Consider the following 54,718-nt stretch of genomic DNA (forward strand, 5'->3'; position numbering starts at 1 on the left):
AACGAGCGCTACGGCAGCCCCGTCGGCGCCTGGAACTTCTGGTCCGCCAACCACTGGTACTAAACCCACCAGCACCCGGCACCCAGCACCCGGCACCCAGCACCCGGCAGCCAGCACCCAGCACACCCACACCGAAGACGCTCGGCCGGAACCTCCTCCCGGCCGAGCGTCTTCGCGTCTCCAGTCACGTTGCAGCGGGGGACCCGACTGCGAGGTCTGCGCCCGGCAGCGAGACGAAGCGCCATCCTTGTGGTCCGCTGACCTGCCAGGCTTCGAGCGACGGGTCGGCCGAGCAATTCAGATGCATGCCACTGTCGAACACGATCCGCAGGGCCCCGGACTTGCACGCGACCGCGGATAGCACTTTCGTCCCGAACAGCGGGAGAGCCGCCGCCACGTCCGGGGACTCCGGCGTCAGAGGCAGGCCAGGGTTGGTGAGGAGCGATCCGTCCGAGAGCTCAGCGGGTGCTTCGAGCACGACCTCCCACCCTGTGCCGGGTGAGCGTCAGCCGAAAGTCGATGCAGATCCTGGCGACAGCCATGCCTCGGAGGTTCAGGACCCACCGGTCCTCGTGTTCCGATGGTTCTCTGTCTGTGCTCATCACCGCATCATGGTCCAGTGAAATGGCCCGGCCGCATGATTGTCTCCCCCCCCCCATGAGAGGGAGACGCCTTCCCCGCTTGGGGGATCCGCAGTCCCAACGCGTCCGGTTGTCTGGGGGTATGAAGAACACGACAAGACATCTGCTCGCTCTGTTTCTGATGACCGTGCTGACGGCCACCGGCCTGTCCGCGCGCCGGCGCTGGCACAGCGGCGGACGGAGACATCCGCGCCCGGATCGAGGCCGTCCCGGGAATGCGCGTGCTTGGCGAACGGCCCGCCGCCCCAGGGCAGGTCGTCCTCGACCTCAGCTACCGACAGCCCACCGACCATCGCCACGCCGGCCAAGGTTCCTTGGACCAGAGGCTGACCCTGGTGCACAAATCGACCCGGCAGCCCATGGTGCTCTACTCCATTGGCTACGACCTCGGACCGTCGCCGAACCGCCTGACCGAACCGACCGAGTCGTTGGACGCCAACCAGATCACCACCGAACAGCGGCTTTTTCGGGACGTCCAGGCCGGAAGACCCGGCATGCTCCAAGCTCACCACCTGGCAGGCGGCCAGTGACCACCATCGCCTCATCACCGCCCTCAAGAAGATCTATCGCGGCGCGTGGATCTCCACCGGCGGCAACAAGGGCGGGATGACGGCGGTCTATCGCCGTCGCTTCTATCCAGAAGACGTGGCCGGTACCGTCGCCTACTGCGCCCCCAACAACACGGATGACAGGGACGACTCCGCGTACGACGCGCGCCTCGAACAGGTCGGCACGACCGAGTGCCGCGCAGCGATCAAGTCCGCCCAGCGTGAGGCGCTGATACGGCGCTAAGCGATGACAGAACGGTACGCCCGGTGGGCCGAGGGCAAGAAGAAGACCTTCCACACCATCGGCAGCGCGGACCGCGCCTTCGCACTCGCTGTGCTGCGCCTGCCGAGGATGTTCTGGATGCATCAGCCCACGGGCGGCTCCGCATCCGCACCCACCGCCCCAACCACCGACGACGCCCTCTACGCGTGCCGCGGGACGTACCCCTGCACTTCCAGCCCTCGGCGATGGCGGACATCGACCGCTGGGTGCGCCGCCACCGCAGCTCGCTCGTGTTCGTCAACGGCGAGAACGACATAGCGGTCGCGGAACCCTCCCCCCGGGCAGCGGCACCTCCGACTCCTACTTCCTCAACGTGCCCGATGCCAACCACCACATCTCCATAGCCGGCCTGCGTCCGAACGACGCCGACCAGGCGGCTGCCGCGCTGCGCCGCTGGGCCGGCGGGCCGGGGCCCAGGGTCCGCTAGCGTCACTGGTTCTGGCCGGCGGGCAGCGTGATCTGAGGAGCCTTACCCGAGGCTGAAGCCACCCGTGCCGCCGAAACCGCCTCCGCCGTTGTACCAGGAATGGCTGTCGGCGCGTTGGCGAGCGTCTTGCATGGTGGCGCCGGGGTTGTTGGCGCGGCCGATGGGTGTGCTGGGGCTTAGTCGTGCAGGCATGCCCGACTACACCGCCGGTGTCACTGGTCTGGTGCGGTGGCCAGGCGGGCCGTCACCGCGGTCAGCCAGACGAGGCCGAGGCACGCGCCTGCGGTGAACGCCAGGACGGAGGCGGCCGAGCCCATGAATCCGGCGAGGACGGCGACCGGTGCGAGACGTGAGGACACGGCCCAGCTGCGGTATCCCCGGGCGGCGAGCGGGCGGGCCAAGACGACGAAGGCGGCACACAGGGCGAGGTAGCCCACCATTCCGGCGACCATGTGGCCGGCACCGTGCCCGCTCATCGTCGTCGCGTCCGGGGCACCGACGGGAAAGCCTGCCCCGGCGTCGGCCGGCAAGGCCGCGGCGCCCCAGAAGGAGAGGCCGAAGACACCGACCAGAACCGGGCCCCACGTGCCGCCCGCCCCACCGCCCAGCACCCTGCGCAGGCCGGCCGCACCCACGATCAGCAGGGCACCGGCGAGCAGGAAGTTCACGGTCTGGACCCAGCCCGCCTCGCCGAGAGCCAGCTGGCTGATCGCGTTACGGGTGAAGTCGAACCCGTCCCGCACGAGGCCCTGGACGATGCCGGTGCCGAGGAACAGCGGCCCCGCCGCCATGCCGGCGAGCAGAGCCGGCCGTGCTCCGCGGCGCGATGCGGGGGCGGGGGCGGGGGCGGTAGAGGCGATGTGATCGGGTGTGCTGAGTGCGTGGGACATGACCGGGCCTTCCGCGCGTCGATGCTGTCCCCCATCTGACCGACCGCAATCGGCGAACTCATCGCTCCGAGCCATGTGGGCTGCGTCACAAGCACCCAGTCGCCGGAGCAAGACCGGTCAACGGCCGAGTGTCACCAGGCCGAGCGTGGATGGCAGTTGGCGTACGACTGCCGCCACGGTCTCGGCCTCCGTGGTGAATTGGGCGGTGTCCTCGTCCGTGATGGATGCGGCAAGCGTGTACTCGCCGACGCCCCGGATCGCCAGGATGGGACCCACGACCGAGAGGCGCGGGTGCGTGGTGGTCGAGAAGCGCAGCGCCCAAAGGCTCGTGAACGGGTACAGCCGCCGGAGCGCCGGTTCTTTGCGCCGCGGCTCGGAGCGCCGCGCCGAGGCTGCCATGAGCATCAACGTGACCACAAAGACGTGACGCGGGGCCGCTGTCACTGGCATCACCTATCGTCTGGCCGGGCAGTTCGTCTACGGGAACGTGGGGTGCGTGGGATGGCAAGCGTGGGGGATCCGCGGCTGGTGGCCGGGCGGGAGGACAGCGCGTACCTGCAGGCGCTCTTCGTGCCAGGCGCATGCCTCGGGGTCCGTGCCGACGACCCGCTGACCTCCGTCACGGTGGTCGAGGTGGAGGAGGTGACCACGATCCGCGTTCCCAGCGGTCGGCTGATCGTGGACTCTCCGTGGTCCGAGGACGCGGGGCGCGAGATCGTGGCCCGGATTCCCCCCGGCACGTACCGTGTGGAGGCGGCCTGGACCGAGGCCCCGTACGAGCATGGCGGCGAGCGGTTCGACGGACGGGAGTGCGCCGCGACCCGCCTGTGCGTCAGCGACGACCCCGTGGTCGTCTGGGAAGCGGGCATCGGGGTGAACGACGACATCGGGGACGCGGCGATCGCAGCCGCCGGGTTCCACTCCGACAGCGACGCCACGGGAGCCATCGCCGACGTGGAGGCCTGGGAGGCGCTGACGGCGCCGTTCCACCGCTTCCGGCAGGCTGCGGCCCCATGGGGAGGATCCGGCGGGGACCGGGACACCGAGGACCTGTGCGACGGCTGGTTCGAGAAGAGCACCGACGACGACCTGAAGGCGGACCTCATCGCCTTCGACGTTGCCGAAGGAGGGTCCCCGGTCTGGGTCGGACGCGGCCGGGCCGGCACCGTGGCTTCGATCATCGTGCCCGGCCAGATGGCCACCAGCCCCCTGGCCTGAGTACTCAGCGCAGTACGGCCGCCAGCAGGTCCGTGCCCAGCGCCGTCAGGTCGGGCAGGTTGAGGGTGTAGCGGACGTAACGGCCGTGCCGTCGGGCCGTGAGCAGGCCCGCCCGGCGCAGCACGGCGAGATGGCGGGACACCTCCGGGGGTGAGAGTTCCCAGGTGTGGGCCAGCTCGCCGGTGGTGTGCGGGCCGCGGGCCAGGGTGCGCAGCAGCCGCAGCCGTACGGGATGGGCGAGTGCCTCCAGCCGGAGAGAGACCGTCTCCAGTGGGACCGGCTCGGATGGACTCGGCTCGGCCACGGGGTACTGGACCACCGGATGCCACCCGGGCGCGTGCACCGCCACCAGGTGCGGGCGGCCGAAGACACTGGGGATGAAGGTGACCCCGGTGCCGTGAGCGGCGGTCGACTTGTCCTGCAGCTTGTCCACGACGATGCAGTCGCCGTCCGGTGCCAGGGTGACCGCTCCGGAGACCGAGGCGAGCGCCGCCGCGATGCCCTGGTGTCTCAACAGGTCGTTCTTCAGGCGCAGGTCGGTGGCGAGCCGCACGGCGACGCCCGCCCAGGCGGCGTCGAAGAAGGCCTCGGCGCACTGTTCGAGGGTCTGACGCACCCGAGCCCGCACGGCGGCCGGGTCCGCGAGCAGGCGTTCCGCGAAGGCCTCCTGCCGGCCGCCGCGGGCCTGCGCCAGGTCCAGGGCCCGCTCGCGCGCCCTCGCATCGGTGAGCGGCGATGCCGACGGCGACGGCGACGGCGATGCCGGTGACGGCGATGCCGGTGACGGTGACGGCCCGGCCGAAGAGAAGCGACTGCTGCCGCACGTGGTGACGAGCGCGGCCGTCACGTACGTTTCGTCGTCGATCCGGTCCACGTCGTCCAACTCCTCCGCGAGGGACGGCCGCGGCCGGGCGGGGATCAGGAAGTCCGCTTGTGAGGAACGCCAGAGGAATTCCGCCTCCCGCAAGCGCTCCGCCAGCTCCGGCCGCAGCCCGGCCCAGACGTCCCCGGCCCAGCCGGCGAGGTGCGGATGGTGTCCGGGTTCGGCCAGTACGTGCAGCATCGCGGTCAGCTCGGCCAGCGGGGAGGCGGCGAACCGCAGTCGCTCGGACGGCAGTCCGCTGATGTCGATCCTCAACGTCACCCCGTCATCATCACTGACCGGACGGTTGGCTAGGGCATCGGTTGACGATGTCCGTCAACCCACGTGCCCGGCCCGACTGCCGAACGCACGTTGACGCCATGACACCCACCACCAAGATCCGGCCCCGCGCCCTGGTCCGCGGCTCCGGCGGCCCCCGCTACGCCATCGCCCTGCTCGTGGACGCCCTCGGCACCGGTCTCCTGCGGCCGTTTCTCCTGCTCTACGGGGTGACGGTGCTGAGGCTGTCCGCGCCGGCCACCGGCATCGCCATGACGGCCGGCGTCGTCGCGGGCCTCGTGTGCATGCCCGCGGTGGGCCGGTGGCTGGACCGGGGCGCACGCAGCACGGTCGTGGCGGCATCGATGCTGGTACGAGTACTGGGTGTGGCGCTGTTGTTGGCCACCCCGGCCGGGCACGTCTGGCCGTTCGCGACGGCGGCGCTCTTCCTCAGCATCGGCAACCAGGCATGGCCGGCCGCCCACGCGGCGCTTGTGGCCACGGTCGCCCACGGCCGCGAACGCGACACCGCTCTCGCGGCGGGCCGCGCCCTGCGCAACGCCGGGATGGGCGCGGGCGCGCTCCTCGCCACCGCCTGCCTTGCGGGCGGCACCTCCGCCTTGCAGGCGCTGGCTGCCGTCACCGGGCTCGCCTACCTCACCGCGGCGGCCTTGGCGTGGTCGGTCCGGCTGCGCGCCCAACCGGCCGCCACCCCGGCCGAGGGCGGAGACGACGGACCCGCGCCCCGGATGCGCGCGCTGCTGGCCGCCAACGTGGTCTACGCGTTCTGCCTCAACGTTCCCGAGATCGCGCTCCCTCTGGTCCTGGTGACACAGCTGCACGCATCCCCGGTGTGGTCGGCGGCCATCTTCGTGGCCAACACGGTGCTGGTGGTCACCCTGCAGGTGCCGGTCACGGTCCTGATGTCCCGCTTTTCGCGGCGGAACGTGCTGACCCTCGCCGGCGTGGTACTCACCGTGTCCTACCTCGGCTTCCTCGCGGCGACCTCACTGGGACACGGCTGGGGTGCCCCGGCCGTCGCGGCGGTGTCCGTGCTCTGCACCATCGGCGAGATCGTCTACGCCGGCAGCGCCACCGCGCTCGTCACCGTCCTCGCCCCGGCCCACGTCCTGGGACGCACCCTCGCCCGCTTCGAGCTCTCCACGGGCTTCGGCCTCGCCGTCTCCCCGGCGGTCATCACCGGCCTCGCACCCCACGGCTCGGCCGCGCTCTGGGGCAGCCTCGCCGCCGCGACGCTCCTCGCCGCCGGTGCCACGTCCCTTCCAGGGCCGCCACCCGCGGCGTCGGCGTGCCGATCGAGGAGATCGCACGAACCGCCGGGGTCGGGGTCGGCACGCTCTTCAGGCATTTCCCTACCAAGGAGGCGCTCCTGGAGGCAGTGATGGTGCGCAGGCTGGAAGACGTGGCGGCCCGGACCGCGCTGCCGGCCGCCGACGCCGAGCCTGCCGAGGCCTTCGTCGCCTGCTTCCGCCTGGTGGTGGAACAGCCCGAGGGCAAGACGGAGTTCGCCGCAGCGCTCGCCGCGGCGGGGGTGGACGTGCACGCGTCCTTGAGGGGCCGACCATGGAGATCCAGGGCCGCCTGGGTAATCTGCTGGCCGGGCCGGAGCGCGGCCGATGCCGGTCCTACGGCCCTACGGCCCTCCCATGGGAGAGGTCACACCCGCTCCAGGGGGCGGTGCGGCCCACTGGGAAGCTCCGCTTTGATCATGTCGCCGGGGCGCACGGAGCCGCCCTCCTTCACGACGCACATGATTCCGGCCTTGCGCACCACGTTCCCGGCCTCGTCGCGGCCGACGACCTGCTTCAGCAGTCCGTCCTGGAAGTTGTCTATCTGCAGGCAGGGATTGCGCAGGCCGGTCACCTCCAGCACGGCATGGTCGCCGATGTGCAGCAGCGTGCCGACGGGCAGTCCGAGCAGATCGATTCCGCGGGTGGTGATGTTCTCCCCGAGATCACCCGGCGCCACCTCGAACCCCTCCGCACCGACCTCGGCGAAGAGCTCCTCGTGGATGAGGTGGACCTGGCGCAGGTTCGGCTGCGTGGGGTCCTGCGCGACACGCGAGCGGTGCTTGACCGTCACGCCCGCGTGGACGTCGCCTTCCACGCCGAGGCCGGCGAGCAGCGTGATGCTGTCCCGGTTCGGCTTGGTGAACGAGTACGCGCCGTTGCTGCTGACCGCCGTGACTGTCCCGTACATCCTCGGAGCCCCCTCCTCGGTGGTGATGAGCAGCTACGACCTTAACCCTCGACCTCACGGCGCGACCGCGAGAGGGGGCGCGTCACGAGCGGCCGGCCGCAGCGATGACCGGGGAGGGTGGAAACCGTGTAGGTGTCGCGCTCCCGGTGCCGGTATCGTCCGGGTCTCCGACCAGCCGTACCAGCGGGCCTCCCGCGTTCAGAGAGTGTTCACATGACCAGCCAGCGTGCGACGACGACCCTGTGGCGCCCCACCGGCCCCAAGGAGCTGGACCTGGTGCGTGAGCTGAACCGGCGTGCGTGGCCGCCCCGCCTCCCCGAGCAGCCGATCTTCTACCCGGTCCTCAACGAGGACTACGCGATCAAGATCGCGCGGGACTGGAACGTGAAGCACAGCGGTGTCGGCTTCGTGACCCGATTCGAGGTCGAGTCGGAGTTCCTGAGCCGCTACCCCGTCCAGCAGGCCGGGGGACGGACGATCCTCGAGCTGTGGGTCCCGGCCGAGGAGCTGGACGAGTTCAACGCCCACATCGTCGGCGAGATCCAGGTGGTCCACGAGTTCCGCTGAGACAGGGTTCCGCGTGCGAGCGAGGGCCCTTGCGGCGTAGTGGGCGGCGAACGGGCCGACGCACATGCGCATTCTCACGACGGTCGGGGGCCGAGTCGATCAATAATGGGCCGGCGACCTGCCTGCACGGTTGAGAGGAGCCCTTGATGACCACACCGCGGGACTTGTTGATCATTGCCATGGACACGGGGTCCGGCAGCCCTGTCGAACAGGGGGAGCTGTCGCTCGCGCTCGCCGGGGCCGAGGTGATCGACCTGCTCGCGGCCGAGGCCGTCAGGCTGGACGGGGATCACATCGTGCCGGGCCACCGGACCGCCCCGGCTGATCGCCTGCTGGAGCAGGCGGCCGCGTCGCTCGTTCGGGAGGAGCCCTACGAGTCGGTCACCGACTGGCTGTGGCGCCGGGGCCGCGGCCTCTCCGTGGCCTACCAGGCCGAGCTGGAGGCGGACGGGCAGCTCGTCCGGCAACGCCGCCAGGGGATCTCCTTCCGGGCAGGTCAGCTGGTGCTGGCTGATTCGCCCGCCCGCCGTCATGCCGCGGACCGCTGGGCAGCGGACGAACCCGTCCTCGTCACCCTCGCGGGGGCCGTGGGGGTCGGGGGAAAGCGGAGCGAGGACGCCCCGGACGTGGCCGACGACGACGTCGCGACCGTACTGGCCGCCGTCAGCGACGCGCTGGTGGAGCTGGCGTCCGTACGGCAACGGCGCGCCATCGAGGATGCGGCCTTCGACAACATCTGGCGAGGCGGCGGCTGACGACGGGGCGGGGCGGGGCGGACGGGCGGTGCGGGACGCCGTCCGGGCCGGAGAAATCCCCGAAGGGTATTCGTGAGGGTATTCATGCGTGCATACTCGGAGGTATGGCAGACACGACGGTGAAGATCGACTCGGTGACCCGGGACCGGTTCGCGGCGGTGGCCGCCGCGCACGGCATGAGCGTGCGCGCCTATCTGGCGGAGCTGGCCATCGAGCAGGAGAACCAGCTCGCCCTCGGCCGGGCGACCGCCGCGTTCCACGAAGCGGTCGGCCAGCCCGGCATCGCGGAGGCGTTCGACCGTGAGTTCGGCGGGCTGCCGTCGTCCGCGAGCGGACACCGGGCGGCCTGATCTTGCAGCTGCACATCGACCTCCGCTGGCTCCTGGACCGGCAGGAGGAGCTCCTCGGCAACGAGCTGGGGGTGCTGGACTACTCCGGCCTGGTGGCCGCGGTCGCGCGGCACCGCGTGAACACCCCGGCGTGGGCGACCGACGAGCCCGACGCGTACTGGCGGTCGGCGGCGCTGCTGGAGCAGATCGTGCTGCTCCGTCCCCTGCCGGCCAGGAACGAGTACTTCGGCTTCGGCGTGGCAGTGGCTTACATCAGGGCCTCCGGCCACGACGTGGACACCACCTTCGAACCCTGGCGCGACCTGATCACCGACATCCGCACCCTGCGCCTGAGCGTCTACGACGTGGCCGACCGACTGCGCTCCATGCAACAGGAACCCTGACGGCGCCCGCAGGGAGCCCCGAAGCGACGCCGCGCCGCGCCGCGCCGCGCGGCACGGCACGGCACGGCGGTCGTGGAGGGGGTCAGCCCCTGCGGACGCGTCAGCCCACGGGGGTGAAGTCCTGCGACGCGATGTACCCGGGACGGCGCACCGGGGCGGCGAAGGGCTTCGACGGCCGGTTCTCGACGCTGTTGAAGACCAGGAAGACGTTGCTGCGCGGGAAGGGCGTGATGTTGTCGCCCGAGCCGTGCATCGCGTTGCAGTCGAACCAGGTGGCCGAGCCCGCCTTGCCGGTGAAGAGCTTGATGCCGCAGGCCGAGGCGAACTTGGTCAGCGCCTCGTCCGACGGGGTTCCGGCGTCCTGCATCTGGAGGGACTTCTTGTAGTTGTCCTTCGGCGTCGCACCCGCGCAGCCCAGGAAGCTCCGGTGGGAGCCGGGCATGATCATCAGGCCGCCGTTGGTGGTGTGGTTCGGCGTCAGCGCGATGGACACCGACACGGTGCGCATGTGCGGCAGACCGTCTTCGGCGTGCCAGGTCTCGAAGTCGGAGTGCCAGTAGAAGCCGCTGGCGCCGAACCCGGGCTTCACGTTGATCCGGGACTGGTGCACGTACACCTCGGAGCCCAGGATCTGCCGCGCCCGCCCCACGACGCGCGGATCGGCGGCGAGCGCCGCGAACACCTCGCTGATCCGGTGGACTTCGAAGACGGAGCGTACGTCGCGGGAGTTCGGCTCCACGATGGACCGCTCGTCGGCCAGCGTCGACGGGTCACGGAGCAGCCGGTCCATCTCGTCCCGGTAGACGTCCACCTCGTCGGGCGTGATGAGTTCGTCCACGGACAGGAAGCCGTCGCGTTCGAAGCTCTCCAGCTCGTGGGCCCACATCGGGCCCGGCGTGCCGGGCTCCGACCAGATGACGGGGTCCACGCGGCCGGTGAGCACCTCCTCGGAGCCCCGGGTCGGATACAGGTCGTTCACAGTGCGGGTGGATGCGTAGGTCATGGTGGTGCCTGCCTCTCCTCTCTGTGTGTTCGGGTACGTCAGCTGTGCTGGTCGGGTTCGGTGAGCAGCGGGTACACGCCGTTCTCGTCGTGGTCCTCCCGCCCGGTCACGGGCGGGTTGAAGACGCACAGGCAGCGGAACTCCTGCTTCACGCGCAGCGTGTGCCGCTCGTGGCCGTCGAGGAGGTACATGGTTCCCGGCGTGATCGTGTAGGTCCGGCCCGTCTCCTCGTCCGTGAGTTCGGCCTCCCCCTCCGTGCAGACCACGGCCTCCACGTGGTTCGCGTACCACATGGACGTCTCGGTGCCGGCGTACAGGACGGTCTCGTGCAGCGAGAAGCCGACGCGTTCCCTGGCCAGGACGATGCGCTTGCTCTCCCAGGTGCCGGATGCCGCACTGACGTGGCGGTCGGTTCCCTCGATGTCCCGGAACGAGCGGACGATCATGGTGGTGCCCTTCGTGGTGTGTACGTCGTACGTGGTACGTGGTGCGTGGTACGGGTGCCGGTCAGGCGGTTTCGCGGACGGAGCGGGCCAGGATGCCGAGGCCCTCGTCGAGTTCGTCGCCGGTCACGGTGAGCGGCGGGAGCAGCTTCACGACCTCGCCCTCGGGGCCCGAGGTCTCGACGAGGAGGCCGTGCCCGAAGGCCCTCCGGCACACCTCCGCGGCGCGCTCCTTCTGCGCGAACTCGATGCCCCAGACCAGTCCGCGGCCCCGGTACGTCGCACCCAGCCGGCCGTGTTCGGCGCACAGCTCGCGCAGCGCGCTCTCGATGCGCGCGCCCTGGACGAGCGTCTCCTCGCGCAGGGTGTTGTCGCCCCAGTAGGTCTCCAGGGCCGCGGTCGCGGTGACGAAGGCCGGGTTGTTGCCGCGGAAGGTGCCGTTGTGCTCGCCCGGCTCCCACAGGTCCAGCTCGGGCCTGAACAGGCACAGGGACATGGGGAGCCCGTAGCCGCTGATGGACTTGGACAGGGTGACGATGTCGGGAGTGATGCCCGCCTCCTCGAACGAGAAGAACTCGCCGGTCCGGCCACAGCCCATCTGGATGTCGTCGACGATCAGCAGCATGTCGCGGCGGCGGCACAGGTCCGCGAGGGCGCGCAGCCATTCCGCGCGCGCCACGTTGACCCCGCCCTCGCCCTGGATCGTCTCGACGATGACCGCCGCCGGATGGTTCAGGCCGGAACCCTGGTCCTCCAGCAGGCGCTCGAACCAGAGGAAGTCGGGGGTCTGGCCGCCGAGGTAGTGGTCGAAGGGCATCGGAGTGCCGTGGACCAGCGGGATGCCGGCGCCGGCCCGTTTGAAGGCGTTGCCCGTGACCGCGAGGGAGCCGAGCGACATGCCGTGGAAGGCATTCGTGAAGGAGACGACCGACTCGCGGCCCTTGGCCTTCCGCGCCAGCTTGAGCGCCGCTTCGACGGCGTTGGTCCCGGTCGGCCCCGGGAACATCACCTTGTAGGGCAGCGCGCGGGGTTCGAGGACGTGGGACCGGAAGGTCTCGAGGAAGGCCCGCTTGGCGGTCGTCGCCATGTCGAGCGCGTGCGTGATGCCGTCCCGCTCCAGGTAGTCGAGCAGCGCCCGCTTGAGGACGGGGTTGTTGTGGCCGTAGTTCAGGGACCCGGCGCCCGCGAAGAAGTCAAGGTAGCCGCGTCCGTGTTCGTCGTACAGCCGGCTTCCCGTGGCGCGCTCGAAGACGACGGGCCAGGCGCGGCAGTAGCTGCGCACCTCGGACTCGACGGTCTCGAATACGGACAGGACCGGCTCGGTCATGGTCAAGGCAACTCTCCAATGAGCGTGGGGGCGTTCGGGTGTTCGGGCGTTCGAGATGTTCGGGGTGGCGGCCCGGAACGGGAGGGGATCGGAATCAGAAGTGGAGCGGCCCGATGCGGTGCAGGACCTCCGGGGCGTGCCCGCCCTCAGGGAACTCCTCGGCGGCGAACAGCACTTCACGCGTGAGCGTGGCGCCGTGCCGTTCGGCGTACGAGGCGAAGAGTCGCTCCGAGGCGAGGTTCCCGGGGGAGACGGTGGCCTCCAGGGAGCTCAGTCCGTGTTCTGCCGCCACGCGGGCGGAGAGGCCGTCGAGCAGGGCCCCGGCGACTCCCAGGCCGCGGACGGATTCGTCGACGGCGACCTGCCAGACGAGGAGGGTTCCGGGGCTGTCGGGCCGCAGGTATCCGCTGACGAATCCGACGGCGCGCCCGGACGAGTCCCGGGCCACCGCGGAGGTGCCGGCGAAGTCACGGCACCAGAGGAGGTAGCTGTAGGCCGAGTTGAGGTCCAGCGATCCGGAGTCGCGGGCCAGGCGCCACAGCAGGGGGCCGTCACCCGGGTGGGGGCGGTCGATGTACGTCGTCGAGGTCGAGAGGGTCGGAGTGGACGGGGTGGGCGGCGGGGTCTTCATGTAACGGGCCAGTTCTGCATGAGCAGTCATGCGGGCCGAAGTTACCCAGCACTCGAGCAAATTGCATGGCCCCAAGGGGTTACAGAACTGGCGTGGCCCGTGATATTCGCAGGCGCCTTCCCGGGGGCGTGGAACGCCGACGGGGAGCTCGTATTACCCCCAAAAATGCTGACATTTTCACCGCACCTCCGAGTCTATAACGAGCCGATAACTTCTTTGCCCTGTCTCATATGTGCCACTTGAATGTGATCTCTTCGTCGGCCTGTCGGGGGTTTCGATCACGGGTGCACGGCAATAAGAGTGCGCCTGCGTGATGCCAGCCGGTCTGCGCGAGCAGTTCCCGGGAGAGCAGCCACAGCCGCTGGGCATGCGCCGGGTCCACGGCGTAGCGGGCCACACCGTGCAGGGTGACGGTGTGGCGGTCGACGGTCTCGTTGCAGTCGGCGAAGTATCGGCCGCCGATGCCTTCTAGGGCGGGTGAGGTGGCGAGGAGTACGGCGGTCGCTGCGCCCTGCACGACCGTCTTGATGAACTCGGCCGGGACGCTGCCGCTCCCGCGGTGGCGCCGGAGGCCTGTGTAGACGGTGCCGGGCATCAGCGCGTTGGCGGTGATGTTGTCGGCGGCCCAGCGACCGGTGGTCTCCACGGCGAACAGGATGTCGGCGGTCTTGGACTGGCCCTACGCGAGCCACGGGTCGTAGCGGCGGAAGGCGAAGTGGACGGTGACCGGGCTGGACGAGCGGCCGGAGATCGTGCACACGGCCCGAAACTGGCTCGCGAAACGGCACCTCGTGGCCGCGGGATGCGGCTCACCACCGTACCCAGTGCGCCGGTACCCGCCGCGCCACCCGGCGTACGCATCCTGCCCGCGCGCGGCGGCCCGCAGGAAGTACGGCGCCTGCACGTGGCCCGACTGCCCCACCCGCCGACCGAACTTGCACTCCGCCTCGCGGCCGCCCCGCGTGCCGCGGCCCTCGACACCGACACCGACGCCGTCCCGGGCCGCTAGTCCCACCAGAAGGACCACACCTGCCTGCCCACGATCTGGTTGGCCGCGTAGGCGCGCAGGGTCTCGTCGTAGCCCTGGGTGATGTTGTCGGACGAGAACGCGAAGTGCTCGGCGGCGACGGCCTCGGCTTCCCCCGTCGTCCTCACGGGTGCCGCCACCGAGACGATCACGCGGTCGTCCGCCAGCCCCACCAGCCGCGTACCGAAACGCTCCTCCCAGGACCGCAGCACCGCGCACATCTCGTCCATCCCGTACGGCCGCCAGCCCGGGCCACTGAGGGCCGAAGGGAGCGACGACCTCTTCGAACGGATCGGGCTCGCAGAAGAGTTCGGCGACCTGGTCCCGGCCAGGGTAGTGCTCGTCGGCGTCCGCGATCGTCTCCTGCGCGTGGCTTTCCCAGCTCTCGCCCAAGATCTGGTCCACTGTGCGTTCGTGCACGGCTGGTCCCCCCGACTTCCCCGTCTGCGAAATGAATCGCCGGGAGGCTAACAGCCGCCTCCGACAGTGCAGGGGTGCCGGACTTCCGCAGCGGCTTGACGGCCGGATGTGGGGCGGAGGCGGCGCGGAGGCGGCGCCCAGGAAGGTCGGTTGACACGTCGAACGCGGCAGGTGAGAGTCCTTGCGTGAGCGTGATCAACGAGCTGTCCCCTGCCGAGGCACGTGTGTGGCGAGCCTACGCCCGCGGCGATTCCCTGGACTTCCGCACCGCGGAGGACGAGGACGTGTCGCTCGGCGACGACTGGGGCCCCGCGCGGAGCGTACGCGCCACCGTGCTGCGGAGGTTGCTCCTCGAGGCCCCGCAGGAGGAGGGAGAGATCGCCGCGCTCGTCATCACGGGAGCGCGAGTCATCGGCGTACTGGACCTCAGGCACGCCACGATCGACGTCGCCGTCCGGCTGAGCCACTGCCGCTTCGACGAGGTCCCCGACCTGTACGGCGCCCAGTTGCGCGAGCTCGACCTCAGCGGTTCCGTGCTGCCGGGCCTCACTTCGGCGAGCCTGCGGGTCGCGGGCGTACTGAGGATGACGGACTGCCGCCTACGGGGTCCGGTGCGGCTCAGCGGGGCCGAGATTTCCGGCGCGCTGCACATGGAGCGCGCGCGGTTCACGGCGGCGGACGATTCCGAGCCGGTGCTGCAGCTCAACCAGGCCGCGATCGGGGCGGACATATGGGCGCCGCAGATGCGCGCGGACGGACAGGTACGGCTCACCGGCGCGTCCGTCGCGGGACGGATCAACCTGCAGGACGCGGAGTTCAACAGCCCCGGTGGCACCGCGCTGGACGCACAGAACCTCAACGTCGGCGCGCACGTACGGGCACGGCGCATGCGTGCGCGGGGCCGGGTCGAACTCCGGGGCTCGCACATAACGACCCGTCTCGACCTGCTCCACGCCGATCTGTCACATCCGGGCGACACGGCGCTCCGGGCGAGCAGCTGCGTCATCGGTGAACTCTGGCTCGGCGGGGGCGGCCGTGTCCAGGGCGCTCTGAACCTGCGGCGGTCTCAGATAGAGATCCTGAGCCTGGAACCGGACGTGCTCCCGGACGACCAGGTGCTCCTCAGCAGCCTCAGGTACACCGTGCTCACCCCGCACGAGCCGGCCGAGCGCCGCCTTCCGATGCTCGAACGCGGCGGCGGCCGGTACGAGCCTCATCTCTACGAGCAGTTGACGGCCGCGTACCGCCACGTCGGGGACGACGACGCGGCCCGCCTCGTGCAGCTCGCCAAGCAACGAAGCCGCCGCTCCACCCTCCCGTGGTACGGACGGCTGTGGGGCCACGTCCAGGACGCCACGGTCGGCTACGGCTTCCGCCCGTTGCGCGCGGCAGGCTGGCTGCTGTCCCTCCTGGCCTTCGGGTCGATCGCCTACGGTGTGCACCACCCCGATCCCATCAAACCGGGCGAAGGCCCTGCCTTCAACGCCGTCTTCTACACCCTGGATCTGCTCCTGCCGGTCATCAGCTTCGGGCAGGAGACGGCGTTCTCCCCGGACGGCTGGCACCAGTGGCTTTCGTACGCGCTGGTCATCGCCGGCTGGGTCCTGGCCACCACGATCCTCACGGGCGTGACCCGCACGGTAAGCCGGTCATGAGGAAACGACCTCCCGGGCGCCGGGCGCCGGGCGCCGGACGCCGGCCGTGGGTAGGGTCGGTCGGACCCGAACGAGGAGGACCGGCATGGCGAGCGTCGTGATCGCACAGACGACCCTGGACGACGAGGAGAAGGCGTACCAGATGGCGCGGAGCGCGGTGGAGGCCCGGCTGGCGGCCGGTGCGCACATCGACGCGCGGATGACCACCTTCTCCTGGCGGAAGGACGCCATCCAGCACGAGCGGGAGTACCGGGTCTCCTTCCAGACGACCGCGGAGAAGGTCGCCGCCCTGGCGGCGTGGGTGCACAAGGGCCACCCGTACGACGTGCCGCAGTGGATCGTGCTGCCGACCGCCGAGGCCTCGGAGGAGTACGCGGCGTGGATGGTGAAGGAGACGACCGCCCTCTAGGAACCGAACCGGTCGCGGCGCCCGGGACCACAGGACGGCCCGCCCTCAGTCCTGCCAGTAGAACAGCAGCGTGTGGACGTCGAGCGGTTCGCGCGCCCCGAAGTAGTAGACGCCGAGGCCGGTGACGCGGATCGACCCGGTGGGCCCGTCGATCCAGCGGAAGCCGGCCGCCTCGAGGGCGGCGCGCGCGGCGGGGTCGTCCTCGTGGTCGCCGGCGAACCGCCCCAGCGTGCTGATGAAGACCTCGCTCCTGCCGCCCTCCCCGTACCCGATCACGTGGTACGTGCCGCCGCCCTGACGGTTGGCGTCACCGCAGGAGAGCGGAGTACGGGGAGCCAGCCCCGCCGCCGTCAGCGCGGCCGTGGCCAGGGCCAGTTGACGCTCCTCGTCCGGCGGCTGCGGCGGCTCGGTGCACAGGGCCTCGATCCGCCAGCGCGGGTCGCTCTGCTTCTCGCACTCGTGCCCGTACTCGTGCACGATCGCACGGCGGATCTCCTCGTCCAGACCGTCGACCTCCACCCGGGGGCGCCCCAGCGCCTCGTACGCGGCCCGCGTCCGCGCCACGTCACCGGTCAGCCGGTGCAGCGCGTACGCGGCCCACAGCGCGGCGTCGGCCGTCGGAGCCTCGGCGAGGTGGGCGCGGAGCCGGTCCGGGCAGGTCAGCAGCGACTGCGCGAGGTGGGCCACCTGCGGGTCCGGGTCGGCGAGCGCGCCGGTGACGTCCTCGCCGGCGCGGTCCCGCACGCGCACCGCGACGGCCCGGTCCTCCGGCCGCCCGCCCGCGAGTTCGGAGAGCACCGCCTCCACCCCGTGCCGGTCCATGAGCGCATCCAGTCCGGCCTCCCCGACCGCCCGCCTGGTCCGCCAGTGGCTGAACGCGAGGGTCGCCAACTCGGTCACCGCCGTCAGGTCCCCGAGGGCCGCGCGCGCCTGGAGGACCGCTTCCCGCATGCCGTAAGCCTCCTCGCGCAGCCGGTCCTCGTGCCGAAGCCAGGGGAGGAGCTCAGCCCGGTCCGAGAGGAGCTCCAACAGCGCCTTGCGGATACTCCCGGAGTCCTCGGTGTCGCGGACGCACGCGAGCAGCTCGCCGACCCGCGCCTGCGGTACCCGGCCGACCAGCGCCTCCACGCAGGCCGTCCGGCGCCACCAGGGCTGCGTACCGTCGACGGCGCACCGCGCGAGCAGGTCGGGGTCGTACGCCCGCAGTCCGGCGGAGTCGGTGTGCCCGGCGGCGGGCGTCAAGGTCTCGATGTTCGGCATCCGGGGATGCTACTGGGCACGGCGGCGTGCTCCGAAGCGGATTACTCGGACCCGTCCGGGAGGCGGCGGAGGATCTGGCCGGCGGCGGTGCCGACGAGGATCGTGCCCTCGGGCGGCATGCAGCGAGAGCGGTGCGTACGGGGGCAGGGGGCTTTGGTGGAGGAGCGCCCCGTCGGCCGCGTCGACGCAGACGAGGCCGCCGTCGGCGCACAGGGCGTACAGCACCCCGGCGTGCGTGTCGAGGTCGGTGACCTCGGATTCCAGCGGCCGGCTCCACAGGACCCCACCGGACGGGAAGGCCCGGCGCACGAGCTCCGTCCGCCCGTGCAGCAGAGCGGGCCCGGCGGCATCGGACGCGTACACCGCCCGGCCGGGCGGCGCGTCGACGGTGAAGGTGGGTGAACGACACCCGGGCGAGGGTGCGGGGGTCTCCGGCGTCGCGGCCGGCGCGAGGGTCCGCAACGGCTGGGCCGGCGGGACGTCCTCGACGGCACCCTCCCATCGCGCCGCGGGCGTGACCGACGCACCGGGTGGGTGATCAGCGGCATCGTCGGGCTGCTGCCCTTCGCCTACTGCTGGCTAGGCTGTGTGGATGACGGAGTCCGTGAATTTCAGCGCGATGCTGACGCGGTTGCTGGACCACAGGGGAGTCGGCGCAGGGCAGTTGGCCGACCGCGCCGGCGTGCCGGCAGGCGAGATCCGAGCCGTGCTCGCGGGGGAGACCCCTGGCGAGGCACTGCTCCGCCGACTCGCGACCGCGCTGGGTTTCCACGCCGCCGACCTGTTCATCCTCGCGGGGTTGGCAGTGCCGGACGACCTGGCGCCGTTGGACGCCGCGGCCACCCCATGGATCGCTCGCATCGTGATGGATGCGGTCCACCTCCCGGCGGCCGGACGGAGCGAACTCCTGCAGACCATCCGCGCACTGCCGCAGGAAGGGCGCCGTTCGCCCTTCGTCCCCAAGGAACCCGAACCCCTGGCGGACGGTCCGGGCGGTTGGCTGGTCCGCATGTTCTGGTACCGCAACCTGTCCAGGTCGGGCCTGGCACACGCCATGGCGGTCGTGACGCCCTCGTACCTGTCGGCTCCCACCTACACCGTGATCGGAGACGGTCGCTCTGAGCTGACGCCCCGCCTGGTGACGGACTTCGCCGCGCTCCTGGGGATCGAAGCCCGCGAACTGGCCGCGCTGACCGGCGTCCTTCTGCCGGAGACGCCGGGACCTCCGGCCCCGGAGGCGGTGGACGCCGCGGCGGTGCTGTGGGAGCTCCGACGCCTGTCCGCGCCCCAGGCAGAACGCATCGCCGAGCTGGCGAAGTCCATGCGTGCAGAGCCCCGCGCCGAGTACCGCATCAACGCGCCGAGTTGGTGACGCCCGTGGGCTACCCGGGGGCTGTGCGCAGGGCTGAGGTGCCAATTCCCGGCGGTGCAGGGCTGGTTGACGGGCGTTGGTCATCCTGCGGACATCGGGATCGCGCGCTGATTTCTTAGCACGAGAGGCCAAGTATTCGTTCTGCCGGCGCCAGGAGGACTACAAAGGTCCCAACCGAACCGAACCCGGCGATGGGGACGATGACACCCGTCGGCGATCGGAATGATGTCGAAGGCGGTGGATGTGCATGCGTGAGTGCAGCAGAATCGAGCCGATTGCGGTCAGATTACTTCCGAGGGGCCCGAGTTCCGGCTCCTTCACCTGATACGGGCGGCCATGCTGAAACCCGTGTCGTTTTCCCCGGCGTACGCATCGGTGGACGAGTATCGGGTCCTGACGTCGACCATCCGGTCGAGGGCGGAAGATGCTCAGGGCGCTTTCAGCAAGGCCGGGCGCGGGGAGGGGGGAATGCCCCACCTCCCCGTGCGCATTCAGCTTCGAGGATTGTTCATCGAGCTCTACATCGAGCTCCGCCTGCAGAACGCGGGCCTTCGCGTCGTCGGATTCCGCAACACCTTCGAGAACGGGCAGGCGCCCCCGGAAGCGTACGTCCGCCACGTGCGGGACTCGGTCGCGCCACCGGGAATCCGCCGGACGCAGGCCCTGCCGTTCGGCGGAGGCCGCTCCGACCTGGAGTCGGCCGCCGACGTGCGGCGTTCGGGGATCCTCCTGGGACGCCGCCCCTTGGGTGACGCGGTGGTCTGGCTGCATCGGAACCGGGATCCGAAGTGCACCGCACACGGAATTCTCGTGCTCTCGGAAATGCTCTGCGAGGCTGCCCGATTCCCTGCCCTGACCGATGCGATGTCATGCATCTGGATGACCGGTGGGCGGCTGTCGGCCGCCGCCGTCGTCTGAAATACCTCACCCAAGCGCCAGCCTGCGGGAGTTGGGGCACCGAAGAAGGAGCGAGACCCCTGATCAGGGGGACTCCTCCACCCCGTACGACCTGCGATTCCCGCCCTGGGGATCCACGGAACAGGAGCGAAAGTGATAGTCAAGCGCACCGGTCGCCTCGTGGTTCTCGCTGCCGTACCCGCCGCCGTGTTCCTCACCCTCGGCCTTTCCGGACCAGCTCTCGCGGAGGCCGGAAAGGCGTACCAGATCGACCTGGCGCAGCTGAACGATTCGGGTTCCAGCGGTACGGTCATGCTCAGCCTCAAGGGAAACCAACTCACCGTGCAGATCGAGTCGAAGGGCATGGTGCCCGGCCAGCCGTCGGCCCAGCATCTGCACGGCTCGACGAAGGGCCACGACTTCCGCTGCCCGGACGCCACCGACGACACCGACCGCGACGGGGTCCTCAGCAACACCGAGGCCACGCACGACTACGGCGACATCAACATCTCCCTCACCACGGGCGGCGACACCAAGGCCACCAGCGGTCTCGCCGTGGACCGCATGCCCGTCGCCGACCAGCTGGGCAAGGTCTCCTACAAGCGGACGATCACCGTCGGCCAGGACGTCGTCGACCACATCAAGGACCTGCACGTGGTGCAGCACGGCATCGACCGCAACAAGAACAAGAAGTACGACTTCGAGGGGGCCGGCAAGAGTGAGCTGGACCCCAAGCTGCCCCAGGAGGCGACGGCTCCGACCAACTGCGGAGAGGTCAAGGGCGCGGCCGTGGGGTCCATCCCGGTCGGCGGCATCGAGACCGGCGGAGGTTCCACGCAGCATGCGGCGGCACCCGTGACGATGCGCGGCGGTGCGGCGATCACCGTACTCGCGATGGTGGCGGGTGCGGTGGCGGTCGCCACGAGGCGGGCCGTGGCCGTCCCCGTCCGCAGGGACACCACCGGGGGCGGCGCGTGAAGCCGGCTCCTGCGCTCTTCGCACCCGCAGCCTCCACCGCGCGCCTCCGACGCCGGACCGCAGGTCCCCTGGCGGCCGCCGTCCTCGCCGGGCTGCTCCTCGCGGGGTGTGCCGGCCAGGACACGGCGAAGCCACCCGCCCCGGCGGGGCAGGCCCTCCAAGGCGGGGCGCCGTCCGCCGCGGGCGCCGCGCCCGGCGGCGGTGACTCCGCGGCACCGGCGGACGGATCACAGGGCGGTACGGGTACGGGTGCGGGTACGGGTGGCGCCGGCCAGGCCCGGCCCGCCCTCGCCCGTTCGGAACCGCAGAAGATCTCGATCCCCTCACTCGGTGTGTCCAGTTCCCTGGAAACGCTCCGGCAGAACGCGGACGGCACCATGCAGACCCCGAAGGACCCCGCGCTCGCGGGCTGGTACGAGCCGGGGCCGACCCCCGGCTCGCAGGGACCGGCCGTGATCGCCGGTCATGTCACGTGGAACGGAGCATCCGCCGTGTTCGAGAAGCTGAAGACGATGAAGGCCGGCGACACCATCAAGGTGGCCCGGCGGGACGGCAAGACGGTCACGTTCACCGTGGACCGGGTCGCCGAGTACCCGAAGGCCGAGTTCCCCACGCTGGAGGTCTACAAGAACCTCGACCACGCGGGCCTCCGCCTGGTCACCTGCGGCGGGGACTTCGACCCCAAGAAGCACTACTACGACAGCAACGTGGTGGTGTTCGCCCGTATGACGGGCGCCGCGTAGCCGGTCCGGCGGGGCCCGGAAGACGTCCGTCAGCCGCAGGTCCCCACTGCGGCTGACGGACCCCGCCGCCGCGGGCCCGAGGCTGAGACCCCAGGGCCCGTGGCCGGGTGTCGGTCAGCTCCGGTCGCCCAGGTCCAGGCGGTCGGCCAGCCCGGCATCGGTGAAGGCGGCGACCAACTGGTCGCGGCCCTCGGTGAAGTGGGCCCAGCTGTCGTAGTGGACGGGGACGACCCGGCGGGCGCCGAGGATCCCGGCGGCTTCGGCGGCCTGCGCGCTGCTGAGGACGAGCGGTTCGCCGTCGAAGAGGACGGGGAAGCGGGGCGCGCCCGCGAAGAGTATGGCGGTGTCCACGGGGGTGAACCGGGCGGCGATCTCCTTGACCGCGTCGAGCGAGGCGTTGTCGCCGCTGACGTAGACGGTCGGCAGTCCTTCGCCGGTCAGGACGAATCCGACGACCTGGCCGGTGACCGGCTCGACCTCCTCGCGCGGTCCGGGGCCGTGGAGGGCGGGCACGCCCGTGACGGTGACGGTGCCACCGCCCGGGCGGTCCAGCTCGACGGACTCCCAGTCGGCCAGCCCCTTGGCCTGGCCTCCCAGGCGCTCTCCGCCGCCGGGGGTGGTGAGGGTGAGGGGGACGTCGGCGAGCAGGGCCCGGCCCGAGGTGTCGAGGTTGTCGGCGTGCTCGTCGTGGGAGAGCAGGACCACGTCGATACGGCCCAGGTCAGCGATGGTGCCGGTGGCCGGCGCTGTTTTGACCAGGAGTGAGCCGCCGGGCACCTGGTAGTCGCCGGGGGCGTCGAAGGTCGGGTCGGTCAGGAAGCGCAGACCGCCGTACTCGAAAAGGGCGGTGGGGCCGCCGAAGACACGGACGGGGAACTGCTCGAAGGCGGTGGTGCCGGTGGCAGACATCAAGCGACCTCACGGTTAGGGAGTGGTCCATCCGTGATCACGGTAGAGGTTCCTCACGGATAAAGGCAAGTCTTAGCGTGAGAATCACGGAAGACTGCGAGTTGTACCATGAGGGCCATGGAAGAGATCGCCACCACAGAGCCGCTGCCGCTGGCGCTGCCGCTTCCGCCGGCGCCCGGTGCCGAGGAGTACCCTGCCCTCGACCTCGCCAACAGCGCCATCGCCCTCCCCGGCGGTCACCACGTCGATCTCCTCGGCACCCCCGCCGCGGCCGAACGGTGGCTCGTCGACAGGGGCCTCGCCCCGGCCGACACCGGCCTGGCGGAGATGTGCGCCGGGCTCCTGCGCTCCCTGCGCGAACAGGTCCGCGCGCTGCTCGCCGCCCACGTCGCCGGACTGCCCGCCCCCGCCGCCGCGCTGACCGCCGTCAACAATGCGCTCACCCGAGCCCCGGCCGCCTCCCTGCTCCACTGGGACCCGGCCCGCGGCCTGTACCGCGAGGCGGCCCACCCCATCACCCAGATCGTCGAGCACGCCCTCGCCGTGCTCGCGGCCAGCGCGGCCGACCTGCTCACCGGCCCCGACGCCGAACGCCTCACCGCCTGCGGCTCCACCCCCTGCACCCGCTACCTCCTGCGGCACGGCCGGCGCCACTGGTGCTCCACACGCTGCGGCGACCGAGCCCGCGCCGCCCGCGCCTACGCCCGCCGCACGCAGACGTAGCGAGGAATGCATCGCCGGATTCCGTGCAGCGGCAGCTCACCGGCGTGAGCTGCCGCGACGGCATGGTGGTTCGGCTGTCGGCCGCGAGGTCCGCGCGCGTGCGGTTGGACTGGCCGGGGGCGGGTCCGCTTTACGGTTCCGGCTGAACCCTGTTGGCGGACAGGAAGTCCCGGAACACCTGTGCGGAGCGGGGGTTCTGCCCGCACTGCCACACGCCGTGCGGGCAGTAGTCGGTAATGCTCTGGTAGAGCGGCTTGTGCTCGGCGATCCACCCCAGCATGTCCCGCATGTATTCGGGGTTGTCGCCGTTCCGGAACAACCCCCATTCGGGGTACGAGATCTGCTTGCCATGGGCCCGCGCGAAGTCGACCTGCTGCTGGAGTCCGTAGGGCTGGGTTACCTGCTCGTGGAAGGAATCGCCGGGCGGCTGGTCGTAGCTGTCCATGCCGATGACGTCGACCACGTCGTCGCCCGGGTAGCACCTGGTCCAGGCGATCGCGTCGCTGCCGCGGTTGGGGGCGAAGTCGAAGCGGAAATCCTGCCCCTCCACAGAGCGCATGGCAGCCACGATGCGCCGCCAGTACTTCTTCCAGCTCTCGGGATCGGGGCGGCATCGGTGGGTGTAGTTGAAGCCGTTCATCTCCCAGCCGAGCACGATCACCGTGTCCGGCACCCCGAGGTCGACCAGGCGCTCGGCCAGCCGCCGGAAGTGGTGGTCGTACTCACCCCGCGCGCCGGAGCGGAGCAGCTCGGCGACCCGGCCGTCGGGGACGTTGGCCTCGTTGCGCTCCAGCATGGGCACGTTCAGGACGAACAGCCGATCGGCTCGCGCCCTGCGCCACGCGGCCCAGGCGTGCAAGGAGTCGGGTGCCCCCTCGATGTTCGACCAGGTGTCGCCGGGCAGGTAGGTGTGCCCGGCGCGCAGCTCGGAACCCCCGAGCCAGCGGGAGAGCCCTTGCATCCTCTCGACCCCGGGCGAGCCGTAGTGGAGATAGGCGCCGATGGCGACCTCGGGCTCGGGGCTGCTGCCGGACTTCTCTTCCGGCGGCGTGGCGACGGCGCCTCCGGTGACGAGCAGGCCGACAGCGACCAGAGTCGCGCAGGCGCCTGCCAGCCAGCGGCCTTGATGGGACATCGCACCTCCACACGCGTCATGAACCGAACCGATCTGTCTGCCATCGACGTTAGGCATCTCATCAGATGCACGGCACGTCCAGTGTCCGGATGCTGGGCCATTCGCGGCAGTCAGCCGCTCGCCCTTGGCCCGACCAGGTGAAAGCCGTCACCTCACGCGTAAGGGTGCGGCGTGACGTGCCGTTGACGAAGGTGTCGTCCAGCTGGTGATCGCGTTCGACGTGCTACTTCCCTGCGTCCTTGAGCGCACGGGCCACCAAGGGGTGGAACGGAACCACATCGCCCCCGCCTTTGATCTTCTCGATTCCGTAACTGTCATCGCTTTCCCAGTCGGCTGACTCCTCCCGCGCCGGGTGATACGGCCTGACTCCTGCCGAGATTTCGGAGTTACCCCCGCCCGCATACATCCGCCACCACGAGTTGAGGTAGCGCGGCTCTCGGGTCACGTTGACGATGTTGTTGCTGTGCTCCACGTATCCGACGTAGTAGACGAATTCATCGCCGCATTGCGGCCAGGAGCATTTTGGCGGCCCTACTGCAGGGTTCCATGAGAATCCGTGCGGCTGGAGGCCTGAGGGAAGTGTCGCCTTGTCCTTCCACAGCGTAAGGATCTTCGTCTCGGCCGTCAGGGCATCGAATTCGGCCGACCTCGGCAACAAGGCCAACTTCTGCACGACGAACTCCGTCCCGGGATTCACGTAGCTGCCCGCACCGAGAATTTCTCCCGTGCTGACCATCGTGCTGTCGGGCGGCTCCGCGTAGAGGTCGACGTCGTTGCCCGCCTCCAGATCTCGCTTCCAGGCCTGCTCCGTGCGATCCGCCGCCGTGGGCGCGAACTGCCGCCCGACCACCCAGAAGGCACTCCCCAGGATGTACGCCGGCACCTTCCCGGAGTTCTTCACCCTGAGCGTCACGGGCACGTAGACGAAATCACCCTCCCGGGTGGTCTCGAGGGCCGCCTTGCCGAATTTCGCACTGGATTGAACGGAGACCGGCGCGACGGATGGCTCGTACCAGGAGGACTTGACCAGATTGGCGGCGGTGAGCGCAGTGGTGATCATGAAGCCGATCGCGAAACTCTTCGGATGGGGGACCGTTCTCCACGTCTTCTCGCGAAAAAGAATCCAAAGCGCCCACAAGGACCAGATGAACAGCGCCACGAACACGGGAAAGAGCGGGGTCCCGTACTCCCTCTCCCCGGCCCACATGGCGAGGAACAGCCCATTGCCGGCCAGTGCGATGAGCACCCCCGCGATGATGACCACTCCCGAGTACGGCCACTGCCGCTTGCCCACGAAATCCGGTGCCGTGATGGCCGCGACGCCCTGCACCACGCCCCCCGCCATGAGCAGGAACCCCGTCATCCTGTTGGCGAAGTACGGCGACCCGATGGCGTCCACCTGCCCAACCGAAATGAGCAGGACCATGCAGCCGAGCAGCCCGGCCACCAGAACGGCGCCGGTCGCGTACCTCGTCACCGCCCGGTCGGGCCAGACGTCAGAACCCGCCCTGAGCCACACGACGGCCGGGTCGTCGAGGTCCAGCTCGGCGAGCCCGTACCGGTCGAGCAGGTCACGCAACTCCTGCGCCGTCCACACGTTGCCGGCCGGTTCGCCCCGCACCCGGACTTCACGGAGTCCCCTCCGGTCCGGGGGATGGACCACCACGATCGGCTCGTCGGTCATGCCCTCAGCCTCGCCGTCCGCCAGGACGCGGGCATGCGCGACTAGGCCGTTCTGCGCATCGGGCGACGGCCCGCCCAGCCGCCTGGGCTCCCGCAAGATCCATGCTGCTCGGGGCCTGCGGCGGCCGCGATGCTGGCGCTGGCGGCCCCGGTACGGCACAGGCGGCCCAGGGGGTCCTGTTCATCGACGGGGCTCCGAACCGCTACCCGAGCGGGTGCTTCCCCCTGGGAGCAACCGGGAGGACGGGGCGGTCGGCCACGCAGCGGCGCTTTCCGGACGATCGTACGGCCGTTCCCCTGTTCCGTGACAGAGAACCGGCGTTCGGGGCAACCGGAGGAGTGGCTGCGACGTGCAGGCCGCGTGACACCACTGCGAACAGGGAGAAACAGCCATGCTGATCACGGTCACCCGCTCCGGAGGCTTCGCCGGCCACGAGAAGCTCCGCGCCCTCGACACCTTGGGCCGCGCGGACGCGGCGGAGCTGGAGGAACTCGCGCAACGGGCCGTCGCCCCCGTGGCCGACGGCTATCACTACCGGATCACCGTCGACGACGAGGTGCTCGACCTCCAGGACCCCTTCCTTTCCGACGCCCAGCGGACACTGATCCGTACCGTCCTCGGCGAAGGCACCTGACCCTTGTCGGTCTTCGCGACGATCCACGGCGGCGTGAGCTCAGCGCAGGGGTGGGTGCGTGGAGAGCCAGTGACGTGCGATCTGTTCGCGCGTGGCGAGCCACGTCCCCCCGCGCTGCGCCACGTGCTTCAAGAACCCGTCGAGCGCGCGGATGCGGCCGGGCCGGCCGATGATCCGGCAGTGCAGGCCGATGCTCATCATGCGCGGGCGGTCGGCGCCTTCGGCATGGAGCGTGTCGAAGGTGTCGACGAGGTACATGAGCATGTCGTCCGCGGTCGTGAAGCCGTGGACGATCAGGAACTTGAAGTCGTTCGCGTCGAGGCTGTACGGCACCACCAGGTGCGCACGCCCGCCGGTCTCGACGTAGAACGGCAGGTCGTCCGAGTAGTCGTCGGAGTCGTAGAGGAAGCCGCCCTCCTCGACGACCAGACGCCGCGTGTTGGCGCTCGTCCGGCCGGTGTACCAGCCGACGGGGCGGCGCCCGACGAGCCGCTCGATCGTCGCGATCGAGCGCGCGATGTCGGCGCGTTCGACGTCCTCGGGTACGTGGCGATAGTCGATCCAACGCCAGCCGTGGCTCGCCACCTCCCAACCGGCGGCGCCCATCGCGCGGGCCGTGTCCGGGTTGCGCTCCAAGGCCTGCCCCACGGCGTACACGGTGAGCGGCGCACCGTGCGCCGCGAGCGTGCGATGGATGCGCCAGAAGCCGGCGCGCGAGCCGTAGGCGAACATCGACTCGACGTTCAGATCGCGCCCGCCGACCACGGGCGGCGCACCGACGAGCTCGTGGAGGAAGCCCTCCGACGCGTGATCGCCTTCAAGGACGTTCTGCTCCCCGCCTTCCTCGTAGTTGAGGACAACGCTGACGGCGACGCGGGCACCGCCGGGCCACGCGGCGTGTGGCGGCTCGGCGCCGTAACCGGCGAGGTCGCGCTGGGGCTCGGACACGGGCGCACCCTACCGCTGATCGGCCGCCGGGTTGGAGACGCGGGGCCATACCTTTCCCGGAAGCCTCGCAGCCTGCGCAACCGCGGTCCGAGTAGGGCGCACACCAGCAAAGTGAGTACCCGGCGTGGGAGATCTGGCCGGCCTCGTGAGCACCGCTCGGCGTCATGGCCGGGGCGTCTACTGCTGGGTGGCGTAGGGCTTCACGCGCGAAGCAGATCGCGGCAGACGCTGCGGCGGAGGGGGCGAGGAGCGCGCAGCCGCCCATGCCGTGCCGCGTAACCGGTGGCGATCGCCCGCTCGATGGTGCTGCCGCCCACGGCTCGTCCGGGCGATCTTCCGTGCACGCATGTCAGACCCGGCCGGGGCCTGCGCGCCATGACGGCCACGCCCTGCCCCGGTCTAGCTGTTGCCCGACCTGAACAGGAAGTCCTCGACGGCCCGGAGATCGGTGTTCCAGTACGTGACCCGGGGGCTGGGTCCGACCGTGAGGGAGCCGACCTCGTCCGACAACCTGATGTCGAGCGGGGCCACATCCTTGTTGCTGTTGAGAGCGCGGTCCTGGTAGCCGAGGGAGAACGACGTGACGGTGTACGTCTGCTGGCCCGCCTTGAAGACGAACACGCCCGCGTACGCCTTCTCTTTCGGCCCGATCGTGGCGATGGCCCGCGGCTTGGACTCCGGCGCGGCGACCGGAGCCCCGATGTCGGTGCCGAAGCGGACGTACGGGTAGTGGTAGAGGGTGCAGGCCTTGTCGGTGAAGTTGGTGGCCGTGATGAGCAGGTGCTGGCCCGAGTCCTGTCGCCATCCCGACGTGTCGATGGAGAGGTCGTTGTCGTTGCAGGCCGCGATGGAGGTGTTTCCGGCATCCGGGCTCTGCGAGGGCGAGGGGCTGGTCGTGCCGCCGCCGGGCTGGGGGGTACCGGCCGTGCTGGGCGCGCCGGAGGGGGTGGGGGACCCGGTCGCACCCGGGGTGCCGGAGGCGGTGGGGCTCTTGCCGTTGTCCGTGCCGCCGGATTCACAGGCGGTGGAGGAGAGGAGCGCGGCGATGGCCGCGACCCCGAGGGTGTAGGTTGTCCAGCTCTTGCGGGCAGTGCGCATGGTGGCCCCCGTATGCCTTCACATGGCTTGAATGGTGTGGTCGACGACTCGGTTCTGCCCGGCGGAACCGCTGAAATCCCCTTCCCGGGGGACGGTTACCGACTCAGGACGTGAAGGTCATCATTCCGCCCAACTGGCCATGCCCCGTCCACTCCGGCAATCGCCCCGTCCACCAGGACCCGAAGGAACGGCCGTGGCGGACCAGGCGGAACGGTCAGGCGGCGCGGCAGAGCGCCGCGGGGCCGGCCGGGGCCGCGGCGCGGGCCACGGTCGCGCGCACGGGGCGGACGGTGGCCGTGGTCTGCGAGCGGTTCCGGGCGAAGACGACGAGTCGCAGCACCGCGAACCGCGCGACACCGGCAAGTGCCGAGGCCGACAGGTAGACGATCTGCTCCAGCACCGCACCGGGCGCCGCCACCAGCTGCTGGAGGAGCACCATCGCCATGCAGGTCACCCCGTATGCGGCCGCCGCGGAGCCGGCCGACTGCGCATGCTGACGCCACGTCGCGCGCCCGCCCGCGCCGAAGGTGAAGCGGGCGTGCAGCTCGGTGGAGAGGAGCGTGGAGCCCGCGGTGATCAGGGCGTTGGCCAGGACCCAGGGGATCCAGGAGCCGAGTGAGGTCACGGCGAAGCTGGAGGCGAGCCCCGCCCCGCCGCCGCAGAGCACGAAGCGGGCGAAGGCGGCGAAGGCGCCGGGTGCCGCCTGCTGAGTGCTCCGCGCTGTCTCCATGATCCGACCCCTTCGATGACTTACCCCGCCCAGCGCGCACCCCTCGGCCTTCGAACCGAACGGAGCGCTCCTCGTGGCACCATGATGGCACATCATTGGCGCCACAGGGAGCCATATTCGGCGCCATCTGCATCGCCGACGGCGCCATGGCGCGCCGGGGCTCGCGAACGGGCAGGTCAGCGACTCGGTGGCTCCTTGGCTCAATGGCTCAACGTGCTTCGAGTCCAGGCAGACGGGGCGGTGCCACGGCGACGAGCGGATCCGAGCCCGACCGATCGCCCACCGGGCGGCACGGCGTCAGGAAGGCTCGATCGCCCGGTCGGACTCGCTGCGCAGAACGCAGAATTCGTTGCCTTCGGGGTCAGCGAGAACGGCCCAGCCCGAGCCATCCGCATTCCGGTGATCGGCGACGAACGTGGCACCGAGGCCCAGCAGTCGGTCCACCTCCTGATCGCGCGAGGTTTCGGGGCGCAGGCACAGATGGATCCGATTCTTGATCGTTTTCGTCTCGGGCACCTGGTTGAAGTACAGCACCGGGCCCTCCGTCAACAGCACTTCCGTCTCCCGGTCACCCGGCCGGGCGTCCGGAGGGAGCGGACGGCCTGTCACGCTGCTCCAGAAACGAGCCAGCTCGTAGGCATCCGCACAGTCAATCGCCACGTTCTGCAATACCGAGACCATGCGCGTGAGCCTTCCCGATCTCCACACCGAACGCCACCGAGTTGTGCTGAACATGCGCCCGCCGCGTGCGGAGGCGCAGGCGCAACGCCGGCGGGGCCCACCAGTTGGCGCCACGGAGCAGTGTCATCGTGGCCGGAACCAGCACGCACCGCACCAGCGTGGCGTCGACGACGACGGCAACGGTCAGCGCGATCGCCAGCTGTTTCATGACCAGCAGCTCGCCCGTGGCGAATCCGATGAAGACGACGCACATCAGCGCGGCCGAGGAGCTGATGATCCGGGCGGAGCGCTGCACACCGACCTCGACCGCGAGGTCGTTGTCCACCCCGTAGTCGTGGAGTTCCTGAATCCGGGAGAGCAGGAACACCTCGTAGTCCATCGACAGGCCGAAGGCCAGCGCGAACACCACGACGGGGAGCCAGTAGCCCAGTCCGCCCAGCGTGTGCACCCCGAACAGACCGGCGCCCCAGCCGTCCTGGAAGACGAGGACCAGAGCGCCGAACGACGCGCCGAGCGACAGGGTGTTCATCGCGATCGCCTTGAGCGGGAGCAGCACCGACCCCGTCATCAGCAGCAGGAAGAGGAAGGTGGTCGCCGCGATCAGGGCGGCGGCCCGAGGCGCGTGGTCGACGACCTCGGCCCTGAAGTCGATGTCGAGGGCGCTGCGTCCAGTGACCCAGACGGGGAAGTCGGCCGGGCGATCCGCCCGGACGCGCTGGACGAGCCGGTCGGCGGGCCCGCCCTCGGAGTCGGCCCGCGGCACCATACGGACGAGCGAGACTCCGGGGCCCGCAGCCGTGGCCGCGCCCACCACCTCGACGTCCGGGCCGCCCGCGAAGCGGCCCGCCCACTGCTGAAGCCGGGCCGGGTCGGTACGGGCCACGATCACCACCGCGTCGGCGCGGTGCTGAGGAAACCGCTCCGCCACGATGTCGGCATAGCGCCGCGCCTCCGCCGCGGGCGGGAGCTGCTGCTCCCCGACCGGGCTCACCAGGTGGACGCGGAGGAACGGCGTCGCGCACGCGAGCAGCAGCACCCCGACGCCGACGGCGGCCGGAAGCGCGTGCCGGCGGGTCCAGCGGGCCAGCCGGGCGAACGCGCCGTAGCCAGTACCGGTGCCACGGGCGACGGCGCAGGCGTCGATCCGCTTCGGGAAGGCCGCCAACAGCGCCGGGGTCAGGGTCAGCGCGGCGGCGAGGGAGAGGGCGACGGTCCCTGCCGCGGCGAGGCCGATCGCCGCGTAGAAGTCGCTCGGGAAGGCGGCCAGCCCGCAGAGCGCGGCCGCGACGACGAGCGCGGCGAACCGGACCGCACGCCCTGCGGTGGCCATCGTCCGCACCACCGACTCCGCGACGTCGTGCCCCGCGGCCCGCTCCTCCCTGAACCGCCCCACCGTCACCAGCGAATAGTCGATGGCCAGGGCCAGCCCCACCATGGTGGTCGTCGAGAGTACGGGCGAGGTGAGGTCGTACCAGCGCGACAGGACCAGCAGCCAGAGCATCCCCGCGCCGACCGTGCACACGGCCGCCAACACCGGTACGGAGGCCGCCACCAGGCCGCCGAAGAGTACGTACACCACAGCCAAGGTCACCGGCAGGGTGATCAGCTCGCTGCGCCGGGTGTCGGCCAGCGACCGTTGCGCCACGGCGCGCCGCGCGCGATCGCTGCCGCCGAGGGTCACCTCGACGCCGGGCACGGAGCGGGCGATGTCCCGCAGACGGGATTCGACCGCCGTCTCGGCCTTCTGCCGTACGCCATCGGGGAGTCCGCGGCCCAGCCGCACCGACATCAGGGCGGCTTTACCGTCGGTGGAAACGGTGGAAACGGTGGAGCCGGCGGATCCGGAGGGAGTGGCTGGAGCAGTGGGGGCTGCGGGGGTCGTCACCGCGACCACGCCGGGGACCGCGGACAGGTCACGCTTCGCGGCCACCAACTCGCGCTGGAACCGGGGATCGGCCACCGGCATGCCCGCCACGACCGCGTCGATCTGCCCTTCGAAGGACCGGACGCCGTCCAACAGGCGGTTTCCCCGGACCGACTCGTGCGGGGCCACGCTCCAGGGCTGCCGGTCCAGCCGGTCCACCACCGGTCCCACCGCGGCCAGCCCGGCACCCAGGAGCAGCAGCCACAGGAGCAGGACGATCCGGTGGTGGCGGACGCAAGCCAGAGCGAGGCGGCCCGCCACCGACGTGTCCGCGTCCGCGTCCGTGTCCCTACCCCCGCCCCCGCCCCCGCCCGTGTCCGCGGGGCGGGGCGGAACCTCCGTCAGTCTGCGCATCGGTGGGCTCCAAGGCGGTACGCGGAACCGATCGTGACCTCGCCCGGCCGCGTCACCGTCAGGCGGGTCAGTCCGCCGCGCGCGGGTGCCAGGCACGCGCGCCCGCCCGCGTCCGCGCCCTCGACCCGGAGCCACGGCGAATAGGCGAGCCGTAGCGTCACGGTTCCGGGCGCCGGCATCCGTACGACGATCTCGGCGGCGTCGGAGCGCACCACCGACGCGGGCGGATCCACCAGCGCCACCGGGTCCTCGACCCGGTAGATCCGCCAGTGCTCGTCCCGCCACACCGGCTCCAGGTACGCGGGCCCGCTCGTCACCAGCGCGTGTTCACGCTCCGAGGCGGCGTCCAGCGGGCCGTCGTGCAGGACGACGAAGCCCACCGCCCAGTGGTCGAGCCAGGCACGGTACGCGTCCGCCGTGAACGTCCCTCCGGGCACGCCCGCCCCGTCGTACCCGTCGTAGAACAGCGGTCCGCGCTCGACGTCGGCCTGCCGGTTCCAGCCGCGCGCCAGGGTGACGGACGGCGCCAGCACGGCCGCCTCCCGATGACTGCGCGCCATGGCAACCTCCACCCTGGAGCGGTCCGCTCCCAGCCGTTCGAGGGCGTGCGCGACACCGGCGGTCTCCGCGGCCCACCGGGGGACCTTCGCCGTGTCCCTGACGTGGGCCGCCGTATTTCCTCCCACCCACGTGACGGCCAGGACGAGACCGAGGACGAGCGAGGCCCGTCGCGCCCTCCCGAGCCACCGGAGGGGCCCGCCCGCCGCGTTGGCGTGGACGTGCCCCGCCATCGCGGCGGCGAGCAGCACCGGAGGCGCCGCGAGATGGGCGAGCCGCTCGACATTCGTCCCGACCGGCGAGGGGACCAGATAGGCCAGACCGACCGTCACGGCGTACACCGCCGCGGCCGAACGCGGCAGCGGCCAGGAGCGCGGGGCCGCCAGGGCGACGCATGCGGCCATGAACAGTGGGGGCCAGATCCGCACCAGGCCCATGGGCTGTAGACCGTGGAAGGGGAACAGCCAGGCCGTCAGGCCGAGTACGGCCACAGGGGACACCAGCAACGCGACTGCGGCTGCGGCCGCGGTTGCCGCGCTCGCCGCCGACGCACGGCGGGACGTCAGCAGACGGGCCGTGCCCACGATCGCGAGGAACAGTCCGGCGACGGGGCTGGCCATCGTCGCCGGCAGCGCCCAGCCGGCCACGACCGCGCCACGGCGCCCGCTCACGAGCGCGAGTACCGCCGCGAGTCCGAAGGCCACGCCCAGGAGGAAGGTGGTGCGCCCGGAGGCAGCCTGGCACCAGAGCATGAGGGCCGCCAGCAGGGCCGGCCACAGGGCCCGGGCCACGCCGCAGCGGACACAGATCCGCCCCACCAGCCAGGTGGACGCGAGGCCGCTCGCCAGCGTCACGGGGACCACCCCGAAGACCGCCATCACATAGGGCGAGATCAGGCTGTACGAACCGGTGTGCAGCCCGCCGTGCCACGAGAGGTTGTAGACGGCACCGGGGTGGCGTGCGACGAACCCCGCCCACGCCTCCTGCGCCGCGAGATCCCCACCACCGGTCGCGAGGGCCGTGGCCCACCAGGCGTAGAGCGGGAGCACGGCTCCCGTGGCGATCAGCGGCACACGATGACGCCGGTGCCACGGCTCGCGGACGGGCGCGGCCTCCGGACCGCGCGGTGTGACCGGGAGCGGGGAGAGTTCGACTGAGGCCACGGGCCGGGCTCCGTTCGGCTGCTCTGGCGGCTGCCGGGTCACATGATCGTCGATGCCCCGCGCGCTCGGCCGACGGCGCGCCCACGCGGCTCTGACGATCTGCCTCCGCACGGGGCCGAACCGGCCTGGGCACCGGTACCGGCGGCGCTGTCGCGGAGCAGGCGACCACGCCGGGCCCCCCCCGGCTCAGGGACGGTCCGATACCGGTCATCCTGCCGAGTGGCGGGACTGGGCGCTGTGCGGGCAGGGCAGGCAGTACGGGTGCTGAAGCAACCGGACGCCCTGCCCCGTCGGATCTCCGACGCCTACGTCGACGCCCTGGTCGAGCTCGATCCGATCCTCGGCACCTCCCTGGGGGTGCCCGGCGCCTCGGGCGCGCTGCCCGACTTCTCCCCGGACGGCCGGCAGGCCGTCGCCGAGCTCGCGCGCTCGACCCTTGCGCAGCTCGCGGCGGTCGCGCGGGCGCCGGGTGCGGACAGCGAGGCGGAGCGACGGTGCGCGACTCTGCTGAAGGAGAGGCTCGGGGCGGAGCTGGCGCAGTTCGAGGCCGGTGAGCACCTGCGCGCGGTCGACAACCTCTCCTCCCCGCTGCACCAGGTGCGCAAGGTGTTCTCGCTGATGCCGGTGGCGACGGAAGAGGACTGGCGGGTCATCGCGCGGCGCCTGAACGCGGTGCCCGCCGCCCTGGCCGGCTACCGGGCTTCGCTCGGGGTGGGGGCTGGGCAAGGGCTGCGGGCAGCGCCCCGTCAAGCGACCGAGAACATCGCGCAGTTGAAGGAGTGGCTGGAGACCGGTGGCTTCGGCCGGCTGGCCGCCGATGCCCCCGAGGGCGGCCTGCGGACCGAGGTCGAGGCGGCGGCACGGGTGGCGACGGGGGCGGTCGCCGAGCTGCGCGACTGGTTCGCCCAGGTGTACGCCGGGCTGGTCGACGGCCAGCCGGACGCGGTGGGCGGCGAACGCTACGCCCGGTTCTCCCGTATGTACACCGGTGCCGAGGTCGATCCGGACGAGGCGTACGGGTACGGCTGGTCGGAGTTCCACCGGCTGCTCGCCGAGATGCGGGTGGAGGCCGCGCGGATCCGGCCCGGGGTGGAGGACCCGTGGGAGGTGCTGGCCTGGCTTGACCACCACGGGCGCGCCGTCGAGGGGGCGGAGGAGACGCGGCTGTGGCTGCAGAGGTTCATGGACGAGGCGGTCGGTGCGCTGGACGGGACGTACTTCGACCTGGCCGAGCCGGTCCGGAGGGTGGAGTCCCGGATCGCGCCGCCGGGCGGCGCGGCGGCCCCGTACTACACCCAGCCCTCGGTGGACTTCTCCCGTCCGGGCCGCACCTGGCTGCCGACGCTCGGCCGGACCCGCTTTCCCACGCACCACCTGGTGTCCACCTGGTACCACGAGGGGGTGCCGGGCCACCACCTCCAGCTGGCGCACTGGGCGGTCGTCGCCGGATCCCTCTCCCACTACCAGACGAAGGTCGGCAAGATCAGCGCCACCACTGAGGGCTGGGCGCTGTACGCGGAACGGCTCATGGACGAACTGGGCTTCTACACCGAGCCGCAGAACCGGCTCGGGCATCTCGACGCCCAGATGATGCGGGCGCTGCGGGTCGTGGTCGACCTCGGGATGCACCTGCGGCTCGAAATTCCGGCGCACTCGCCGTTCGCCGCCGGCCGGCGCTGGACCCCGGCCCTGGCCCGGGAGTTCCTCGGCCGCTACTCCGGCCGCCCGCCCGCGTACCTCGACAGCGAGATCGTCCGCTACCTGGGCCGGCCGGCGCAGGCGATCACGTACAAGCTGGGCGAACGGGCCTGGCTGCAGGGCCGGGAGACGGCCCGAGCCCGCCAGGGCGCGGCGTTCGAACTCAAGCGGTGGCACATGTCCGCACTGTCGCTCGGCTCCCTGGGGCTCGACGACCTGAGGGAGGAGCTCGGCCGACTCTGAGCACCCGGGTGGCCGGGGCCCGCTCGGCTCAAGTCTGCCGTTTGTGCCTGAGCAGCGGTTCGGACATGCCGTGGTCGGGGGAGTGACACGCCCGCCGGACAACAGGGGCTCGGCCGACAGGATCCGAACGGGACGGCCTGAGCCGGGTGCGTGCCGACCTGCGGCGACACCGGGAGCGGTATATCAAGGAGCGTGAAGGTGAGCGCGAGGCCCGACGGGCGCCCACCCCCACGGCTGAGGAGTACGTCTCGTGGAGTTCGAGGTCAATGGCGCCCGGCGCGCAGTGGACGTGGACGACGACCCGACCGCCGTGGAGGTGGTGCGGGACCGGCTTGGTCTGACCGGCACCAAGCTGGTCTGCGCGGGCGGGGTGTGCGGGGCCTGCACCATCCAGGTCGACGGCGAGCCCCGGGTGTCCTGCCTGACGCCGGCCGTGGTGCTCGCCGGCCGACGGGTGACGACGGTGGAGGGCCTGGCGGACCACCCGGTGGCGCGTGCCTTCGCCGGCGAGGACGGCCTCCAGTGCGGCTACTGCACCCCGGGGTTCGTCGTCGGGGCGGCGGCGTTCTTCGAGCGGTGGCGGGACACGCACGGCCGCACCCGTCCGGGGCGCGAGCAGATCGCGGACGCGCTGGCCGGCCACCTGTGCCGCTGCGGCGCGTACGAGGGGATCTTCAGGGCGGTCGCCGGGGCCTGCGCAGGCGACTACGACACGGCGCCGACCGACGGGGAAGCGCCGAGGGTCCCGCGCGCCGAGGCCCCGGAGAAGACCGCCGGATCGGCCCGGTACACCACGGACGTGCGCCCCGACGGGCTCCTGGAGGGGGTGATCATCCGCTCGCCGCACGCGCACGCCCACGTACGCTCCCTGGAGGCCGGAGACCTGCCGCTGGTGCCGATGCTGCCTCCCGACGGCGTGGTGCGGTACGTCGGGCAGCCGGTGGCCGCGGTCGCGGCGCCGGACCGGGCCTCCGCGCGGGCGGCCGCGGCGCGGGTCACGGTGGACTACGAGGTGCTGCCGGCGGCCCTGGACGCACGCCAGGCCCGGGCCGGCGAGGGCCCGCTGGTCTACGAGGACAAGGCGGCGCGCAAGCGGGCGCCGGGGTCCGGTGAGTCTCCCCAGCTGGTGCCCGCCCGCTGGCGCGGGAACCTGCGGGGCCCGTCCGCCATGAGCAAGCGCCCCGCCACCGCCGTCCGCCGCATCACCGAGGCCCGGAGCCGGAACCCCGAGCGGGTGGTGGAGGGCGTGTTCACCACCGCGGCACAGACCCATACCCCGCTCGAACCACACGCCTGCCTGGCCCAGTGGGTCGACGGCGCCCTCCATCTGGAGGTGTCCACGCAATCGATCAAGCGCACCGCCGAACTCGCCGCCGAACGCTTCGGCGTGCCCGTCGAACAGGTCGTCGCGCGGGCCGTCCACGTAGGCGGCGGATTCGGCTGCAAGATGGGCCTGACCTCCGACGTCATCGCCGCCGTGGAGCTGGCCCGGCTGCACGGCGCCCCGGTCCGCGTGGTGCTCGACAGGGACGAGGAGCTCACCGACGGCGGATACCGGCCCGGCACCCGGATCCACCTGGCGATGGTCGCGGACGCGTCCGGCGACCTGAGCGCGCTGGCCATGGACGCGGACACCGACGGCGGGGTCTCGGTCGGCGGCTCCGTGGCGGCACTGGCCCGGTTCATGTACGGCAAGGCACCGCGGCGGCTCCGCGACTTCGACACCCTCACCCACCGGCCTCCGGGCGCCCCCTTCCGCGGCCCGGGCGGACCCACCATGTGCTGGGCCCTGGAGCAGGCCGTCGACGAGATGGCCCACCGCCTCGGCCAGGACCCGATCGCCCTGCGCCGCCGCTGGGACGGCAACCCCAAACGGCACGCCCTGTACGACTGGGCCGCCGCCCTCCCCGTCTGGTCGGGCCCCCGCGGCGGCACCGGACGGTTCCGCCGCGGCGTCGGCGTCGCGGCGGCCAACTGGCTCTACTTCCTCGATCCCGTCACCGAGGTCGAACTCACCGTCGAGAACGGGACCGTCATCGCCCGCTGCGCCGTGCAGGACATGGGGACGGGCTCACGGACCGTGCTGCGCCGGGCCGTTGCCGAGGGCCTCGGCGTACCGGAGGGCAGGGTGCGCGCCGAAGTCGGCCGGAGCGACGCCGTGCACGGTCCCACCTCCGGCGGCAGCCGCACCACGCCCTCCATCGTGCCCGCCGCCCTGGACGCCGCCGCGCGGCTGCGCGACGCGCTCGGCGGAGGCGACATCGCCGCCCGGCTCGACGCGGCACACGGCGTACAGGTCACCGGCCGGCGCCCCCGCGACCGCCGCGGCTACGTCACCCCCTTCACCCTGGGCGGCATCGCCATCGGCCGCGGCTTCACCGGATCGGTGCAGGTCGCCGAGGTCGAGGTGGACACCCGGCTCGGCCGGATCCGCCCGCTGCGCGTCTGGAGCGGCATCGCCGCCGGCCGCGTCCACGAGGACCGGCTGGCCCGCAGCCAGTGCGAGGGCGCCGTCGTCCAGGGCATCGGCTACGCCCTCTACGAGGAACGCCGCACCGACCCGGCCACCGGCCGGGTACTGACCGAGAACCTGGAGGACTACCGCATCCCCGGGATCGGCGACACCCCCGAGATCACCATCCACTTCCACCAGGAAGGCTTCGACCACGTCCCCGGCGGCGGTGTCGGGCTCGGCGAGATCTCGACCCTGCCCACCGCCGCCTGCCTGGCCAACGCGGTCCACGACGCCACCGGCTGGCGCCCGTACGACATGCCCATCCGCCCCGACCGGCTCCTGGAAGGACTGGCCACGTGAGCACCGAGTCCGCCCTCACCGACCTGTCGGCCGCCGTCCTGGCCCGCGGCGGGGAGCTGCGCGCCGGCGGCACCGACACCACCGCCCGCCGGCGCAGCGGCGTCTCTCCCGGACCGTTCACCGACCTCGGCGCCGCCGAGCACCTGCGCGGCTGCACGGCGCTCCCCGGCGGCGGGCTGCGGATCGGCGCCCTGACCACCCTCGCCGCTCTGGCCGCCGATCCGCAGGTGCTCGGCGGCTGGCCGGCCCTCGCGGCGGCGGCCGGGACCGCGGCCACCCCGCAGGTCCGCGCCGCCGGCACCCTGGGCGGCAACCTGCTGCAGCGCAACCGCTGCTGGTACTACCGCAACCCGCACATCAGCTGCCTCCAGAAGGGCGGCACCGACTGCCCCGCACGCCAGGGCGACCACCACTTCGGCGTGGTCAGCGGCGACGGCCTGTGCGTCGCCCCGCACCCGTCCACCCTCGCGATGGCCCTGCTCACCTACGGCGCCGAGGTCGAGATCCACGGCGAATCCCCGCGCGGCGTCGCCGACTTGTACGGAGACGGCGACCGACTCTTCCAGGCCGACCACCTGCTGCCGCCGGAGCGCATCCTCACCGCGGTCCACCTGCCCGCGCCCTGGCCAGGCGAACGCGCCGCCTGCCACCGGGCCATCAGCCGGGCCCACGCGGAATGGCCCCTGGTCGAAGCCACCGCGCGGCTCGCGCTCGACGGCGCCACCATCACGCACGCGGCCGTCGCCGCGGGCGGGGTGGCGCGCGTCCCGCTGCGGCTGACGGAGGTCGAGGCCGCGCTGATCGGCCGCGAGGCCACCGCCGAGGTCCTCGCGGCGGCCGCCGCGACGGTGCTCGGCCGGTGCCGACCGCTGCCGCAGACCGGGTACAAGGCCGAGCTGTTCAGGGGCACCGTCCTGGAAGCCCTGGAACGGGCCGCCGGCTCGGCTGCCGCCAACTAGCCGACCGACGGGGCGCGTCCCCCGGCCGGGACGTCCGCTCTGGCGGGACGTTGTCATCGGGGGAGGCGGAACCCGTTGAAGAGGTCGTCCATGCCGCGCAGGGCGAGGCGGGTGGGGATGGCGCGGATCGCGAGGTCGCGGGCGACCACGGCGAGGGGGTTGCGGAGGGCGCCCAGACGGCCGACGCGGCGGGCACGGACGCGGACGGCGTTGGTGCGGTTGCGGCGGGCGGCGGTGTAGGCGGCGAGGGCCGCCGGGACGGGGTCCGCACGGTCGGGGCCGTCCGCGGAGTTGGTGTGCCCGGTGGGGAGCAGGTGGGCGAGGACGGCCGCGTCCTCGATGGCCTGGCAGCCGCCCTGGCCGAGGTTGGGCGTCATGGCGTGGGCGGCGTCGCCCAGCCAGACGATCCGGCCGTGGTGCAGGCGGGGGAGCGGCGCGGCCAGGTCGTAGAGGTCGTTGCGGAGGATGTCGGCGGGATCGAGGCGCTCGATGCGGTCGAGGAGGGCGGGGATCGGATCGTGCCACGAGCCGAAGCGGTGCCGGAGTTCGGTGCGGCGGTCGGGGTCGGCGGGCAGGGTGCCGGCCGGGACGCGGGCGGTGGCGTAGAGGTAGAGGCGGCCGTCGGTGAGCGGGGTGACGCCGAACCGCCGGCTGTGCCCCCAGGTCTCGCTCATGGCCTCGATGCGCAGGTCCGGGGCGTCGAGGAGGGTCCGCCAGGCGCACTCGCCGGTGTAGCGCAGGCCGGGGTGGGCCGGGAAGTGGGCACGGCGCAGGGGGCTGTTGATGCCGTCGGCGGCTATGACGAGATCGGCGGTGAGATCCGGCCCGGCCGCGGTACGGACGGTGGGGCGGCCTGTCGCGTCGTCGACGGCGGTCACCTGGGTGCCGTAGCGAAGGGCTTGGGGTGGCAGCGCGGCGGCGAGGGCGGCGGTGAAGGCCGGGCGGGGCACGGCGATCGGCGGTATGCCGTAGCGGGCCGCCATGTCCGCGGTGCCGGTCCGGGTGAGCCACCGGCCGTCGAAGCGGCGCAGGCCCATCGTTTCGGGTACGGCCGTGCCGGCGGCGTGGGCGGCGTCGATCCCGAGGGCGTCCAGGGCGCGCAGGGCATTGGGGGCGAGGCCGATACCGGCGCCCGTGGTGGGCGGTTGCGGGACGCGCTCGCAGACGGTGACGCGCCAGCCGCGGCGGTGCAGGGCGACGGCGGCGGTGAGGCCGCCGATTCCGGCGCCGACCACGACCGCGTGACGTTTCGGCATGGAGGACCACTCCCGTTCGGTTCGGGCACGCACCCGCTGCCGCCGCTCAGCCCTCACTCTACTTTCGTGGAGTGAGGGTGTGTCCCGTGTGTGGCGAGCTGGTCGCGCAACCTGCGGGCCTGTCTGAGGAGTGGGGACGAGCCCGGCCGCTGCGCGAGCGCGGTGACCTCGGGCAGGTCACCGCCCGCTCCCGCATCGCGGGCCGTATCCGCGGCGATGGCGAGGAGCGCGGCGTGGGCCTGGGGGCGGGTGGAGGCAAGGAGGCCGGGGAGCGCGGTGGCCAGGACCGGCCAGAGGGCGGGGGCTGTCCGCGGCAGGGCCGCGGCGGCCCGCAGTGACCCGGTCAGCAGGGGTACCTTCAGGGTGCCCAGCTGTACGAGCTCGGCGAGGTCGCGGCCCAGCACGGCTCCGTCCAGCTGCCCTCTCGCGCCGAGTTGGTCCAGCGCCCGTACGGCGGCATCGCGGTCCGCGTCGGGGACGGAGGCGAGCCCGTAGGCGAGAGCCAGGTGTACCGCGGGTCCCGCCGGGCCGTCGGCCGCGGCCAGCGCGGTAAGGAACGCGGGGGCTCCACGGCCGTTCTGGTCGGCGGCCGACGCGACACCGGTCAGCAGCCGGGCAGCGGCTATGTCCGGATGCCAGGGCAGGGCCGCCACCGTGTGCGCGTCCCGCCCGTCCGGCAGCGACGCGTGCGCACAGCCGATGTGCGGCTCGAAGGGGCGGAACAGCGACCAGAATCGCCGGGGGAACGCACCCCGGCCCTCGATCGCCTCGTGTCCGACCAGGATCCTGCGACCGATCCGCGCTCCCCGGCGCCTGCTGGGCGGCTCGGCCGCGCCGGCTTCGCGCTCACGCTGCCGGCCGGGGTGGAGCAGACCGCCCCGGCGCAGCCAGGCGGCCACCCGGGGCGCTTCCTCCAGTTCCAGTCCTTCCGCGGCGGACACCACCTCGGGATCGGCCGGCCCGCCGCCGCAGCGCAGCAGGGCCTGTCCGAGATCGGCCGGACCGGGCCGGATGCCGAGGCGTGCGTATGCGGCGAGGCGGTCGACCAGGTGGTGAGGTTCCACCGCGCCACTCGCCCTGCTCGGCACGGACAGCAGGAACGGGAGGTGGTCACCGGCCCGCAGCCGTGCGCCCGTCTCGACGATGCGTGCCCCCGTGACGTAGTCGAGCGCCACGTGCTGGCACAGCTCCAGCCACCCCGCCCCGGCGCTTTCCCAGCGCTCGGCAGCTTGTACGGGGCCCACCGCGGCGCCGACGATGCCGGCGAGCTGCCGCACGCGGGGGTGCGCCGCCACCGTGGACCCGCGCGGGACGGACCCGAGGACGGCGGCCAGCGTCTCACGGTCCCGGTGGCCGTGACGGACAACGGCGTTGAGCACCCGTTCGTACGCAGCCACGCCCGGGTCGTCACGCCCGTTCAGTACGGCCGCGGCCTCCTCGGCGAGCTCGCCCGGTGACGGTGCGGCGCATTCCCCCTCGATCATGTGGATCAGGCTAGACCCTGCCACTGACAAGGCCCTGCCGCACGGCCTGTCCGAGGTGCTCCGGAGCGGGTTTCGACCTGTGCCTACGGAGTGTCGGCAGGGGTGTTCAAGGGGAGCACACCGACGCGTTCGTCACCGGAATACTCGCCGGTGGGCTGGAAGCCGAGCCCGAGGTAGAAGGGTTCGGGGCTGCCCTGGCCGGTGTTCCAGGTGACGTAGGCCGCGTCCGTACCGCGGGCGCGGATCTCCTCACAGGCCGCGTGGATGGCGAAGCGGCCGTAGCCCTTGCCCTGGTGACCGGCGTGGATGTTCAGGCGCCAGATGCCGCTGCGGTGGTCGGTGGGGTCGGTGGCCGGGTCCCAGGCGATGTCGAGGAAGGCCATGATGAAGCCGACGACCTCCTCGCCGTCGACGATGGCGCGCGGCCAGGCGCAGGCGTGGACGTAGGCCTCGGCGAGGGACTTGACCACGGGGGAGACCAGGTGGGTCTGATCGGGACGCACCTGTATCGCACAGACGGCGTCGAAGTTCTCGGCGGTGACGGGTTCGAGGCACAGGGGGCGCGCTGTTGGGGTGATCGCGGCGGACATGGCACCAGCCTAGGGGGTGTCCGTGCGGTGCCGTTCGCCTCGGCCCGCCCTCGCCTCCCCCTTCCGCCGTTCTAGGGTTTGCGGCCGTGCAGGACGCGCAGGCCTCGCTCGCCGATGGTGTCGTGGCTGATCTCCAGCCCGGCGCCGCGGCATTGGGCGGTCAGCCAGGCGGCGTCGATCCGCAGTTTGGGATAGCTGCTGCTACGCATGGACCACTCGCCGCCGGTGCGGGTGTGGAGCAGGTCGTGGACCATCACGGTGTCCTGGTCGACGTACTCCAGGAAGCAGGTCAGCAGCCGGTTCTCGTCGCTGCGTACGGGCAGGAAGCGGTCGGTGCCCCGCAGCGGGTGGCTGAGGTCGCGGTAGGTGATGACCAGGTGGCCGCCGGGTGCGAGCGCGGTGTGGACGTCGTCGAGGAGGGCGCTCACGTCGCTGAGGGCGGACAGGTGGGTGAGGGTGTCTCCCATGCAGAGCACCGCGGCCGCTGTCGCCGGGGCGGTGATGCGGGGCAGTACGGTGCGCAGGTCGGCGTTGAGCGGGCGGATCGGGGTGTCCTCGCCTGCGTGCAGGGCGAGTTCGGCCAGGAGTTTCCTGCTGGTGTCGACGGCGGTGACGGGGCCGAAACCGAGGCGGGCCAGGGCCAGGGACTGCGCGCCCGGCCCGCAGCCGAGGTCGACGGCATGGAGTGCGGACCCCTGGCCGGGCAGCACGCCCAGGCTGCGTAGCAGCGCGGTTTGGCCCTCGGCGACGGCGGCGATGTCCCCGCCGAGCATCCAGGTGTACTGATCGGCGAGGAGGCCCTCGTAGTGGTCGGTCACGGTTGCCATGGGAACTCCCCTTGGGCGCCGAGGTCTGCTTGCCTCGCCGCCGATGCTCGTGTGGTGTGGGCGGGCGTGGCGGTGCGGACCCAGGTGGCGAGGTCGGCGAGGTGGATGTCGGCGCGCGCGGCGTCGAGTTCGGCGCCCAGGGCGGTCCGGTAGGTGGACGTGGCGGCGGTGTACCGTTCGCGGCCGGCGCTGGTGATGACGGCGGTGACCGCCCGGCCGTCGCCGTCGCCGGGGGCTCGTCCGGCCAGGCCCTGGGCCTCGAGGCGGGCGACGAGCCGAGTCACCGAGCTGTCCTTCATCCCGATCCGCGCGGCGAGTTCACCCATCCGCAGGCCGTCCTCGCTTTCGGGGCGGCTCAGTGCGCACATGGCCCGGTACTCGGACAGTGGCAGGCGGTGGTCTTGCTGCAGTACCTCGTCGAGGCGGCGTTCCATCAGGCCCAGCAGCCGTACCGCCGTGCACCAGCGGTCGTCCTCGGCGTCATCGGCGGGCACGGGCTCGGAGGCCGGCTGCACGGTTGTCGGGGGTGTCGGGGTCACGTCCACATGGGCAAGGTATCTGCTTGCTCATACAACAATCAAGAAATGTGGTGTGGTGACTAAAGATTCGCTCAAGGGTCGGTTGGAATCCGGTAGGAGAGCGAGCGGGTGGTGTCACGATCGGGCGCATTCGTGTTCGGGGCGTAGCGCACTCGCGTACCCGCCGACCGATGGAAACGAGGACGCACTCTCATGAGTACAAGCCCCCCGCCGGTCACACCGCCCCCACCCCCTCCGGCGCGGGCCGGAGGCGGGGGCCGGGTCGCCGTCGTCCTGTTGACCGTCTCGACGGTGTTGGTGGGGCTGATGGCAGGACTGTTCTTCGCGTTCGACGTTTCGGTCATGCCGGGGCTGGCGGCCGGGGACGATCGGACCTACGTCACCGCGATGCGGGCCTTCAACGCGGCCATCGACGGCAACCCGCTCTTCGGCATGGCGTTCGTGCTGGCGTTGCTCGTGGCTGTGGGCTCGGCGGTGGCCGAGTTCCGAGCCGGCCGGCGTACCACCGCCCTGTGGGCGGGAGCGGCCGCCGCGGCCTATCTCGTGGTGCTGGTGATGACGTTCGCGGTGAACATCCCCCTCAACAACGAGCTCGTGCGCGGGGGTGACGTCGCGCAGATGACCGACTTCGCGATCGTGGAGAGGTTCAAGTCGACCTGGGTCGCCACGAACATCGTCCGTACGGTGCTGTGTACGGCGGCCTTGCTCGCCCTGGCCCGCGCTCTGGTCCTGCACGGCCGCGCCACCCGCTGAGTGCCCCGGCCGTCCATGTGTCCATCTGTCCATCTGTCCGTCTGTCGGCTCCGGCCGCGGACGGAGCCGGAACGCGTCGTGCCGCGGCCGGCGGCCGTCCCTTGAACGGTCAAGTCCCGCTGATCGCGCGGTCCGGTGGCCCGTGCCGTCCCACGTAGGCTGGCCGGACCAGCCGCATCCATCGCCGATCGGAGTCGCCGCCATGCTGACCGCTCTCACCGGTGCCTACGGGGACCGCGCGGACGCCGTCACCGTCGCCGGCCGTACCGCTTCCTACGAGGAGATCCTCGGCGCTGCCCGCGCGGTCGCCGCCGACCTCTCCGGCACCCATCCGCCCGCGTTCGCCGTGACCGCGACGGCCTCCCTGGAAACGGTCGCCGCCGTGGTCGGCGGACTCCTCGCCGGCATCCCGTGCGTACCTCTGCCGCCCGACGCGGGCCCCGCCGAGCGCGGGCACATCCTGCGCGATTCCGGGGCCCGCCTCATCGAGGTCGACTTCGCCCGCCGCTCCACCACCACCCCCACCCCGGCCGCGACCTCCGTGGTGCGGGGCCCGGACGATCCCGCGCTGATCCTCTACACCTCCGGTACCACCGGCGCCCCCAAGGGCGTGGTCCTCAGCAGTGCCGCGATCACCGCCGATCTGGATGCCCTGGCCGAGGCCTGGCAGTGGAGTGCCGCCGACACCCTCGTTCACGGACTGCCCCTGTTCCACGTCCACGGCCTGGTCCTCGGGGTCCTGGGTGCCCTGCGCACCGGCAGCCGCCTCGTGCACACCGGCCGCCCCACCCCCCAGGCCTACGCCGAGGCCGGCGGCAGTCTGTACTTCGGCGTGCCCACCGTCTGGTCCCGCATCGCCGCCGATCCGCAGGCCGCTGCGGCTCTGTCGGGGGCCCGGCTGCTGGTGTCGGGCAGTGCGGCCCTGCCCGCGCCGGTCTTCCGTGACCTGGAGCGTCTGAGCGGACACCGCATCGTCGAGCGGTACGGGATGACCGAGACCCTGATCACCGTCAGCGGCCGGGCGGGCGGCCGCCCGAGTCCCGGTACGGTCGGCACCCCCCTGCCCGGCATCGCCACGCGTATCGCCGCGGAGGACGGGGCCGAGATCGGTGAGCTCCAGCTCACCGGGCCCACCCTGTTCTCCGGCTACCTGGGTCGGCCCGAGGCCACTGCCGCCGCCTACACCGAGGACGGCTGGTTCCGTACCGGTGACATCGCCGCCGTCGACGACGGTGACGGCGTGCACCGCATCGTGGGCCGGGCCTCCACCGACATGATCAAGTCGGGCGGGTACCGGATCGGCGCGGGTGAGATCGAGAACGCCCTCCTGGACCACCCCCGCGTCAGTGAGGCGGCCGTGGTCGGCGTCCCGGACTCGGACCTCGGCCAGCGCATCGTCGCCTTCGTCGTCGCCCAGCAGGTCACCGGCGCCGAGCTCACCGACTTCGTCGCGGCCCACCTGTCGGTGCACAAACGCCCGCGCGAGGTCCGTTTCGTCACCGCCATCCCCCGCAATGCCATGGGCAAGCCACAGAAGCGGCTCCTGCTGAGCGAGGACGGCAAGCCCCGGCCCTGACCCCGCGACACGCGACCCCATCCCGACCCCACCCCACCCCACCCCACCTGCGGGTCGCCGCGGCCGTGTGAGTCATCCGCGGGCGGCCCGCGTAGCAGCGGGGGTGGGTGGGTGACTGGTGGGGCGGTGCGGGGGAGGCCGTAGGGTTCCGCCTCGTGCACCGATTCGAGATATCCGATCTGATCACGGCGGTGGATCCCCACACCGGCCACCGGCTTCCCGTCCGGCGTGACGAGGTGATCGGCCGACTGCGCGCCAACGGTGACGACCACGCCGCCAAGATCGTCGCCGGGCTGTCCGCCGGCCAGGACGGCGTTCTGGACCCCCAGGCCGTGGACCGTCTCCTCATCAGCGTGCACACCGAGCTCCAGCGGCTGAGCGAGGAGCTCCGGATCGGCGAACGCCTGCTGCACCTGCTCGACCCGCTCTTCAGCGCGATCCGGGCGACCGGCTCCCAGAGCGGCCCGTACCGGCTGGTCGATGTCGGCTGTGGCCTCGGGTACCTCATCCGATGGCTGGCGGCCACCAGCGCGCTGGGCCCGGACGTGGAGCTGGTCGGCGTCGACCTCGACGCCGCGCTGGTCGGCGAAGCGGAGCAGCTCGCCCGTGCGGAGGGGCTGGACTGCCGTTTCGTCCACGGCAACGCCTTCGACCTGCCGCAGGCGGCGACCGTCTACGTCTCCACCGGAGTGCTGCACCACTTCCGCGGCCCCGCCCTGGCCGAGTTCTTCCGGGCGCAGGCCGCCTCACCGGCGCAGGCCTTCTGTCACTTCGACATCGCCGCGACCCGCCTCGCACCGATCGGTGCCTGGATCTTCCACCGTGCCCGGATGCGCCACCCGCTCGGCCGCCACGACGGGGTCGTCTCCGCAGAGCGCGCGCACAGCGACGAGACACTCCTGTCCGCGGCCGCCGCGCCCGGTATCCGGCCGCTGCTGTACGAGCCGCGCGGCGCGGCGAACCCGTTCTGCACCACACTGCGCCCGATCATCGGAGTGCGCCCGCATCTGGAGGCGCCGCTGCGCCGGGCCATGGGGCGGTCCGCACGCCGACTGGTCGGCCCCGAGCAGCTCGCCGAGGCCGCCCGATGATGACCGCCATACCCGTCGCACTCCTCTTCCTGGGTCTGCTCGACGCGACGTTCAGCGGCTTCCGCGCCTACGCCGGCCGCGATGCCCGCATCCGCAAACACCGGGCAACCGCCCGCGCCGCCCTGCGCGGGCTGGCGGTCGGTGCCGTCCTGCTGCTCGCCCCCGTGCTGACCGCGAGCATCGTGCTGCTGTCCGCACCTGACCGGGCCCGGACCTACGACAGCCTGAGCGCCGGGGGCCTCGGCTACCTGATCCCGCTGACCGCCTACGCCGCCGCGGTACTGCTCTCCCTCGCTGCCTACTTCCTCCTGCCGTTCCGCGCCAGCACCCTCGCGATGGTCATCGGCCTGGGCCCCCTGACCCTGCTGCGGCCGCTCGCACTGGCCGTGGCCTGCGCCGGCGCGTTCGTGGGCGGGGGCGGATGGCCCGCCCTGCTGGTCGGTACGGTCGCGGGCGCGGCCGTGCTGTGCGTGGAGCCGATGGTGCACCGGCGCTGGTACCAGCACGTGCTGTGACACCAGGGCTCCCGCCGTCCCCGAAGCCCGAAGGACCCCGATCCCCGCCCGCGGGGCGGAACGGGCTCGGCTGCCCATCGGCCCGTACCTCCCACCGGGCGGCCGGCTTCTGCGCGTCGACCCGGCCAGGGCGGTCCGGGCTTTCACCGATCGAGGACAACTTCGACTCCAGCCCCCGCCGAAGCACGAAGGGCGCGGCTTCCTGCCGGGCGGGCCGGCTCGCGATCGGCCGCGCGCCCTGATGGGGGCCGCCCGCGAGATCACGGAGTCAGGCACCTTCAGCTTCGGCGCCCAGGCCCTGCCCTACGCCGACGCCAATGCCCTCCTCGTCTGCGACGACACGGTGAACACGAGCGAGTCGTAGAGCCGTCGTTCGCTCAGAAGGCTTCGACGTGGCGCCGTACCGACGGCAGCCCCCACGGTTCCAAGGCTCCGCTGATCAGGTCGGCGAGGAACTGAACTGCGCCTCCGGTGTAGTGCCACCAGCCGCCGTTGCGTGAGGCCACGGTGACAGTCCACGCGTCGGGACCAGACGCTGCGGTGTTCCAGAGGAAGTAGTCGCCCTGGTTCGACGTGGCCCAGGGGAGCAGGCCCCCAGGCACGGGAAAGGGGTGCAGAGGAAGGGAAAGCTCTGCGTCCGCACACCACTCAGCGAGGATCTCAAGATCTTCGGGGTCCTCTGACCATGCCTGCTCCTGCCCGGGGTTCGGGAAGCCGACGCAAAGGAAGTCCCCGAAGGCCAAGGACGGGTAGGTGTTGGCCAGCAGCTTGTAGTCGGCGGGCAGCTTCGTGGTCAGGCATTCCTCGACCCGTGCCCAAGCGATGCCGGCCGGAGCCGTACGCCGAAGGAGGGCAAGGCCGGGGACGGCCTGCTCCAAAGCGGCGACCGCGGAGGCCGGATCAGTCAGTCGCTGACGAGGTACCTGAGTGCCGATGAGAGCGTCCACCGGGACAGCGTGCCAGAGCGCGGAGCACGAGCCTCCACTGCCTCCTCTCTCCACCACCGAGAACGCCGTGAGCAACGTCATCCTCTGGCGTTCGGGCGGAGACGTTGCGGCCGTGGCGTGCGGATGCGGCGGAGCCGATCGGGGCCGGGGGAGCCTCAGCTTCCGGCACCCGCCCTTGCCCCGACTCCGGGACGGGGCACCCCGGCCACCGTCTCCGGGCCCGCTTCCGGCCGGGCCTGGGCACGGTAGCGGCCGGGTGTGGTGCCGAACTCCCGGCTGAACGCGTGCGAGAGGGCGTACGGGCTGCCGTACCCGACCCGTCGCGCCACCGCCGCCAGCGGCTCCTCGCCCTCGCGCAGTGCCGCCGCGGCCAGGTTCAGCCGCCACCAGGTCAGGTACGCCATCGGGGGCCGGCCCACCAGGGAAGTGAAACGCCGGGCCAGGGTGGGCCGGGAGACCCCGGCCTGCGCCGCCAGCCGCTCGTTGCTCCACGGCGCCGCCGGGTCCGCGTGCAGAGCCCGTAGCGCGGCGGCCGCCACCGGATCACCCAGCACCGCCGGCCAAGTCCCGGTCCCGCCCTCCGCCACCCACGACCGGATCATGTAGACGAGCAACAGGTCGAGCAGGCCGGTCACCGCGATGCCGGCGCCGGGCCGCTGCTCGCCCAGCTCACGGCCCAGCAGGTCGATGGCGGACCGCAGTTCGGGCCGAGCCCCGGCCCCCGCGGGCAGATGCACGACCCGCGGCAGCTCCGCCAGCAGCGGATGCACCCGGCTGCGGTCGAGCCGGTACTTGCCACACAGCATCTCCACCGCCCCACCACCAGCCGTCTCATCCCGTACGCCGGCCACCCCCGGCGCGCTCGCCGTCGCAAGCACCCCGTCCCACTCCTCGAACGACACCGCCCGCTCGACTTCCCGCGCAGCGGCCGGGCGGTCGGCGATCACATGGCCCGTACCGTACGGCAGCAGCACCGCGTCCCCCGCTCCCAGCGACACCGGCGCACCACCCCCGTCGGGCAGCAGCCAGCAGCTCCCCTCCAGCACGATGTGGAACCCGGCGCCGTCGTACGCATCCAGGCGCGTGCACCAACTGCCGTTCACCCGCACCCGCTGCGACGAAGGCCGCCCGATCCGTACGGTCGAGATCGCATCGCTCACCACATCCATCCGGCCACGCTATCGGGCGGCCGCCCCACATGAGACGCCCGCGTATCGGTGTGAGCCGGGCGGGCATTGAGGAGCTCACCGGCGGGTTCGTAGGGTCCAGGACATGACGAATGAGAGCAGTCAGCCGATACGGCTGGGCGAGGTCGAGGTCATCCGGGTCCGCGAGTGGCAGGGATTCTTCGCCTCCCCCGGCGCCCTCGTGCCGGACGCCGCCGGACTGTGGCAGGACAACAAGGGCTGGCTGGCGCCGGACCACTGGCAGCCGGAACAGGACCAGGCGGTGCTGGCCCTGCAGACCTGGGTGCTGCGCAGCGCCGGACAGACCATCCTGATCGACACCGGCGTCGGCAACGGCCGCGAACGCCCCCACGCACCCCATTTCCACCACTGGCAGACCGACTTCCTGGGCGCCTTGGCGCAGGCCGGTGTCCACCCGGACGACGTCGACATCGTCGTCAACACCCACATCCACGCCGATCACGTCGGCTGGAACACCCACGACGTCGGCGGAGAGTGGGTCCCGACCTTCCCACGCGCCCGCTACCTCATCCCCGCGGCGGACGATTTCCACTTTGGGCCGGCCAACTCCCACGGAAGGGACCGCAATCCGGACGACCGCCTCGTGTACGAAGACAGCATCGCGCCCGTCCACCGGGCCGGTCAGGCCGTGCTGTGGGACGGTACCCACCGCATCGACGAACACCTCACCCTGGAGTCGGCCCCCGGCCACACTCCTGGCTCCTGCGTCCTGCGCCTGGCCTCCGAAGGCGAGCGGGCCGTCTTCGTCGGCGACCTCCTCCACAGCCCGGTACAGATCGTCCAGCCCTCCTGCAACAGCTGCTTCTGCCTGGACCCCGTACAGGCGGCGGCCAGCCGCCACCGCGTCCTGCAACGAGCCGCGGCCGAGCGGGAACTGCTCGTCCCCGCCCACTTCGCCGGCCCCGGCGCCCTCAACATCCGCACCGACGCGGACGCCGGCACGTACGCCCCCGCAGACTGGGCCCCTTGGCCCGCCACCCACAACACGAGATGACGCCATCCGTCCGCCCCAGCCTGCGGTCGCCATCTCGTCCGGGATACTGGTGCGATGCCGCACACGCCGCCCGCCGTGCCGTCCGGACCTGTGTCTCCTGAGCCTGTGACGGCTGATCCGCCTCACCGTGTGGGCCGGCCGCTGCTGACGCAGTCCTGGCTTGATGTGACCTTTGTGCACTGGGCTGTCGATCCCGCCGAGGTCGCGCCGTTGCTGCCCGGCGGCACGGAACCGGACACGCTGGACGGGGTCACCTATGTCGGGCTGGTTGCGTTTCGGATGGACCGGATCGGATGGTTCGGCCTGCCCGGTATCCCTTACCTGGGATCGTTCCCGGAGACCAACGTCCGCCTCTACTCGGTGGACGCCCATGGCCGGCGTGGTGTGGTCTTCCGTTCTCTTGACGCTTCTCGGCTGCTTCCGGTGGCCGTCGCGCGTGCCGCTTTTCGTCTGCCGTACGTGTGGTCGCGGATGGCGGTGCGCCATGACGGTTCGACGCTCACCTACAGCAGCACCCGGCGTCGGCCCGGGCGGCGGGGCGCGCGCAGTGCGATCACGGTGCGGACCGGTGAACCGATAGCGGAGCCGACGCCCCTCGAGCACTTCCTGACGGCCCGCTGGGGCATGCACAGTGATTTCTTCGGCCGGCTGCTGTATCTGCCGAACACCCATCCGCGCTGGCCGTTGCACCGTGCCGAGCTTGTCGCCTGTGACGAGGACCTGGTGGCCGCGGCAGGCCTGCCGGCGCAGGCGGGCCCGCCCGTGAGCGTGCTGTACTCCCCAGGATTCCCCGTGGGCTTCACCCGCCCGCCGCGCCCTCGTGCCGACACCAGCCCCACCGCTTGGCCGTCGGCGCGTCGGTAGGCCGTTCTGGTGGTGCGCCTTGTTGAACAGGTGTTCTTGGTGGGTGAGTTCGTGGTCGAGGGGCTCCTGGACGGTGCCGGGGGTGGTGTCCGGGTGCTGGGATCGATTCTCTGATGTGATCGCCCGGTTGTACGGCAGTGGGAACCTGCGGTGACCGGGAAGTACTGGCAGGCCCAGTGGCCGGTCCCGGCCGGTTCCGGCGTGCGGGAGGGTGGGCCAGTGCTGTGGGGGTGCTGCTGTGGTTCGTCGTCGCCTCTGCCTGCGGTCGCCGCGTTACCGTCCCGGCCGGGTTGCTTGGCGCGCCCCGCGCCATACCGTCCGGCGGTGTCCTCCCGATTTCGCCTGCATGGTGTGAGTGCCCGGCCCGGCCCGGCCCGGCCCGGTCGAGTCGGGTGGGTGGGTCGGGAGCAGGCGTGCTGGTGGTGCAGTCTCGGAGGCTGGCGCCGTTGCGTCGCACTGCTGCCCGGGTGCAGATCACTCGGTGCGGGGGGTGTAAGGGCGGGCTGGTCGGTTGTGGCGGCCGAATGTGCGGCATGGTGTCAGGTCTGTGCTGTGTGCTGGGTGATGTTCTTGTTGGCGTTGGCGTTGGCGGGTTGCGCGTCGCGCAGTCGTTGTTTGGGTGACTGTTGCGGGAGGTTTCTGGGTGGGTTTAGCGGCCGGGGGCGGCGGTGCCGGGCACCATCCCCGGCTGGCCGGCCGGCTTGGGGGGTGTCGGGCACGGGGGTGGTGCCCGGTTGTGGTGGGGCCGGCCGGCATAGGGGTTAGGGGTGTTGTGGTTGGGGTTGGTTGGTGGTGGTGGGGGTGTAGTACACGGATCGTCCTTGCTTGGTGCGTTCGAGGATGCCGCGGGCGACGCCTTGTTCGAGGGTGTTGCGGATGACTGTTGCCTGTACTTTGCGTTCGGGGTGTGTGGTGGTGAGGGTGTCGGTGACTTCGGCGGCGGAGCGGGGTTCGGTCTGTCCGGCGATGGCGGCGGTGACGAGGTCGAGCCAGGAGGGGCCGCTGGTTTCCTTCTTCGTTTGGGTCCTTTCGGTGGCCTTGCGGGCGCGCGGGGTTTTGACGGCCGCGGTCTCCTTGGGGTCTGTGGTCTTCTTCGTGTCCGGGGTGGCGTTGCGCGCGGCGGGCACCGCGGCACTCTTGACACCCGGCTTCGCACCGGACGGGGTGCCGGCCTTCGCACCGGACGGGGCGTCGGTCTTCGTACCGGACGGGGCGTCGGTCTTCGTACCGGACGTTGTGCCGGTCTTCGTACCGGCCTTGGTGTCGGGCGTGGTGCCGGTCTTTGCGCCCGGCTTCGTGCCGGGCTTGGTGTTGGGCGTGGTGCCGGTCTTCGTGCCCGGCTTCGTGCCCGGCTTTGTACCGGGCTTGGTGTTGGGGTTGGTGGTTTGTGTCGGTGTGGGCTTCATCGGGATGCCCAGGGCTTCCTGCATTTTGAGCAGGACCTTTTCGCCTTCTGCCAGTTGGTCGAGTTCTTGTTGCAGTCGTTGCAGTTCGGTCCGTGTCTGTTCCTGCGCGGTCTGGTTTGCTGACAGGTCGCCGGCGATCTGCTGGGCGTAATCGTCCTGGACGCGTGTGATGTTGGTGGCCGTGGTCATGGGTTCCTCAGTCTCTGCCGTGAGGGACGTGTGTGACGCGATGGTACGCATCCACTTGTACCCGTGACCCCGGATCACCTACCAGGCGTCGATCGACAGCGTTCCCGCGGACGGCCGTGCCGACCGTGTGCTATGCACCGGTCAACTCACACACCCCGACACGGAGTCGAGCTGCCACACGGCCACCAGGCCACCCACGCCCGCCCTTTGGCATGCAGCCGGCTGGAACTCCGGCCCGCCCGAGAACCCGGCATCCAAGAAACCGAGATGCCCGAGAGACCCGAGAACCCGAGAGACCCGAGAGGCCCTCGAGGGGAGGTGGGCCGTGGCCACACTTGACGGCCACACCCCTCCGCCGCCGAAACGGTGGAGCATGCGACGGCGGGGGCTACTCCTGCGGGGGCGCGGAGCCTGGGCGCCACACCTCGGAAGGCGCCACATCTCGGGTGGCGCCGCACCTCGGACGGTGCCGCACCCCGGATGGCGCCGCACCCCTGGAGGCGCCGCACCTTGGATGGCGTCGCGCCTCGGAGGGTGCCGCGCCTCGGAGGGTGCCGCACCCCGGTTGGCGCCGCACTTCGGAAGGTGTCGCACCTCGGAGGGCGCCGCACCTCGGAAGGTGTCGCGCCCCGGAT

54 protein-coding genes and 5 pseudogenes are annotated in these 54,718 nt (G+C 71.6%); 29 read left to right on the plus strand and 30 right to left on the minus strand.

Going from position 1 to position 54,718, the window contains the following annotated elements:
• Nucleotides 1-184: 184 nt before the first annotated feature.
• A complete protein-coding gene (locus ACZ4VT_RS33110) occupies nt 185-478 on the minus strand; it encodes a DUF6188 family protein (protein ID WP_467955109.1) in 294 nt (97 codons plus the stop codon).
• 378 nt (nt 479-856) lie between these two features.
• On the opposite strand from ACZ4VT_RS33110, the gene ACZ4VT_RS33115 reads away from it, so the two are divergent.
• From ACZ4VT_RS33115 to ACZ4VT_RS33125, 3 genes and pseudogenes are all read left to right on the plus strand, one after another.
• Nucleotides 857-1,171: a hypothetical protein gene (locus tag ACZ4VT_RS33115; protein WP_467955110.1), complete on the plus strand. Its 315-nt coding sequence runs from the start codon at nt 857-859 to the stop codon at nt 1,169-1,171.
• Nucleotides 1,164-1,433: pseudogene (locus ACZ4VT_RS33120) on the plus strand (aminopeptidase); the annotation flags it as partial. The gene ACZ4VT_RS33115 and the pseudogene ACZ4VT_RS33120, both read left to right, overlap by 8 nt.
• Nucleotides 1,434-1,657: 224 nt before the next feature.
• Entirely contained in the window at nt 1,658-1,816 is a 159-nt protein-coding gene (locus ACZ4VT_RS33125; RefSeq protein WP_467955160.1) for a hypothetical protein, read from the plus strand.
• A 295-nt stretch (nt 1,817-2,111) separates the two neighbouring features.
• On the opposite strand, the gene ACZ4VT_RS33130 is transcribed toward ACZ4VT_RS33125, so the two are convergent.
• Entirely contained in the window at nt 2,112-2,789 is a 678-nt protein-coding gene (locus tag ACZ4VT_RS33130) for a DUF998 domain-containing protein (protein WP_467955111.1), read from the minus strand.
• A gap of 117 nt (nt 2,790-2,906) precedes the next feature.
• On the minus strand, nt 2,907-3,188 hold the full coding sequence (locus ACZ4VT_RS33135) for a DUF6193 family natural product biosynthesis protein (RefSeq protein ID WP_467955112.1): 282 nt from the start codon (nt 3,186-3,188) through the stop codon (nt 2,907-2,909).
• A 102-nt stretch (nt 3,189-3,290) separates the two neighbouring features.
• Between ACZ4VT_RS33135 and ACZ4VT_RS33140 the strand changes: the two genes are divergently transcribed.
• Nucleotides 3,291-4,007 (plus strand): DUF4241 domain-containing protein, encoded by a 717-nt coding sequence (locus tag ACZ4VT_RS33140; RefSeq protein WP_467955113.1) that lies wholly within the window; start codon nt 3,291-3,293, stop codon nt 4,005-4,007.
• A 4-nt stretch (nt 4,008-4,011) separates the two neighbouring features.
• Here ACZ4VT_RS33140 and ACZ4VT_RS33145 read toward each other — a convergent pair whose 3' ends face one another.
• Nucleotides 4,012-5,151, minus strand: coding sequence for a DUF5937 family protein (locus ACZ4VT_RS33145; protein ID WP_467955114.1), 1,140 nt, complete (start codon nt 5,149-5,151; stop codon nt 4,012-4,014).
• Nucleotides 5,152-5,249: 98 nt separating this feature from the next.
• Between ACZ4VT_RS33145 and ACZ4VT_RS33150 the strand changes: the two are divergent.
• Nucleotides 5,250-6,428: pseudogene (locus ACZ4VT_RS33150) on the plus strand (MFS transporter); the annotation flags it as partial.
• A gap of 29 nt (nt 6,429-6,457) precedes the next feature.
• Nucleotides 6,458-6,502, plus strand: a pseudogene (locus tag ACZ4VT_RS33155) (hypothetical protein); the annotation flags it as partial.
• Between the two features lie 323 nt (nt 6,503-6,825).
• Here the strand turns inward: ACZ4VT_RS33155 and ACZ4VT_RS33160 are convergent.
• The gene (locus ACZ4VT_RS33160; protein ID WP_467955115.1) at nt 6,826-7,368 is read right to left on the minus strand and encodes an MOSC domain-containing protein; all 543 of its coding nucleotides are present in this window, start codon (nt 7,366-7,368) and stop codon (nt 6,826-6,828) included.
• A 213-nt stretch (nt 7,369-7,581) separates the two neighbouring features.
• On the opposite strand from ACZ4VT_RS33160, the gene ACZ4VT_RS33165 reads away from it, so the two are divergent.
• From ACZ4VT_RS33165 to ACZ4VT_RS33180, 4 genes are all read left to right on the plus strand, one after another.
• Nucleotides 7,582-7,935, plus strand: a complete 354-nt coding sequence (locus ACZ4VT_RS33165) for a hypothetical protein (protein ID WP_467955116.1) — start codon at nt 7,582-7,584, stop codon at nt 7,933-7,935.
• Nucleotides 7,936-8,081: 146 nt separating this feature from the next.
• The gene (locus tag ACZ4VT_RS33170) at nt 8,082-8,690 is read left to right on the plus strand and encodes a GOLPH3/VPS74 family protein (protein WP_467955117.1); all 609 of its coding nucleotides are present in this window, start codon (nt 8,082-8,084) and stop codon (nt 8,688-8,690) included.
• A gap of 104 nt (nt 8,691-8,794) precedes the next feature.
• A complete protein-coding gene (locus ACZ4VT_RS33175) occupies nt 8,795-9,040 on the plus strand; it encodes an antitoxin MazE7 (protein WP_362810129.1) in 246 nt (81 codons plus the stop codon).
• A gap of 2 nt (nt 9,041-9,042) precedes the next feature.
• A complete protein-coding gene (locus ACZ4VT_RS33180; protein ID WP_467955118.1) occupies nt 9,043-9,423 on the plus strand; it encodes a toxin Doc in 381 nt (126 codons plus the stop codon).
• A 100-nt stretch (nt 9,424-9,523) separates the two neighbouring features.
• Here ACZ4VT_RS33180 and thpD read toward each other — a convergent pair whose 3' ends face one another.
• The 5 genes and pseudogenes from thpD to ACZ4VT_RS33205 all read right to left on the minus strand — a co-directional run.
• Nucleotides 9,524-10,426, minus strand: coding sequence for an ectoine hydroxylase (gene thpD, locus ACZ4VT_RS33185; RefSeq protein WP_467955119.1), 903 nt, complete (start codon nt 10,424-10,426; stop codon nt 9,524-9,526).
• Nucleotides 10,427-10,464: 38 nt separating this feature from the next.
• The gene (locus ACZ4VT_RS33190) at nt 10,465-10,872 is read right to left on the minus strand and encodes an ectoine synthase (protein ID WP_467955120.1); all 408 of its coding nucleotides are present in this window, start codon (nt 10,870-10,872) and stop codon (nt 10,465-10,467) included.
• A gap of 61 nt (nt 10,873-10,933) precedes the next feature.
• Nucleotides 10,934-12,202 carry a diaminobutyrate--2-oxoglutarate transaminase gene (gene ectB, locus ACZ4VT_RS33195; RefSeq protein ID WP_467955121.1) on the minus strand — a complete coding sequence of 423 codons (1,269 nt, stop codon included), beginning with the start codon at nt 12,200-12,202 and terminating at the stop codon, nt 10,934-10,936.
• 88 nt (nt 12,203-12,290) lie between these two features.
• Nucleotides 12,291-12,827, minus strand: a complete 537-nt coding sequence (gene ectA / locus ACZ4VT_RS33200; RefSeq protein ID WP_467955161.1) for a diaminobutyrate acetyltransferase — start codon at nt 12,825-12,827, stop codon at nt 12,291-12,293.
• 226 nt (nt 12,828-13,053) lie between these two features.
• Nucleotides 13,054-13,548 (minus strand): annotated as a pseudogene (locus tag ACZ4VT_RS33205) (SDR family NAD(P)-dependent oxidoreductase); the annotation flags it as partial.
• A 7-nt stretch (nt 13,549-13,555) separates the two neighbouring features.
• On the opposite strand from ACZ4VT_RS33205, the pseudogene ACZ4VT_RS33210 reads away from it, so the two are divergent.
• Nucleotides 13,556-13,836: pseudogene (locus tag ACZ4VT_RS33210) on the plus strand (LysR family transcriptional regulator); the annotation flags it as partial.
• On the opposite strand, the gene ACZ4VT_RS33215 reads toward ACZ4VT_RS33210, so the two are convergent.
• Nucleotides 13,833-14,084 (minus strand): DUF4253 domain-containing protein, encoded by a 252-nt coding sequence (locus tag ACZ4VT_RS33215; RefSeq protein ID WP_467955122.1) that lies wholly within the window; start codon nt 14,082-14,084, stop codon nt 13,833-13,835. The pseudogene ACZ4VT_RS33210 and the gene ACZ4VT_RS33215 sit on opposite strands and share 4 nt — an antisense overlap.
• 375 nt (nt 14,085-14,459) lie before the next feature.
• Between ACZ4VT_RS33215 and ACZ4VT_RS33220 the strand changes: the two genes are divergently transcribed.
• On the plus strand, nt 14,460-15,929 hold the full coding sequence (locus tag ACZ4VT_RS33220; protein WP_467955123.1) for a pentapeptide repeat-containing protein: 1,470 nt from the start codon (nt 14,460-14,462) through the stop codon (nt 15,927-15,929).
• An 85-nt stretch (nt 15,930-16,014) separates the two neighbouring features.
• Entirely contained in the window at nt 16,015-16,338 is a 324-nt protein-coding gene (cutA, locus tag ACZ4VT_RS33225) for a divalent-cation tolerance protein CutA (RefSeq protein ID WP_467955124.1), read from the plus strand.
• A gap of 45 nt (nt 16,339-16,383) precedes the next feature.
• Here the strand turns inward: cutA and ACZ4VT_RS33230 are convergent, their stop codons facing one another.
• The gene (locus tag ACZ4VT_RS33230) at nt 16,384-17,598 is read right to left on the minus strand and encodes a hypothetical protein (RefSeq protein WP_467955125.1); all 1,215 of its coding nucleotides are present in this window, start codon (nt 17,596-17,598) and stop codon (nt 16,384-16,386) included.
• A 9-nt stretch (nt 17,599-17,607) separates the two neighbouring features.
• On the minus strand, nt 17,608-17,961 hold the full coding sequence (locus ACZ4VT_RS33235; protein WP_467955126.1) for a hypothetical protein: 354 nt from the start codon (nt 17,959-17,961) through the stop codon (nt 17,608-17,610).
• Between the two features lie 229 nt (nt 17,962-18,190).
• Between ACZ4VT_RS33235 and ACZ4VT_RS33240 the strand changes: the two genes are divergently transcribed.
• The 4 genes from ACZ4VT_RS33240 (at nt 18,191) to ACZ4VT_RS33255 (ending at nt 21,588) form a co-directional block, all read left to right on the plus strand.
• A complete protein-coding gene (locus ACZ4VT_RS33240) occupies nt 18,191-18,970 on the plus strand; it encodes a hypothetical protein (RefSeq protein ID WP_467955127.1) in 780 nt (259 codons plus the stop codon).
• A gap of 336 nt (nt 18,971-19,306) precedes the next feature.
• The gene (locus ACZ4VT_RS33245) at nt 19,307-19,888 is read left to right on the plus strand and encodes a ribosome-inactivating family protein (protein ID WP_467955128.1); all 582 of its coding nucleotides are present in this window, start codon (nt 19,307-19,309) and stop codon (nt 19,886-19,888) included.
• A 132-nt stretch (nt 19,889-20,020) separates the two neighbouring features.
• Nucleotides 20,021-20,845 carry a hypothetical protein gene (locus ACZ4VT_RS33250; RefSeq protein WP_467955129.1) on the plus strand — a complete coding sequence of 275 codons (825 nt, stop codon included), beginning with the start codon at nt 20,021-20,023 and terminating at the stop codon, nt 20,843-20,845.
• Nucleotides 20,842-21,588: a class F sortase gene (locus ACZ4VT_RS33255; protein ID WP_467955130.1), complete on the plus strand. Its 747-nt coding sequence runs from the start codon at nt 20,842-20,844 to the stop codon at nt 21,586-21,588. The genes ACZ4VT_RS33250 and ACZ4VT_RS33255 overlap by 4 nt, the downstream gene beginning before the upstream one ends.
• Before the next feature lie 114 nt (nt 21,589-21,702).
• Here the strand turns inward: ACZ4VT_RS33255 and ACZ4VT_RS33260 are convergent, their stop codons facing one another.
• Entirely contained in the window at nt 21,703-22,497 is a 795-nt protein-coding gene (locus ACZ4VT_RS33260; protein WP_467955131.1) for an MBL fold metallo-hydrolase, read from the minus strand.
• A gap of 108 nt (nt 22,498-22,605) precedes the next feature.
• On the opposite strand from ACZ4VT_RS33260, the gene ACZ4VT_RS33265 reads away from it, so the two are divergent.
• Complete coding sequence (locus ACZ4VT_RS33265; RefSeq protein WP_467955132.1) at nt 22,606-23,220, plus strand: ABATE domain-containing protein; 615 nt, start codon at nt 22,606-22,608, stop codon at nt 23,218-23,220.
• 130 nt (nt 23,221-23,350) lie between these two features.
• On the opposite strand, the gene ACZ4VT_RS33270 is transcribed toward ACZ4VT_RS33265, so the two are convergent.
• Together ACZ4VT_RS33270 and ACZ4VT_RS33275 are read right to left on the minus strand one after the other, a co-directional pair.
• On the minus strand, nt 23,351-24,355 hold the full coding sequence (locus ACZ4VT_RS33270) for a glycoside hydrolase family 26 protein (RefSeq protein ID WP_467955133.1): 1,005 nt from the start codon (nt 24,353-24,355) through the stop codon (nt 23,351-23,353).
• 223 nt (nt 24,356-24,578) lie between these two features.
• Nucleotides 24,579-26,039 carry a hypothetical protein gene (locus ACZ4VT_RS33275; RefSeq protein ID WP_467955134.1) on the minus strand — a complete coding sequence of 487 codons (1,461 nt, stop codon included), beginning with the start codon at nt 26,037-26,039 and terminating at the stop codon, nt 24,579-24,581.
• Between the two features lie 391 nt (nt 26,040-26,430).
• Between ACZ4VT_RS33275 and ACZ4VT_RS33280 the strand changes: the two genes are divergently transcribed.
• Complete coding sequence (locus tag ACZ4VT_RS33280) at nt 26,431-26,673, plus strand: protealysin inhibitor emfourin (RefSeq protein ID WP_467955135.1); 243 nt, start codon at nt 26,431-26,433, stop codon at nt 26,671-26,673.
• A gap of 39 nt (nt 26,674-26,712) precedes the next feature.
• Here ACZ4VT_RS33280 and puuE read toward each other — a convergent pair whose 3' ends face one another.
• The 6 genes from puuE to ACZ4VT_RS33310 form a co-directional block, all read right to left on the minus strand.
• Nucleotides 26,713-27,621 (minus strand): allantoinase PuuE, encoded by a 909-nt coding sequence (puuE, locus tag ACZ4VT_RS33285; protein ID WP_467955136.1) that lies wholly within the window; start codon nt 27,619-27,621, stop codon nt 26,713-26,715.
• 399 nt (nt 27,622-28,020) lie between these two features.
• Entirely contained in the window at nt 28,021-28,719 is a 699-nt protein-coding gene (locus tag ACZ4VT_RS33290; RefSeq protein WP_467955137.1) for a DUF4232 domain-containing protein, read from the minus strand.
• 214 nt (nt 28,720-28,933) lie between these two features.
• Nucleotides 28,934-29,449 (minus strand): GtrA family protein, encoded by a 516-nt coding sequence (locus ACZ4VT_RS33295; RefSeq protein ID WP_467955138.1) that lies wholly within the window; start codon nt 29,447-29,449, stop codon nt 28,934-28,936.
• Between the two features lie 297 nt (nt 29,450-29,746).
• A complete protein-coding gene (locus ACZ4VT_RS33300; RefSeq protein WP_467955139.1) occupies nt 29,747-30,130 on the minus strand; it encodes a VOC family protein in 384 nt (127 codons plus the stop codon).
• The gene (locus tag ACZ4VT_RS33305) at nt 30,099-32,408 is read right to left on the minus strand and encodes an MMPL family transporter (RefSeq protein ID WP_467955140.1); all 2,310 of its coding nucleotides are present in this window, start codon (nt 32,406-32,408) and stop codon (nt 30,099-30,101) included. Before ACZ4VT_RS33305 ends, ACZ4VT_RS33300 begins: the two co-directional genes overlap by 32 nt.
• Complete coding sequence (locus ACZ4VT_RS33310; protein ID WP_467955141.1) at nt 32,396-34,129, minus strand: hypothetical protein; 1,734 nt, start codon at nt 34,127-34,129, stop codon at nt 32,396-32,398. The genes ACZ4VT_RS33305 and ACZ4VT_RS33310 overlap by 13 nt, the downstream gene beginning before the upstream one ends.
• A 261-nt stretch (nt 34,130-34,390) precedes the next feature.
• Here ACZ4VT_RS33310 and ACZ4VT_RS33315 point away from each other — a divergent pair, with 261 nt between their 5' ends.
• From ACZ4VT_RS33315 to ACZ4VT_RS33325, 3 genes are all read left to right on the plus strand, one after another.
• Nucleotides 34,391-36,070, plus strand: a complete 1,680-nt coding sequence (locus ACZ4VT_RS33315) for a DUF885 domain-containing protein (protein ID WP_467955142.1) — start codon at nt 34,391-34,393, stop codon at nt 36,068-36,070.
• 250 nt (nt 36,071-36,320) lie between these two features.
• Nucleotides 36,321-38,885 carry a molybdopterin-dependent oxidoreductase gene (locus ACZ4VT_RS33320; protein ID WP_467955143.1) on the plus strand — a complete coding sequence of 855 codons (2,565 nt, stop codon included), beginning with the start codon at nt 36,321-36,323 and terminating at the stop codon, nt 38,883-38,885.
• Nucleotides 38,882-39,844: an FAD binding domain-containing protein gene (locus ACZ4VT_RS33325; protein WP_467955144.1), complete on the plus strand. Its 963-nt coding sequence runs from the start codon at nt 38,882-38,884 to the stop codon at nt 39,842-39,844. Before ACZ4VT_RS33320 ends, ACZ4VT_RS33325 begins: the two co-directional genes overlap by 4 nt.
• Nucleotides 39,845-39,897: 53 nt before the next feature.
• On the opposite strand, the gene ACZ4VT_RS33330 is transcribed toward ACZ4VT_RS33325, so the two are convergent.
• The 5 genes from ACZ4VT_RS33330 to ACZ4VT_RS33350 form a co-directional block, all read right to left on the minus strand.
• Nucleotides 39,898-41,100 (minus strand): FAD-dependent oxidoreductase, encoded by a 1,203-nt coding sequence (locus ACZ4VT_RS33330; RefSeq protein ID WP_467955145.1) that lies wholly within the window; start codon nt 41,098-41,100, stop codon nt 39,898-39,900.
• A 53-nt stretch (nt 41,101-41,153) separates the two neighbouring features.
• Nucleotides 41,154-42,584, minus strand: coding sequence for a hypothetical protein (locus ACZ4VT_RS33335; protein ID WP_467955146.1), 1,431 nt, complete (start codon nt 42,582-42,584; stop codon nt 41,154-41,156).
• 83 nt (nt 42,585-42,667) lie between these two features.
• A complete protein-coding gene (locus ACZ4VT_RS33340) occupies nt 42,668-43,174 on the minus strand; it encodes a GNAT family N-acetyltransferase (protein ID WP_467955147.1) in 507 nt (168 codons plus the stop codon).
• A gap of 71 nt (nt 43,175-43,245) precedes the next feature.
• Nucleotides 43,246-44,001 (minus strand): class I SAM-dependent methyltransferase, encoded by a 756-nt coding sequence (locus ACZ4VT_RS33345; protein WP_467955148.1) that lies wholly within the window; start codon nt 43,999-44,001, stop codon nt 43,246-43,248.
• Entirely contained in the window at nt 43,989-44,546 is a 558-nt protein-coding gene (locus ACZ4VT_RS33350) for a MarR family winged helix-turn-helix transcriptional regulator (RefSeq protein WP_467955149.1), read from the minus strand. Before ACZ4VT_RS33350 ends, ACZ4VT_RS33345 begins: the two co-directional genes overlap by 13 nt.
• A gap of 300 nt (nt 44,547-44,846) precedes the next feature.
• On the opposite strand from ACZ4VT_RS33350, the gene ACZ4VT_RS33355 reads away from it, so the two are divergent.
• From ACZ4VT_RS33355 to ACZ4VT_RS33375, 5 genes are all read left to right on the plus strand, one after another.
• On the plus strand, nt 44,847-45,293 hold the full coding sequence (locus tag ACZ4VT_RS33355) for an anthrone oxygenase family protein (RefSeq protein WP_467955150.1): 447 nt from the start codon (nt 44,847-44,849) through the stop codon (nt 45,291-45,293).
• A gap of 202 nt (nt 45,294-45,495) precedes the next feature.
• On the plus strand, nt 45,496-46,869 hold the full coding sequence (locus ACZ4VT_RS33360; RefSeq protein WP_467955151.1) for an acyl-CoA synthetase: 1,374 nt from the start codon (nt 45,496-45,498) through the stop codon (nt 46,867-46,869).
• A 155-nt stretch (nt 46,870-47,024) separates the two neighbouring features.
• On the plus strand, nt 47,025-47,960 hold the full coding sequence (locus ACZ4VT_RS33365; RefSeq protein WP_467955152.1) for a class I SAM-dependent methyltransferase: 936 nt from the start codon (nt 47,025-47,027) through the stop codon (nt 47,958-47,960).
• Nucleotides 47,960-48,475: a hypothetical protein gene (locus ACZ4VT_RS33370; protein ID WP_467955153.1), complete on the plus strand. Its 516-nt coding sequence runs from the start codon at nt 47,960-47,962 to the stop codon at nt 48,473-48,475. The genes ACZ4VT_RS33365 and ACZ4VT_RS33370 overlap by 1 nt, the downstream gene beginning before the upstream one ends.
• Nucleotides 48,476-48,716: 241 nt before the next feature.
• Complete coding sequence (locus ACZ4VT_RS33375; RefSeq protein ID WP_467955154.1) at nt 48,717-48,839, plus strand: hypothetical protein; 123 nt, start codon at nt 48,717-48,719, stop codon at nt 48,837-48,839.
• 13 nt (nt 48,840-48,852) lie between these two features.
• On the opposite strand, the gene ACZ4VT_RS33380 is transcribed toward ACZ4VT_RS33375, so the two are convergent.
• Both ACZ4VT_RS33380 and ACZ4VT_RS33385 read right to left on the minus strand, forming a co-directional pair.
• Nucleotides 48,853-49,422, minus strand: a complete 570-nt coding sequence (locus ACZ4VT_RS33380) for an SMI1/KNR4 family protein (RefSeq protein WP_467955155.1) — start codon at nt 49,420-49,422, stop codon at nt 48,853-48,855.
• Nucleotides 49,423-49,577: 155 nt separating this feature from the next.
• A complete protein-coding gene (locus tag ACZ4VT_RS33385; protein WP_467955156.1) occupies nt 49,578-50,591 on the minus strand; it encodes an AraC family transcriptional regulator in 1,014 nt (337 codons plus the stop codon).
• Nucleotides 50,592-50,694: 103 nt separating this feature from the next.
• Between ACZ4VT_RS33385 and ACZ4VT_RS33390 the strand changes: the two genes are divergently transcribed.
• Together ACZ4VT_RS33390 and ACZ4VT_RS33395 are read left to right on the plus strand one after the other, a co-directional pair.
• A complete protein-coding gene (locus ACZ4VT_RS33390; protein ID WP_467955157.1) occupies nt 50,695-51,624 on the plus strand; it encodes an MBL fold metallo-hydrolase in 930 nt (309 codons plus the stop codon).
• Nucleotides 51,625-51,678: 54 nt separating this feature from the next.
• Nucleotides 51,679-52,488, plus strand: a complete 810-nt coding sequence (locus ACZ4VT_RS33395; protein ID WP_467955158.1) for a YqjF family protein — start codon at nt 51,679-51,681, stop codon at nt 52,486-52,488.
• Nucleotides 52,489-53,249: 761 nt separating this feature from the next.
• On the opposite strand, the gene ACZ4VT_RS33400 is transcribed toward ACZ4VT_RS33395, so the two are convergent.
• Nucleotides 53,250-54,083 (minus strand): hypothetical protein, encoded by an 834-nt coding sequence (locus tag ACZ4VT_RS33400; protein ID WP_467955159.1) that lies wholly within the window; start codon nt 54,081-54,083, stop codon nt 53,250-53,252.
• Nucleotides 54,084-54,718 lie beyond the last annotated feature (635 nt).

The organism is Streptomyces sp. NPDC029164 (genome assembly GCF_055563995.1).

Excerpts from the sequence above, each read along its gene's own strand:
- ACZ4VT_RS33190 (WP_467955120.1), bottom strand. The coding sequence starts at position 10,872 with ATGATCGTCCGCTCGTTCCGGGACATCGAGGGAACCGACCGCCACGTC.
- ACZ4VT_RS33165 (WP_467955116.1), top strand. The coding sequence starts at position 7,582 with ATGACCAGCCAGCGTGCGACGACGACCCTGTGGCGCCCCACCGGCCCC.
- ACZ4VT_RS33370 (WP_467955153.1), top strand. The coding sequence starts at position 47,960 with ATGACCGCCATACCCGTCGCACTCCTCTTCCTGGGTCTGCTCGACGCG.
- ACZ4VT_RS33260 (WP_467955131.1), bottom strand. The coding sequence starts at position 22,497 with ATGTCTGCCACCGGCACCACCGCCTTCGAGCAGTTCCCCGTCCGTGTC.
- ACZ4VT_RS33395 (WP_467955158.1), top strand. The coding sequence starts at position 51,679 with ATGCCGCACACGCCGCCCGCCGTGCCGTCCGGACCTGTGTCTCCTGAG.
- ACZ4VT_RS33385 (WP_467955156.1), bottom strand. The coding sequence starts at position 50,591 with ATGGATGTGGTGAGCGATGCGATCTCGACCGTACGGATCGGGCGGCCT.
- ACZ4VT_RS33240 (WP_467955127.1), top strand. The coding sequence starts at position 18,191 with ATGACGGAGTCCGTGAATTTCAGCGCGATGCTGACGCGGTTGCTGGAC.
- ACZ4VT_RS33355 (WP_467955150.1), top strand. The coding sequence starts at position 44,847 with ATGGCAGGACTGTTCTTCGCGTTCGACGTTTCGGTCATGCCGGGGCTG.
- ACZ4VT_RS33345 (WP_467955148.1), bottom strand. The coding sequence starts at position 44,001 with ATGGCAACCGTGACCGACCACTACGAGGGCCTCCTCGCCGATCAGTAC.
- ACZ4VT_RS33115 (WP_467955110.1), top strand. The coding sequence starts at position 857 with ATGCGCGTGCTTGGCGAACGGCCCGCCGCCCCAGGGCAGGTCGTCCTC.
- ACZ4VT_RS33130 (WP_467955111.1), bottom strand. The coding sequence starts at position 2,789 with ATGTCCCACGCACTCAGCACACCCGATCACATCGCCTCTACCGCCCCC.
- ACZ4VT_RS33280 (WP_467955135.1), top strand. The coding sequence starts at position 26,431 with ATGCTGATCACGGTCACCCGCTCCGGAGGCTTCGCCGGCCACGAGAAG.
- ACZ4VT_RS33215 (WP_467955122.1), bottom strand. The coding sequence starts at position 14,084 with ATGGACGAGATGTGCGCGGTGCTGCGGTCCTGGGAGGAGCGTTTCGGT.
- ACZ4VT_RS33360 (WP_467955151.1), top strand. The coding sequence starts at position 45,496 with ATGCTGACCGCTCTCACCGGTGCCTACGGGGACCGCGCGGACGCCGTC.
- thpD (WP_467955119.1), bottom strand. The coding sequence starts at position 10,426 with ATGACCTACGCATCCACCCGCACTGTGAACGACCTGTATCCGACCCGG.
- ACZ4VT_RS33305 (WP_467955140.1), bottom strand. The coding sequence starts at position 32,408 with ATGCGCAGACTGACGGAGGTTCCGCCCCGCCCCGCGGACACGGGCGGG.
- ACZ4VT_RS33375 (WP_467955154.1), top strand. The coding sequence starts at position 48,717 with ATGGGGGCCGCCCGCGAGATCACGGAGTCAGGCACCTTCAGCTTCGGC.
- ACZ4VT_RS33160 (WP_467955115.1), bottom strand. The coding sequence starts at position 7,368 with ATGTACGGGACAGTCACGGCGGTCAGCAGCAACGGCGCGTACTCGTTC.
- ACZ4VT_RS33300 (WP_467955139.1), bottom strand. The coding sequence starts at position 30,130 with ATGGTCTCGGTATTGCAGAACGTGGCGATTGACTGTGCGGATGCCTAC.
- ACZ4VT_RS33265 (WP_467955132.1), top strand. The coding sequence starts at position 22,606 with ATGAGGGCCATGGAAGAGATCGCCACCACAGAGCCGCTGCCGCTGGCG.
- ACZ4VT_RS33290 (WP_467955137.1), bottom strand. The coding sequence starts at position 28,719 with ATGCGCACTGCCCGCAAGAGCTGGACAACCTACACCCTCGGGGTCGCG.
- ACZ4VT_RS33330 (WP_467955145.1), bottom strand. The coding sequence starts at position 41,100 with ATGCCGAAACGTCACGCGGTCGTGGTCGGCGCCGGAATCGGCGGCCTC.
- ACZ4VT_RS33340 (WP_467955147.1), bottom strand. The coding sequence starts at position 43,174 with ATGTCCGCCGCGATCACCCCAACAGCGCGCCCCCTGTGCCTCGAACCC.
- ACZ4VT_RS33175 (WP_362810129.1), top strand. The coding sequence starts at position 8,795 with ATGGCAGACACGACGGTGAAGATCGACTCGGTGACCCGGGACCGGTTC.
- ACZ4VT_RS33295 (WP_467955138.1), bottom strand. The coding sequence starts at position 29,449 with ATGGAGACAGCGCGGAGCACTCAGCAGGCGGCACCCGGCGCCTTCGCC.
- ACZ4VT_RS33270 (WP_467955133.1), bottom strand. The coding sequence starts at position 24,355 with ATGTCCCATCAAGGCCGCTGGCTGGCAGGCGCCTGCGCGACTCTGGTC.
- ACZ4VT_RS33230 (WP_467955125.1), bottom strand. The coding sequence starts at position 17,598 with ATGCCGAACATCGAGACCTTGACGCCCGCCGCCGGGCACACCGACTCC.
- ACZ4VT_RS33135 (WP_467955112.1), bottom strand. The coding sequence starts at position 3,188 with ATGGCAGCCTCGGCGCGGCGCTCCGAGCCGCGGCGCAAAGAACCGGCG.
- ACZ4VT_RS33170 (WP_467955117.1), top strand. The coding sequence starts at position 8,082 with ATGACCACACCGCGGGACTTGTTGATCATTGCCATGGACACGGGGTCC.
- cutA (WP_467955124.1), top strand. The coding sequence starts at position 16,015 with ATGGCGAGCGTCGTGATCGCACAGACGACCCTGGACGACGAGGAGAAG.
- ectA (WP_467955161.1), bottom strand. The coding sequence starts at position 12,827 with ATGAAGACCCCGCCGCCCACCCCGTCCACTCCGACCCTCTCGACCTCG.
- ACZ4VT_RS33335 (WP_467955146.1), bottom strand. The coding sequence starts at position 42,584 with ATGATCGAGGGGGAATGCGCCGCACCGTCACCGGGCGAGCTCGCCGAG.
- ACZ4VT_RS33390 (WP_467955157.1), top strand. The coding sequence starts at position 50,695 with ATGACGAATGAGAGCAGTCAGCCGATACGGCTGGGCGAGGTCGAGGTC.
- ACZ4VT_RS33245 (WP_467955128.1), top strand. The coding sequence starts at position 19,307 with ATGCTGAAACCCGTGTCGTTTTCCCCGGCGTACGCATCGGTGGACGAG.
- ACZ4VT_RS33125 (WP_467955160.1), top strand. The coding sequence starts at position 1,658 with ATGGCGGACATCGACCGCTGGGTGCGCCGCCACCGCAGCTCGCTCGTG.
- ACZ4VT_RS33400 (WP_467955159.1), bottom strand. The coding sequence starts at position 54,083 with ATGACCACGGCCACCAACATCACACGCGTCCAGGACGATTACGCCCAG.
- ACZ4VT_RS33275 (WP_467955134.1), bottom strand. The coding sequence starts at position 26,039 with ATGACCGACGAGCCGATCGTGGTGGTCCATCCCCCGGACCGGAGGGGA.
- ACZ4VT_RS33140 (WP_467955113.1), top strand. The coding sequence starts at position 3,291 with ATGGCAAGCGTGGGGGATCCGCGGCTGGTGGCCGGGCGGGAGGACAGC.